This window comes from Luteibacter anthropi, assembly GCF_023699965.1.
Taxonomy (GTDB): domain Bacteria; phylum Pseudomonadota; class Gammaproteobacteria; order Xanthomonadales; family Rhodanobacteraceae; genus Luteibacter; species Luteibacter anthropi.
Genome location: NZ_CP077072.1, coordinates 3,338,095 through 3,395,765 on the forward strand (window position 1 = coordinate 3,338,095; position 57,671 = coordinate 3,395,765).

Annotated in this window: 49 protein-coding genes and 2 pseudogenes; 23 read left to right on the forward strand and 28 right to left on the reverse strand. The window is 64.8% G+C overall.

Features of this window, described 5'->3' with window-relative positions; translation table 11 throughout:
* Positions 1-402 precede the first annotated feature (402 nt).
* Positions 403-984, reverse strand: a complete 582-nt coding sequence (locus tag KR767_RS14510) for an ArsR/SmtB family transcription factor (protein ID WP_250876775.1) — start codon at positions 982-984, stop codon at positions 403-405.
* A 46-nt stretch (positions 985-1,030) separates the two neighbouring features.
* Between KR767_RS14510 and KR767_RS14515 the strand changes: the two genes are divergently transcribed.
* Positions 1,031-2,503 (forward strand): serine hydrolase domain-containing protein, encoded by a 1,473-nt coding sequence (locus tag KR767_RS14515; protein WP_250876776.1) that lies wholly within the window; start codon positions 1,031-1,033, stop codon positions 2,501-2,503.
* 1,004 nt (positions 2,504-3,507) lie between these two features.
* Here KR767_RS14515 and KR767_RS14520 read toward each other — a convergent pair.
* Positions 3,508-3,807, reverse strand: coding sequence for a hypothetical protein (locus KR767_RS14520; protein ID WP_166951037.1), 300 nt, complete (start codon positions 3,805-3,807; stop codon positions 3,508-3,510).
* Positions 3,797-4,087, reverse strand: coding sequence for a hypothetical protein (locus KR767_RS14525; protein ID WP_166948800.1), 291 nt, complete (start codon positions 4,085-4,087; stop codon positions 3,797-3,799). Before KR767_RS14525 ends, KR767_RS14520 begins: the two co-directional genes overlap by 11 nt.
* A 912-nt stretch (positions 4,088-4,999) precedes the next feature.
* Here KR767_RS14525 and KR767_RS14530 point away from each other — a divergent pair.
* The 5 genes and pseudogenes from KR767_RS14530 (at position 5,000) to KR767_RS14550 (ending at position 19,941) form a co-directional block, all read left to right on the forward strand.
* Positions 5,000-6,514: a ShlB/FhaC/HecB family hemolysin secretion/activation protein gene (locus KR767_RS14530; protein WP_250876777.1), complete on the forward strand. Its 1,515-nt coding sequence runs from the start codon at positions 5,000-5,002 to the stop codon at positions 6,512-6,514.
* Between the two features lie 13 nt (positions 6,515-6,527).
* Positions 6,528-16,952, forward strand: coding sequence for a hemagglutinin repeat-containing protein (locus KR767_RS14535; RefSeq protein ID WP_250876778.1), 10,425 nt, complete (start codon positions 6,528-6,530; stop codon positions 16,950-16,952).
* Positions 16,953-17,286: 334 nt separating this feature from the next.
* Positions 17,287-18,090 carry a hypothetical protein gene (locus KR767_RS14540; protein ID WP_250876779.1) on the forward strand — a complete coding sequence of 268 codons (804 nt, stop codon included), beginning with the start codon at positions 17,287-17,289 and terminating at the stop codon, positions 18,088-18,090.
* Positions 17,999-18,403, forward strand: a pseudogene (locus KR767_RS14545) (integrase core domain-containing protein); the annotation flags it as partial. The gene KR767_RS14540 and the pseudogene KR767_RS14545, both read left to right, overlap by 92 nt.
* A gap of 1,292 nt (positions 18,404-19,695) precedes the next feature.
* On the forward strand, positions 19,696-19,941 hold the full coding sequence (locus KR767_RS14550; protein ID WP_250876780.1) for a hypothetical protein: 246 nt from the start codon (positions 19,696-19,698) through the stop codon (positions 19,939-19,941).
* Positions 19,942-20,012: 71 nt separating this feature from the next.
* Here KR767_RS14550 and KR767_RS14555 read toward each other — a convergent pair whose 3' ends face one another.
* The 13 genes and pseudogenes from KR767_RS14555 to KR767_RS14615 all read right to left on the reverse strand — a co-directional run bounded on the left by KR767_RS14555 (position 20,013) and on the right by KR767_RS14615 (position 32,484).
* Positions 20,013-20,366 (reverse strand): VOC family protein, encoded by a 354-nt coding sequence (locus tag KR767_RS14555; RefSeq protein ID WP_250876781.1) that lies wholly within the window; start codon positions 20,364-20,366, stop codon positions 20,013-20,015.
* A gap of 82 nt (positions 20,367-20,448) precedes the next feature.
* The gene (locus KR767_RS14560) at positions 20,449-21,156 is read right to left on the reverse strand and encodes a hypothetical protein (RefSeq protein ID WP_250876782.1); all 708 of its coding nucleotides are present in this window, start codon (positions 21,154-21,156) and stop codon (positions 20,449-20,451) included.
* Complete coding sequence (kynU, locus tag KR767_RS14565) at positions 21,153-22,433, reverse strand: kynureninase (protein ID WP_250876783.1); 1,281 nt, start codon at positions 22,431-22,433, stop codon at positions 21,153-21,155. Before kynU ends, KR767_RS14560 begins: the two co-directional genes overlap by 4 nt.
* A 19-nt stretch (positions 22,434-22,452) precedes the next feature.
* Positions 22,453-22,950: a hypothetical protein gene (locus tag KR767_RS14570; protein WP_166949518.1), complete on the reverse strand. Its 498-nt coding sequence runs from the start codon at positions 22,948-22,950 to the stop codon at positions 22,453-22,455.
* 97 nt (positions 22,951-23,047) lie between these two features.
* Positions 23,048-24,073 carry an amidohydrolase family protein gene (locus KR767_RS14575; RefSeq protein ID WP_166949520.1) on the reverse strand — a complete coding sequence of 342 codons (1,026 nt, stop codon included), beginning with the start codon at positions 24,071-24,073 and terminating at the stop codon, positions 23,048-23,050.
* A 182-nt stretch (positions 24,074-24,255) separates the two neighbouring features.
* Positions 24,256-26,325 (reverse strand): FUSC family protein, encoded by a 2,070-nt coding sequence (locus KR767_RS14580; protein WP_250876784.1) that lies wholly within the window; start codon positions 26,323-26,325, stop codon positions 24,256-24,258.
* A 112-nt stretch (positions 26,326-26,437) separates the two neighbouring features.
* The gene (gene efpL / locus KR767_RS14585; protein WP_166949524.1) at positions 26,438-27,004 is read right to left on the reverse strand and encodes an elongation factor P-like protein EfpL; all 567 of its coding nucleotides are present in this window, start codon (positions 27,002-27,004) and stop codon (positions 26,438-26,440) included.
* 25 nt (positions 27,005-27,029) lie between these two features.
* A complete protein-coding gene (locus KR767_RS14590; protein ID WP_166949525.1) occupies positions 27,030-27,797 on the reverse strand; it encodes an SDR family oxidoreductase in 768 nt (255 codons plus the stop codon).
* A gap of 211 nt (positions 27,798-28,008) precedes the next feature.
* The gene (locus tag KR767_RS14595; RefSeq protein ID WP_250876785.1) at positions 28,009-28,572 is read right to left on the reverse strand and encodes a GNAT family N-acetyltransferase; all 564 of its coding nucleotides are present in this window, start codon (positions 28,570-28,572) and stop codon (positions 28,009-28,011) included.
* Positions 28,569-28,871 carry a GNAT family N-acetyltransferase gene (locus KR767_RS14600; RefSeq protein ID WP_250879167.1) on the reverse strand — a complete coding sequence of 101 codons (303 nt, stop codon included), beginning with the start codon at positions 28,869-28,871 and terminating at the stop codon, positions 28,569-28,571. Before KR767_RS14600 ends, KR767_RS14595 begins: the two co-directional genes overlap by 4 nt.
* Positions 28,872-29,060: 189 nt before the next feature.
* Positions 29,061-29,540, reverse strand: a pseudogene (locus tag KR767_RS14605) (GNAT family N-acetyltransferase); the annotation flags it as partial.
* Positions 29,541-29,584: 44 nt separating this feature from the next.
* Positions 29,585-30,478: a hydroxymethylglutaryl-CoA lyase gene (locus KR767_RS14610; RefSeq protein ID WP_250876786.1), complete on the reverse strand. Its 894-nt coding sequence runs from the start codon at positions 30,476-30,478 to the stop codon at positions 29,585-29,587.
* 11 nt (positions 30,479-30,489) lie between these two features.
* Positions 30,490-32,484, reverse strand: a complete 1,995-nt coding sequence (locus KR767_RS14615) for an acetyl/propionyl/methylcrotonyl-CoA carboxylase subunit alpha (RefSeq protein ID WP_250876787.1) — start codon at positions 32,482-32,484, stop codon at positions 30,490-30,492.
* Between the two features lie 188 nt (positions 32,485-32,672).
* Between KR767_RS14615 and KR767_RS14620 the strand changes: the two genes are divergently transcribed.
* Positions 32,673-33,155 (forward strand): FKBP-type peptidyl-prolyl cis-trans isomerase, encoded by a 483-nt coding sequence (locus tag KR767_RS14620; protein WP_166949533.1) that lies wholly within the window; start codon positions 32,673-32,675, stop codon positions 33,153-33,155.
* Positions 33,156-33,386: 231 nt separating this feature from the next.
* Here the strand turns inward: KR767_RS14620 and KR767_RS14625 are convergent, their stop codons facing one another.
* A complete protein-coding gene (locus tag KR767_RS14625; protein WP_166949535.1) occupies positions 33,387-34,454 on the reverse strand; it encodes a phospholipase A in 1,068 nt (355 codons plus the stop codon).
* 145 nt (positions 34,455-34,599) lie between these two features.
* The gene (locus tag KR767_RS14630; RefSeq protein WP_250876788.1) at positions 34,600-35,103 is read right to left on the reverse strand and encodes a hypothetical protein; all 504 of its coding nucleotides are present in this window, start codon (positions 35,101-35,103) and stop codon (positions 34,600-34,602) included.
* A 117-nt stretch (positions 35,104-35,220) separates the two neighbouring features.
* Between KR767_RS14630 and KR767_RS14635 the strand changes: the two genes are divergently transcribed.
* A complete protein-coding gene (locus KR767_RS14635) occupies positions 35,221-36,495 on the forward strand; it encodes a winged helix-turn-helix domain-containing protein (protein WP_284732847.1) in 1,275 nt (424 codons plus the stop codon).
* Here KR767_RS14635 and KR767_RS14640 read toward each other — a convergent pair.
* Positions 36,484-36,966 carry a hypothetical protein gene (locus KR767_RS14640; RefSeq protein ID WP_166949537.1) on the reverse strand — a complete coding sequence of 161 codons (483 nt, stop codon included), beginning with the start codon at positions 36,964-36,966 and terminating at the stop codon, positions 36,484-36,486. The two genes, KR767_RS14635 and KR767_RS14640, sit on opposite strands and share 12 nt — an antisense overlap.
* Before the next feature lie 126 nt (positions 36,967-37,092).
* Between KR767_RS14640 and KR767_RS14645 the strand changes: the two genes are divergently transcribed.
* The 6 genes from KR767_RS14645 (at position 37,093) to KR767_RS14670 (ending at position 40,535) form a co-directional block, all read left to right on the forward strand.
* Positions 37,093-37,269, forward strand: a complete 177-nt coding sequence (locus KR767_RS14645; RefSeq protein ID WP_166949539.1) for a hypothetical protein — start codon at positions 37,093-37,095, stop codon at positions 37,267-37,269.
* 40 nt (positions 37,270-37,309) lie between these two features.
* Positions 37,310-37,519, forward strand: a complete 210-nt coding sequence (locus tag KR767_RS14650; protein ID WP_046967385.1) for a cold-shock protein — start codon at positions 37,310-37,312, stop codon at positions 37,517-37,519.
* A 601-nt stretch (positions 37,520-38,120) separates the two neighbouring features.
* Positions 38,121-38,324: a transcription antiterminator/RNA stability regulator CspE gene (gene cspE, locus KR767_RS14655; protein ID WP_089973954.1), complete on the forward strand. Its 204-nt coding sequence runs from the start codon at positions 38,121-38,123 to the stop codon at positions 38,322-38,324.
* A gap of 103 nt (positions 38,325-38,427) precedes the next feature.
* Positions 38,428-39,285 carry an alpha/beta hydrolase family protein gene (locus KR767_RS14660; protein ID WP_250876789.1) on the forward strand — a complete coding sequence of 286 codons (858 nt, stop codon included), beginning with the start codon at positions 38,428-38,430 and terminating at the stop codon, positions 39,283-39,285.
* 55 nt (positions 39,286-39,340) lie between these two features.
* Entirely contained in the window at positions 39,341-40,216 is an 876-nt protein-coding gene (locus KR767_RS14665) for a pirin family protein (protein WP_250876790.1), read from the forward strand.
* 13 nt (positions 40,217-40,229) lie between these two features.
* Complete coding sequence (locus KR767_RS14670) at positions 40,230-40,535, forward strand: Mpo1-like protein (RefSeq protein ID WP_166949545.1); 306 nt, start codon at positions 40,230-40,232, stop codon at positions 40,533-40,535.
* A gap of 28 nt (positions 40,536-40,563) precedes the next feature.
* Here the strand turns inward: KR767_RS14670 and cqsA are convergent, their stop codons facing one another.
* From cqsA to KR767_RS14690, 4 genes are all read right to left on the reverse strand, one after another.
* Positions 40,564-41,826 (reverse strand): alpha-hydroxyketone-type quorum-sensing autoinducer synthase, encoded by a 1,263-nt coding sequence (gene cqsA / locus KR767_RS14675; RefSeq protein ID WP_166949547.1) that lies wholly within the window; start codon positions 41,824-41,826, stop codon positions 40,564-40,566.
* 274 nt (positions 41,827-42,100) lie between these two features.
* Positions 42,101-43,138, reverse strand: a complete 1,038-nt coding sequence (locus tag KR767_RS14680) for a response regulator (protein ID WP_166949549.1) — start codon at positions 43,136-43,138, stop codon at positions 42,101-42,103.
* Positions 43,138-44,517: a sensor histidine kinase gene (locus KR767_RS14685; protein ID WP_250876791.1), complete on the reverse strand. Its 1,380-nt coding sequence runs from the start codon at positions 44,515-44,517 to the stop codon at positions 43,138-43,140. Before KR767_RS14685 ends, KR767_RS14680 begins: the two co-directional genes overlap by 1 nt.
* Before the next feature lie 31 nt (positions 44,518-44,548).
* Positions 44,549-44,938: a cytochrome c gene (locus KR767_RS14690; RefSeq protein WP_250876792.1), complete on the reverse strand. Its 390-nt coding sequence runs from the start codon at positions 44,936-44,938 to the stop codon at positions 44,549-44,551.
* A gap of 64 nt (positions 44,939-45,002) precedes the next feature.
* Here KR767_RS14690 and tcdA point away from each other — a divergent pair, with 64 nt between their 5' ends.
* Positions 45,003-45,821 carry a tRNA cyclic N6-threonylcarbamoyladenosine(37) synthase TcdA gene (gene tcdA, locus KR767_RS14695; RefSeq protein ID WP_166949555.1) on the forward strand — a complete coding sequence of 273 codons (819 nt, stop codon included), beginning with the start codon at positions 45,003-45,005 and terminating at the stop codon, positions 45,819-45,821.
* Here the strand turns inward: tcdA and KR767_RS14700 are convergent, their stop codons facing one another.
* The gene (locus tag KR767_RS14700; RefSeq protein ID WP_250876793.1) at positions 45,822-46,871 is read right to left on the reverse strand and encodes an aminotransferase-like domain-containing protein; all 1,050 of its coding nucleotides are present in this window, start codon (positions 46,869-46,871) and stop codon (positions 45,822-45,824) included.
* Positions 46,872-46,903: 32 nt separating this feature from the next.
* On the opposite strand from KR767_RS14700, the gene KR767_RS14705 reads away from it, so the two are divergent.
* Complete coding sequence (locus tag KR767_RS14705) at positions 46,904-47,164, forward strand: GIY-YIG nuclease family protein (protein WP_166949559.1); 261 nt, start codon at positions 46,904-46,906, stop codon at positions 47,162-47,164.
* Here the strand turns inward: KR767_RS14705 and KR767_RS14710 are convergent.
* Positions 47,140-47,547: a DUF3224 domain-containing protein gene (locus KR767_RS14710; RefSeq protein ID WP_250876794.1), complete on the reverse strand. Its 408-nt coding sequence runs from the start codon at positions 47,545-47,547 to the stop codon at positions 47,140-47,142. The two genes, KR767_RS14705 and KR767_RS14710, sit on opposite strands and share 25 nt — an antisense overlap.
* A 111-nt stretch (positions 47,548-47,658) precedes the next feature.
* Here KR767_RS14710 and KR767_RS14715 point away from each other — a divergent pair, with 111 nt between their 5' ends.
* From KR767_RS14715 to KR767_RS14725, 3 genes are all read left to right on the forward strand, one after another.
* Positions 47,659-48,525 (forward strand): 2OG-Fe(II) oxygenase, encoded by an 867-nt coding sequence (locus KR767_RS14715; RefSeq protein WP_250876795.1) that lies wholly within the window; start codon positions 47,659-47,661, stop codon positions 48,523-48,525.
* A gap of 91 nt (positions 48,526-48,616) precedes the next feature.
* The gene (locus tag KR767_RS14720; protein WP_250876796.1) at positions 48,617-50,842 is read left to right on the forward strand and encodes a M1 family metallopeptidase; all 2,226 of its coding nucleotides are present in this window, start codon (positions 48,617-48,619) and stop codon (positions 50,840-50,842) included.
* Positions 50,839-51,750 carry a hypothetical protein gene (locus KR767_RS14725; protein WP_250876797.1) on the forward strand — a complete coding sequence of 304 codons (912 nt, stop codon included), beginning with the start codon at positions 50,839-50,841 and terminating at the stop codon, positions 51,748-51,750. The genes KR767_RS14720 and KR767_RS14725 overlap by 4 nt, the downstream gene beginning before the upstream one ends.
* A gap of 12 nt (positions 51,751-51,762) precedes the next feature.
* Here the strand turns inward: KR767_RS14725 and KR767_RS14730 are convergent, their stop codons facing one another.
* From KR767_RS14730 to KR767_RS14740, 3 genes are all read right to left on the reverse strand, one after another.
* Positions 51,763-52,308: a GNAT family N-acetyltransferase gene (locus tag KR767_RS14730; RefSeq protein ID WP_208392585.1), complete on the reverse strand. Its 546-nt coding sequence runs from the start codon at positions 52,306-52,308 to the stop codon at positions 51,763-51,765.
* A gap of 17 nt (positions 52,309-52,325) precedes the next feature.
* On the reverse strand, positions 52,326-52,787 hold the full coding sequence (locus KR767_RS14735) for an SET domain-containing protein (protein ID WP_250876798.1): 462 nt from the start codon (positions 52,785-52,787) through the stop codon (positions 52,326-52,328).
* 117 nt (positions 52,788-52,904) lie between these two features.
* Positions 52,905-53,219: a ComEA family DNA-binding protein gene (locus KR767_RS14740; protein WP_166949569.1), complete on the reverse strand. Its 315-nt coding sequence runs from the start codon at positions 53,217-53,219 to the stop codon at positions 52,905-52,907.
* A gap of 194 nt (positions 53,220-53,413) precedes the next feature.
* Between KR767_RS14740 and KR767_RS14745 the strand changes: the two genes are divergently transcribed.
* The 4 genes from KR767_RS14745 to KR767_RS14760 all read left to right on the forward strand — a co-directional run bounded on the left by KR767_RS14745 (position 53,414) and on the right by KR767_RS14760 (position 57,514).
* Entirely contained in the window at positions 53,414-54,859 is a 1,446-nt protein-coding gene (locus tag KR767_RS14745; RefSeq protein WP_166949571.1) for a M20 family metallopeptidase, read from the forward strand.
* Positions 54,856-55,563, forward strand: coding sequence for a YggS family pyridoxal phosphate-dependent enzyme (locus KR767_RS14750; RefSeq protein WP_250876799.1), 708 nt, complete (start codon positions 54,856-54,858; stop codon positions 55,561-55,563). Before KR767_RS14745 ends, KR767_RS14750 begins: the two co-directional genes overlap by 4 nt.
* Before the next feature lie 338 nt (positions 55,564-55,901).
* Positions 55,902-56,528, forward strand: a complete 627-nt coding sequence (locus KR767_RS14755) for a C40 family peptidase (RefSeq protein ID WP_250876800.1) — start codon at positions 55,902-55,904, stop codon at positions 56,526-56,528.
* A 212-nt stretch (positions 56,529-56,740) separates the two neighbouring features.
* On the forward strand, positions 56,741-57,514 hold the full coding sequence (locus tag KR767_RS14760; RefSeq protein WP_250876801.1) for a pseudouridine synthase: 774 nt from the start codon (positions 56,741-56,743) through the stop codon (positions 57,512-57,514).
* Positions 57,515-57,671 lie beyond the last annotated feature (157 nt).

The window sequence follows — 57,671 nt, forward strand, 5'->3', positions numbered from 1 at the left end:
CGCACTGGGTCCCTGCTTTCGCAGGGACGACGTGAGGGTTAGGTGGGGAGCTGCAATCTTGTAGCCCGTCGTTCCTGCGAACGCAGGAACCCAGCGCCCCAGTCCACCAGCAAACACCGCCACGTTGCATCGGCTCGTGTGCAGGTAACCCTCTCGCAAAAACCCACCGCACCGCACTGGGTCCCTGCTTTCGCAGGGACGACGTGAGGGGTAGGTGGGAACCTGCAATCTCGCAACCCGTCGTTCCTGCGAACGCAGGAACCCAGCGCCCCAGTCCACCAACCAACACCGCCACGCTGCATCGGCTTGTGTGCAAGTGACCCTCTCACCAAAAACCTATCGCACCGCACCGGGTCCCGAGCTTTGGAAGGAACGACCGTGGTGTCATTCTTCGCATAGTCATCACCCCTTCCGCTTCCCCGGCACCTCAGCGAGCAGCACCGTCAACAACATATTCTCGCCACCTTCCCCGGCGTGCAACGCAGCCTCCTCAAGCTCGCTGATCAGCCCATTGATCCGCGCAAGCCGCGCATCGTCAGCACGGAACGTCAGGTGCCGCACAGCACAATTACGCTGTGGCCCCTCAAAGCGAGTCGCGGCCTGCGAGGCTACGGCAGCAAAGGCCCGCAGGCTGGCAGCTAAAGCACTACTGGCCACCTTGATCAGGTTCTTCCGCCCACTTCGCGTGCGCACGGCATCCGCCGACGACATCTGCCTGGACGCTGCCGCATAAACCGCCTCTGGCCGACGCCCCGTGCTGCGCAGCTCCACGACGCGTATGAGGCCGGATTTCTCCAGCTGATCCAGATGGTGATAGAGCGCCGTGACCGGACGACCGAGGCGCCCGGCGATTTCGCGTGCGGAGGCCTCGCCGTCAACATCCAGGCGCTGGATGATCGCCAGCCGCGTCGAGGAGGCCAGGGTGCCCAGCTGGGCCGCGGTCAGCTTCAGCGTGGTCTGGGGGCTTGTCGGCGATTTGCTCATAATTCAGAATATAGTCGAAAATTAAAAAATAGGGGATGGCACGGATATGCGCATTCGTTACCTGGGAATCGTCGTGGGAGGCCTCGCCGTCGCCCTGGCTGCGTGCAGCAGTGCGCCTGTCGTATCCGCGCCGACCGGACAGGAAGGAGGAGGGCAGGCGGCCGGCTCCCCGATCGATGCGACCACGGCGAAACGCATCGACGCCGACGTGCAGCAGGTGCTGCAACGGTTCCAGGTTCCGGGTGCTGCCGTTGCGGTCATTGTCGATGGCAGGCAGGTCTATGCGAAGGCCTATGGTCAGCGCGACAAGGAAGGCAATCTGCCGGTACGCACGGATACGCTTTTCGAGATCGGCTCGATCACCAAGCAGTTCACGGCAGCTGCCGTCATCCAGCTTCAGGAGGCGGGCAAGCTGCATCTGGACGACAAGCTTGCCCTGTACCTGCCACACGCCCCACATGCAGACGAAGTGACCTTGCGTCAGCTCCTGACCCATACCAGCGGCCTGCATGACTATTTCAGCGGCCCGGAGAAGGAGGTGGACGATCTCGTTACGCGGCCCATCGATTACGATCATCTGATCGCACGCGTTGCCGGCAAGCCTCTCGATTTTCCGCCGGGTACGCGCTGGTCCTATTCCAATACGGGCTATGCCTTGCTTGGGAAAGTGATCGAAACCGTTTCAGGCGAGAGCTATCGTGCGTATCTCCAGCATCACATGCTCGATCCGCTGGGGATGACGCACACGTTCACCCTGGCCGATAAGGACCGTCTCGATGGCATGGCCGTTGGCTACCGGCACGAGGAGGGTGCGTTGCGTCGCTCGCCATACTTCCACCCGGACTGGAGCGGCCCCGCGGGCTTCCTTGTCAGTACGCTGGATGATCTTTCCCGCTGGGACACGGGGTTGAGCGGCGGCAGGGTCGTGTCAAAGGCCGGCTATGCGGAAATGACGACGTCGTTCGCGATCTCCGACGGCAGTAGTGTGGGTTACGGCCTAGCCATGTTCGTCGACTCGCTCTACGGCCAGGTGCGGATCGGGCACACGGGTGGATCGCAGGGATTTACCACGGCAGATGAGTACTTCCCCGATCAGCATCTGCGCATCCTTGCGTTTACCAACCTTGGCGACAAGACGCCGGAGGCCGGGGTCACGGTGACCAACGTTGTCTTCGCGGCACTTCATCCGGATATCGTCACGGCATGGAACCAGCCAGCCGAGGGTGAGGATGCTGCGATGACGGCGAGTGCGAAGGCGTCGTTCGCGCAGTTGCAGGCTGGCACGGATTACGCGGCCTTCAGTGCCCCGCTGCGCGACAAGCTTTCGAACGGACTTGGCGTGGGCTTAACCAGCATGCGTGGCTACGGATCACCCACCGCCATGGTCTACAAAGGCAGAAAGCCCGGCGAGAAGGGCATGCTCTACAACTACATTGCCGAGTTCGGCCCCGGCGTGTTCATGCCATACACGATCCGCCCGGATGCCCAGGGCAAAGTCGCCGGCTTCGCCCTCGACTAACATGTAGGAGCGCGCCTCGCGCGCGACCGTCTGAAACGTAATGCTCCGTAGTGAAGCAAAGCCGCCCTACCGAAGGTGCGTGGGCCGCTCGCATCGGCGATGTTGCGCTCCGTAGGTACCCAGCCCTTGTGGTGTTTCGCTCCGTAGGAAGGGCTCGCCTATCAGCCTCGCATCGGCGCGTGAGACGTGGCGGCGCACGAGGCGACGGGTGCGGCCCTTGGCGCTCCGGCCTGCGGTGTCCCTCGGGAAAGGAGGAGCCGCTACGCGACTCAGTGTTTTGATGGCTTCGCCCCTTCGGGCCCGGTGATCGTGCGGGGTTTCTCGACTCGGCCTCCGTGCCTCGGCGAGAAAGACGGGTCATCCTGACCCGCCCCCTTCGGGCCTTCTCCGCCCGCTCCCCTCACCTCCATCAAGTCGCGCCAAGGGCCGCCCCCGCCGCCTCTCCCCACGTGATCGCGACGTGTTGTAGGAGCGCGCCTGCGCGCGACCGTTCATGCGCGGTCCATTACCACTCCCGTTCCACCGGTCGCGCGCAAGGCGCGCTCCTACAGGGATACAGGGTCGTGGTGCAAATACGTTGTAGGAGCGCGCCTGCGCGCGACCATTCATGGCGCAACCCATCACCGCTCCCGTTCCACCGGTCGCGCGCAAGGCGCGCTCCTACAGGGACACGGGGTCGTGGTACGAATACGTTGTAGGAGCGCGCCTGCGCGCGACCATTCATGGCGCAACCCATCACCACTCCCGCACCACCGGTCGCGCGCAAGGCGCGCTCCTACAGGGACACGGGGTCGTGGTACGAATACGTTGTAGGAGCGCGCCTGCGCGCGACCGTTCATGGCGCGACCCATCATCGCTCCGGTTTCGCCGGTCGCGCGCAAGCACGCTCCTACAGGGATACGGAGTCGTGGTGCGAATACGTTGTAGGAGCGCGCCTGCGCGCGACCGTTCATGGCGCGGCCCATCACCGTTCCCGTTCCACCGGTCGCGCGCAAGGCGCGCTCCTACACTTTCCAGCGCGATAGTACCCAGAAGGCTACGGCGCCTGACGTTGCCAATCCCATTCCGGTCATCGCGAGGCGAAACAACACAAACGTCGTTTCGTCTTTCGGATGTATCCATACCTGGATCATCAACTGATCCATCGCCAGCAACGCCACGATGGCGCTGCCGAAGGCCGCCACCGCGAATCCGCGCGCACCGCGTGTGGCAAGGCTCATTCCCTCGCGGCGATCCATGAACACCAGCACATTGATCACCATCAACCCCAGCGCCATCGTGATCTGCACGATTTCAATGCCCATGGCTTACCTCGCTGGTGTCGTACCTCGACGGCGCCTCGAACAACACCTGTGTATGCGCCCGCTGCACGCAGTAATGCCCCACCGCCACCAGCGCCGCCACGCCACCGATCGCCAGCGACAGGTCACGGTGATCGGCATCGTCGGCTTCCTCATGCGCCACCTCGGCCAGCAACCGCGCCGTCCCCTGCGCATACGCCAGCCATTCCGTCGCTTCATTGAGCAAGCGTTCGGTGGAGGCATCGTCGTCCTCCAGAATCCAGTGTTCGTTGATGTCCTTCATGTACGACTCCATGGGTCAGCGCCGCCCTCCCATCCCAGGTGTGGCACGCCATGGACTCCATGAACGTGCCACGGGGTAACGCAACGTCAGGTTGACGTTTTACTGCGCATCGCTCCGGGACGATGAGGCTCTCCGGCGTGTCCGTGAGCGGACGCCGGGCGGCGTGATTGTCGAAGTGGATGCGGCGTCAGCGGGCCATCACCGGGCAGCCGGCAACGCGCCGGGTGTTTACGGCAAGGCCAAAGCGCTAGAGGCGCGGCGAACGCCGCGGTTCGTCAACCGCGTTCGGGCAGGACCGGAACGGCCCGGGCACCGGAGGGTGGGCCACCGCGGAGAAGCGGCGGGCGGACGAGTGACGTAGAATGGCAGATAGCCATGGACGACTCCTTGCTAGTTCACGCTAGTTGAGGATGACTCGGTGGTTAGTGGGATCGGGGAGGTTCCAGCCTTCCCGGTTCCACGCCCCCACCGCCTTGGAGCGAAGGCTGCCTGCGAGTACGAGTGAACCGACAGCGCAGGCAGCGGTGACAACGTAGCAAAACAACACAGAATTGTCTGTAGTCGCCGCCCGCGACTTATACCTGCGTATTCAAGCCGAATTCCGACATGCTTTTAGGACTAGTCCTATAAGGCTCGTCGATAATTTTCTGTCTTGTCACCCTAAAATAGCTCCCATCGAAATACGTGGCGACCAGGTCGGTCGTCTTCAGGGACAACATGGAAAAGTCATACAGGCCCCGACGCAGCCATGCTGTGTCGCCGGTGGCCTTGGCCGGTTTTTGCCTATTTTCAGCAACTACGCAAGCTCAGTCCGTCAACAAGCTTGATCGACAGGAGCAGCGTGACCGCGCGCAACGCGAGGCACAGGTCCGACAGGAGCAACAGCAGGCGCCCGACGTACGGCTTGGTGCCGTGCCATCGCCCGATGCCGATTTCCACCGCGTCGACGTTCCCGTTGAAAAAGACTGCTTCCGTCTCTCAGGGCTCGTGCTTGAAGACGAGCGAGTATCTGCGTTCGGTTTTGCCAGGCGTTACCTGAATCGCTACCTCGGCAAGTGTGTAGGGCATGAAGGCGTCGCCCTTATCGTGCGGCGCATCTCCGACCTGATCATCGACCGGGGCTACGTCACCACGCGCGTCGGCGTCACGCCGCAGGATCTCGCCAGCGGCACGCTGCATCTCACCCTCGTGCCCGGCACCATCCGTGCCGTGCGCTTCGCCGACAACACCTCGGTGGGCGCATGGCAGACGGCGCTGCCCGCCCGCCCGGGCGATCTGCTCAACCTGCGCGACATCGAACAAGGCCTCGAACAGTTCAAGCGGGTGCCGTCGCAGGATGTCAACATCGACATCGCGCCCGCCGAACAGCCGGGCGAATCCGATCTGGTCATCACGGCCAGGCGCTCGCGCCAGTGGCATCTGGTGGCCACGCTCGACGACACGGGTTCGCGCGCCACGGGCCGCCTCCAGGGCGGCCTCAACCTTGGGCTGGACAACCCTTTACGCATCAACGATGTACTGTCGCTGGGCTACAACCACGACGTCTACCACAGCACCGGCCATGGCACGCGCGGCAACTCGCTGAGTTATGCGGTGCCGCTGGGCAACTGGTCGTTCATCACCTCGCTCTACGACTACACCTACCACCAGACGGTGGAAGGCTCGCAGCAGACCTTCGTCAGCAGCGGCAAGTCGCGCACCATGGATTTCACGGTGCAACGCCTGTTGCATCGCACCCGGCAGGGCAAGACCTCGCTCGAATGGCGCGTGGGCAAGCGCCAGGCGCGCAGCTTCATCGAGGATTCCGAGCTGCTCACCCAGCGCCGCGACGTCACCACGGCGCAGCTGACGCTGGTGCAGCGCCAATACCTGGGGCACGCCCAGCTCGACCTGCGCATAGCACATCGTCGTGGCGTGACCTGGTTCGGTGGTCAGCGCGACGCGCGCGACCGTCCTGCCGGCTCGCCCACCTTTCAGTACGGCCTGAACCTGCTCGATGCCTCGCTCAACCTGCCGTTCCAGGTGGGGCGCCTGCCCGTGCAGTGGACCAGTGAATTCCGCGCTCAGCGTAGCAGCGACACGCTGTACGCCTCGGAATTCATCACCATCGGCGGTCGCTATTCCGTACGCGGCTTCGATGGCGAGGAAACCCTGGCCGGCGAGCGCGGCTGGTACTGGCGCAACGCTCTGAGCGCGCCGCTGGGTCAGTGGCCGCTGGCGGCCTATATCGGCATCGACGGCGGTCACGTCGGTGGGCCGAGCATCAAGAACCTTCCTGACAAGACCCTGCGCGGCGAGTTCGTCGGCCTGCGCGGTTCCCTCGGCCCGGTGAGTTTCGACGCCTTCGCGGGCTGGGCCGACAAGGGCGGACGCGCCCTGCACACCATGCGACCGGCGACAGGCTTCCAGCTCGTCTACCAGTACTGACAAGGAAAGCACGATGACGACGATCCTCACCTCGACCGCCGCCACTTCTTCCATGCGCCTCGCGCAGCTGCGGCGCGCCTCGCATACGCTGGCCTTCGCCCTTGGCGTGGCCCTGGTCGGTACGCCCACCGCATCGCAGGCCCAGGTGGCCGGCACGCCAGGTTCCGCGCAGGCACCGCATGTGGACACCTCCGCGAACGGCACGCCGGTGGTCAACATCACCGCGCCGACGCAGGCGGGCGTGTCGCATAACCAGTACGAGCACTTCAACGTCGATCCCAAGGGCGTGGTGCTCAACAACAGCGGTAACGTCAGTCAGAGCCAGCTCGCCGGTTACATCGTGGGCAACACCAACCTGTCGCTGGGGCAATCCGCGCGGGTGATCGTCAACGAAGTCACCTCGGCCAACCCCAGCAACCTGCGCGGCTACACCGAAGTGGCGGGCAACCGCGCCGAAGTGGTCATCGCCAATCCGAACGGCATCACCTGCGACGGCTGCGGCTTCATCAACACCACGCGCGGCACGCTCGTCACGGGCACGCCGGTATTCGGCGGCGACGGCAGCCTGGCCGCCTTCCGTGTCACCCGTGGCACGCTCGCTATCAACGGGGCGGGCCTCAACGGTGCCGGCATCGACCGGCTCGACCTCATCGCGCGTACCGTGGTCGCCAACGCGAAGGTCTGGGCCAACGAGCTCAACGTCATCACCGGCGCCAACCAGGTCAACTACGGCGATCTGGCGACGCAGGCCATCCAGGGCGATGGCACCGGCACGGGCGTCAGCCTCGACGTGGCCGCGCTGGGCGGCATGTATGCCAACAAGATCCGCCTGCTCGGCACCGAAGCCGGCGTGGGCGTGCGTAACGCGGGCGAACTCGCCACACAAGGCGGCGACTTCACCATCACCCAGGCGGGCCGCCTGGAACTCACGGGCAAGACCGTCTCGGCCGGGCGTCTGACGGCGCAGGCCTCGTCCATCGGCAACAGCGGCAGCGTGGCGGCAGGCAGCGATCTCGACGTGCGCACCACCGGCGCCCTCGACAACAGCGGCACCCTCTACGCGACGAATAACGCCACGCTGCTCACCGGCGCACTGACCAACCTCGGCAAGCTATATGCCGTGGGCGGTGCGTTGAACATCACGGCCACCGACATCGCCAACGACGCGAGCGGCGATATCTATGCCGGCAAGAACGTGACCGTGCGCGGCGCTCGTCTCGACAACGCCGCCTCGTTCGAAGCGGGCACGTCGCTGGATATCGCCACCACAGGCCGCCTCGCCAACAGCGGCACGCTGATTGCCAGCGGTACGACCACCCTCGGCGCAGGCGACATTGCCAATACGGGCAAGTTGAGCCTGGCCGGTGCGGCGTCGCTGACGGCCGACGGCACGCTTTCCAATGGCGGCACCCTCGTTTCCGGTGCCGACGTCAACGCTCGCGCAGCGCGCATCGGCAACAGCGGGCAGTGGCAGACCGACGGCACCACGACGATCAACGCCGATATTCTCGACAATCAGGGCACGCTCAAAGCCAGGCGCGCGCTGTCCATCACGGCAACCACTACCGCCACCAATGGCGGCACCTTGCTTTCGGATGCCGATGTGACGGTGCGCGCCGGTCGCATCGACAACGGCGGCCAGTGGCAGAGTGGCGGCGATCTGTCGATCACGGCCGATACGCTCACCAACAGCGGCAAGCTCTACGCCATCGGTGGCGCGCTGATCGCCACGGCCGGCCGGGCCTTCACCAACGCATCCAACGGCGACATCTACGCGAAGAACGACGTCGCCCTGAAGGGCGACAGCCTCGCCAACCAGGGCACGGCGGAAGCCGGGCAGGGCCTCACCGTTCAGGCGAAAGGCACGCTTGCCAACGACGGCAAGCTGATCGCCGATACCGGCGACACGACGCTCACCGCCACGGACATCGCCCAGGCGGGCACCGTCAGCGCCGTGAACGACGTGCATCTGACGGCATCCGGCGCGCTCGACCATCGCGGCACCACCGTCGCCGATCGCGATCTCGCCGTGTCGGCCCATGCGGCCACGATGGCCGGCCATATGCAGGCTGGCCGCGACATCGCCCTCGACGCGGCAACGCTCCACCAGAACGGCGTCGTGTACGCCAAGCGCGACATCGCCCTCAGCGGCGGCGATGCGGACAATGCGAAAGACGCCACCCTGCTCGCCGATCGCGCATTGCGCCTGCGTCAGCAGGGCACCGTAAGCAACGCCGGCACCTTGCAGGGCCTTACCGTCGACGCTCAGGGCCTGACCGCATTCACCAATACAAACACCGGCAGCGTCTATGCCGGCGACAGCCTCACGCTGCAATCCTCGCGCATCGATAACGCCGGCAGTGTCTATGCGACCACGCAGGCAAACCTCACGGCCGATCATGTCGGCAATACGGGTAGCCTGCGCAGCGGCACCGATCTCACCATCACGGCAGCGGACGCAAGCAACGACGGCACCGCCTATGCGGGCGGCAATGCCTTCTGGACGGTCACCAACGCACTGGCCAACACCGGCATGCTCGTCGCCAGGGGCGACCTGCATCTGGTCGCTGCGAGCATCGCTTCCACCGGCACACTCGGTGCGGGCGTGCTGGGCGACGGCTCGCTTGGCAGCACGGGCATCCTCGACGCGGTGGTGGCCGGCGCCCTCGCCAGCCAGGGCAGCACGCTGGCCGCAGGCCACCTGCGCCTGTCGGGCGCGTCGCTCGATCTGTCCTCCGGCCGCACCCGCGCCGGTGGCGACATCGCACTCACCGCCACCCAGGGCGACATCGATGCCAGCATGGGCAGCATCGCCACGGCCGGCACCCTCGCCGCGCACGCCACCGGCGCACTGAAGAACGCCAATGGCGCCCTGCAAGGCGGCGTCCTCGATCTCCAGGCCAGCCGTCTCGACAACCGCCAGGGATCGATCACCCAGACCGGCACTATCGACCTCACCCTCGCGGTCGCGGGCACGTTCGACAACAGCGGCGGACGCATCGCCAGCCAGTCCGGCCAGCTCACCCTGCGCGGCAGCGCCATCGTCAACGACGACGGCACCATCGAGCATGCGGGTGACGGTACGCTGACGGTGAACGGCACGAACGGCATCTCCAACCGGCGTGGCCGCATCGTCGGCAACGGCACCCTCGACCTCGACAGCCAGGGCACGGTGGATTCCACCGGGGGCACGCTGAGCGTGGCGCGCAGTGCGACCCTCGACGCGGCATCGTTCCTCAACGACGCCGGTACACTGGTCGCCAGCGCGCTGACCGTCACCGCCGGCGGTGCGCTGTCCAACCACGGCGGCACCCTGCAATCCGGTGGCATGCTCAACCTCACCGCTGGCAGCTTCGCCAACGGCAGCGGCCAGGTGAAGGTGCTCTCGGCCGACCTCGCCCGCCTCGCCATCGCCGGCGCACTGACGAATGGCGTGGGCGGCTTCATCGGCGGCAACGGCGGTCTGTGGCTGCATGCCGGCGCCGTCGACAACGCCGGCCAGCTGTACGCGGGTAGCACCGCCGACGTCGCCACCACGGGACGTCTCGACAACCGCGGTGCCATTCAGTCCATGGGCGCGGCCAGCCTCACCGCTAACGGCATGCTGGCCAACGACAACGGTCGCATCGAGAGCGGCAGCGGCGATGTCCATGCCACGCTCACGATCAACGCCGGCGGCCTGTCCAACCAGGGCGGTCGCATCGCCAACACCGGCGACGGCCTTACCACGGTGAATGCTGGCGGCACCATCGCCAACAGCAACGGCACCCTGGGCGGCCAGGGCGACGTCATCCTCAACAGCGGCGCCATCGACAACCTCTCCGGTGGTCGCCTCGTGGCCGCGCACAACCTCACCCTGCTGATGGGCGCGCTCAACAACACCGGTGGCAATGTCTATGCCGGCGCGAATCTGGGCTGGAACAACGGCGGTGCCACGCTGACCAACGTCAACGGCCAGTTCGGGGCCGGCCAGCAACTGGCATTGACCCTGGCGTGGCTCAACAACGCCGGGGGCAACGCCTCCGCCAACGGCGACGCCAGCTTCAACCTGGCGGGTGGCTTGAGCGGCGCTGGTCGCATCATCGCCGGCCGCAACCTCGACATCTGGCTGCCGGGCGATTTCGTCAACGGCTCGGCCGGCACGCTGAAGGCCAACCACCGCTTCGGCCTGCACCTTGGCGGCAACTTCTACAACGCCGACGGGGCCACGATGGAAAGCGTCGGCGGCCTCACCATCGATGCATGTCGCATCGAGAACGGCAGCGGCGCGCGCATCAACAGCGCCGACACCGTGCTGAACTCGCGTGGTGATGTCGTCAATCGTGGCCGTATCGAAGGCGACACCCTCGCCATCAACGGCGGTCGCGTGGACAACACCGGCACGCTGATCGGCGACACGATCACCGTCCGTGCCTGGGATCTCACCAACGGCGCCGACATGGGTGGCGTTGCGGACAACGCGGCCTACCAGAGCGCATTGATCGCGGCGACGCAGAAGATCAACCTCTTCGTCGGCGGCACCTTCCTCAACCGCGATGCGCTGGTCTTCAGCATGGGCGATATCTTCATCGCCGCCAACGAAGCCGCTGGTCGCACCATCCAGATCACCAACCACTCCGGTGACATCGAGGCGGACGGTTCGATTCTGCTGGCGGCGAACCAGATCACCAACCAGCGTCGCGTCTTCGAAACGCAGACGTACACGCTGAGTGCGGCGGAGCAGCTCGCCAACCGCCACACCACCGACAACATCGTCCGCTATCGCTACGACGATCCCAATCCGCTGCACCACCCGCCGTATGTCGATCCGAGCCAGATGGTGGACGCGGCCGAAATCGCCTGGGTGGACCGGCACTGCCAGGACCTCAAGCAGGACAACCACCGTTGCCGTGGCTACCCCTACGGCAAGGGCAGCCCGGATACGTTCAAGGCGGTGTACATCGACACGCTGACCTCCATCGAGCGGCTGAGCCGCGCGAGCGCGGAAGGCCGCATCGCGGCCGGCGGCGACATCACGTTGATCGGTTCGGTATTCAACGACAAATCCACCATCGCCGCCGCGCGCAACCTCGTGGTCAACGGCGCCAATGGCAGCCTGCCTTCCGGTGACAGCAACGTCGGCGGCGAAGTCATCCGCAACATCGGCTGGAATCCCACGGGCACGCTCAGCCGCCAGGTGCAGTGGTGGACGGGCTGGGAATCCATCTCGCACCAGGGCGGTCGTCACTGGGTGGAAGACGGCTTCCAGAAGTACGCCGATTTCCAGAACGATGCCACGCTCGCTATCGGTGACGGCCAGCGTCCCGACTGGCTCACCATTGATCCGGGCCAGGGCCTCGCCGGTCGCATGACGGCAGGCAACGCCCTGGAAATCCATGGCCGCACCATCGACAACACCACCGTCGATGCGGCCGGCAATCCCATTTCCGGCGTCGGCCTGGGCGGCAATCAGGGCGGTACGCCGGTGGCCGGCAAGGGTGCCGGCACGGTCGGTAATGTCGGCGGCAACGTGGATCTCGGCAGTGTGGGCGGCCTGGGTAGCGCACCCGGTGCCGGTAGCGTCAGTGGCGTGGATACGCTCAGTGGCGACACCCGCAACGCCGGCCCGCGTCCGGGCTCGCAAAGCGTCGGCACACCCGATGCGCCCGCGGGCCAGATCCGCGTCCCCAACAACGGTCTGTTCACCACCCGCCCGGGCAGCGGCAGCCCCTACATGGTGGAGACCGATCCGCGCTTCGCCTCGCAGGCCGGCTTCCTCGGCAGCGATTACCTGATGAACCGCCTCGGCTTCAACGGCGAAAGAACGATGAAGCGCCTGGGTGACGGCTTCTACGAACAGCGCATGGTGCTCGAACAGATCACCTCGCTCACCGGCCGTCGTTATCTCACCGACAACACCGATGCCATGGCGCAATACCGCGCCCTGATGGACGCCGGTGCCGACGTCGCGTCGTCCTTCCAGCTCTCGGTCGGCGTGGCCCTCACCGCCGAGCAGATGAGCCGCCTCACCCAGGACATCGTCTGGATGGTGTCGCAGGAGGTCAACGGCGAGAAGGTGCTGGTACCGGTGGTGTATCTCTCCGCCGCACACGCGCAGGACGTGGCGCAAAGCGGCGCCATCCTGTCCGGCAAGACCGTGCTGCTCGACGCCTCGGGCAACCTCACCAACACCGGCAGCATCAAGGCCAGCCAGGACGCCACGCTCAAGTCCGGCACCCTGCTCAACGGCGGCAACATCGGCGCCGGCGGCAACCTCAGCGTCACTGCCGCGCAGGACATCCTGAACGGCGGCACGATCAAGGGCGGCAACGTGTCGCTCACCGCCGGCAACGACATCCTGAGCGGCGCGGGCATCGGCCGCGTGGATCTGGGCGGCGTGCAGCTCGGCAACACCATCGCACCGCTCGACGCCTCGCGCCTGGGCCTGCCCCAGGGCGGCGCGATCAGCGCCACCGGCAACCTCACCGCCAACGCCGGCCGCGACCTCACCCTGGATCGCGTTGCCGTGAGCGCCGGCGGCGATCTCAGCCTCACCGCCAAGCGCGACCTCAGCGCCACCGCCAGCGCGATCAAAGCGGGCGGCGACGCCCAGCTGGTCGCAGGCCGCGACCTGAGCCTCAACGCCATCGGCCAGACCAGCGCCGTGCGCCAGGACGGCCACAACGTAGAAACCACCACGCACACGGTGACCACGATCGAGGCTGGCGGCAACGCCATCCTCGGCGCGGGCCGCGATCTGGTCAGCGAAGGCGCAAAGATCAAGGCCGGGGACCAGATCGCCGTGAGCGCCGGCCACGACGTGGTGCTCAATGCCGTCACCGACGTGGAACGGCACAGCGAGGCCGGCCGCGAAGGCAGGAAGATCGTCGGCACCCGCACGATGGACCATAGCCTGAAAGGCACCGAGCTGTCGGGCACGAAGGGGGTGATCGTCAGCGCGGGGCATGACATCGCTGCCACGGCCGTGGCGATCACCAGCGAGAAAGGCAGCGTTGCCCTTGCGGCAAAGAACGACGTCAACCTGAAGGCTGGCGATGAAGAACACACCTGGTCGCAGGACACGGTGAAGAAAACCTCGGGCATGTTCTCGTCGAGCAAGGCGCGCACGCATGACGCGACGGACGATGTTCTAGCCGTGGGGTCATCGATCACCTCCGGCGGTGGCGTCAGCATTGCCGCAGGTAACGACGTGAACCTTGAAGGCACTTCGGTGCGAGCGGACGGTGCCCTGGCGCTCGCGGCCGGCCGCGACATCAACCTCACGGCCACGGAAGATCGTTACAGCGAAACGCACGCATCGAAGACCAGCCGCTCGGGCCTGGTCATCAACCGTGGCGCCGCGCCGGTCCATCAAGGCAAGACCACCCAGCGCGAAGAGACCATCGAGCAAACCATCGGCCATGGCACATCGCTGAGCGGCGACAGCGTGACGGTGGCGGCCGGACGCAACCTGCTGGGCGAAGGTGTGCAGGTTGCCGCCACGCACGATGTGCTGCTGGCGGCAGGCAACGACCTGACCCTCAACGCCATCGAGAACACCTACGCCACCGATCAGGAAAAGTCGGTACGCACCACGGGCTACTCGCGTAGCGGTCTGAATGAACTCTACGGTAGTCAGAAGGACAGCCGCGGCGAAAGCCTGCGGGAAGTCACCCACACTGGCAGCCTGGTGGGCTCTACGGAGGGCAGCGTGATGCTGACCGCCGGCAATCATCTGCATCTGACCAGCACCGACGTGATGAGCCAGACGGCCACCACCATCGTCGGCAAGGACGTGACCATCGACGCGGCGGTGGACTCGGTCAGCTCATCGGAATTCCGTCGTCATAGCGAAAGTGGCATCACGGGTGGTTTCGGCGGAAAACTCGTCGAACTGGGCATGGATGCCCGTCAATCAGTCATGCGAGGCAAGGACACCGATGACGACCGACTCAAGGCTTTGTATGCAGCGCGGGCGGCCTATGACGGCAAGGATGCCTACGATGTCCTGAGCGGCAAGGAAGGCAGTGTCGGGAAGGGCCCCGGCCAGGAAGGCATCAACGTCCAGGTGGGCATCGGCGGCAAGAGTGCCAGCAGCAAGACCTCCACTTACGACGAAACCGCGGCGGGCAGCCACATCCGGAGCAAGGGCGATGTAACCATCGCCGCGACCGGAGGCGACCTGACCATCGTGGGAAGCCAGGTCGAGGGCAAGAACGTCGCCCTCGTCGCGTCCAACGACATCCACCTGCTCAGCCAGGCCGAAGAACACCGCCTCAAGAGCGAGTCGAAGAACGGCTCCGGCGGCGTCGGCGTCAGCTTCGGCACGAAGGGTCTGGGCATCTACGCCGAAGCCAGCGTGGGCCAGGGCAAGGCCCACGGCAACGGCACCACGCATGCCGAAACGCTGATCGACGCAACCGATCGCCTGACCCTGGTCAGCGGCAACGACACGACGATTCAGGGCGCCCAGCTGAAGGGCGAGCAGGTGGTCGCCAACGTCGGCAACAACCTGACGATCCGCAGCGAGCAGGACACGGACGACTTTGCCAGCAAGACGATGCAGGCCGGCGGCAAGGTGATAGTAGGCATCACCCAGAGCGGCTTCGTCAGCGGCAGCGCCTATTTTGCGCAAAGCAAGGTCGATAGCCATTACAGCAGCGTCAACGAAGTTAGCGGCATCCAGGCCGGCAGCGGCGGATTCCAGCTGGATGTCGGCGGCAATACCCACCTCGTGGGCGGAAAAATCGCCAGCGAAGCGGATGCGTCGAAGAACTGGCTGAGCACGGGCACCCTGACCTACGAGGATCTGCACAACGAATCGAAGTACAAGGCCAGCCAGATCAGCTTCAGCGGCGGCAGCACCATCGCCAGCAACGTCGCTGGTGCCATCGGCACCGTCGTCTCCGCTGCTACGCCGCAGCACGGCAACGCCAGCAGCGACACCCGCTCGGGTATCGCTGAAGGCACCATCGTCGTACGTAACGATCCGGGCAAGGATCTGTCCGGACTGGATCGCAAGCCGACGCTTGACGATGAAGCACTAAAGAACGTTTTCGATCAAAAGAAATTCTCTGAGCAACAAGAAACGGCGCAGCTAGCCGGTCAGGTTGGCTTCCGCTCGGCTGGAGCTTTGGCGGATAAGTTGGGATGGGCAGAAGGAAGCAATGAACGTACGCTTCTTCACGGCGTCGTGGGAGCTGCTGTTGCGTCGATGAGCGGAGCCAATACAGCAGATGGCCTCAAGGGAGCGGCAGCATCTCAGGCGGTTAGTGGAGCCATGCAGTACTACCTTGTATCTCAAGGGATTGATCCACGATCGCAGGAGTTCAATGCGATCATGGAAGCGGCCAGCGCAGTAGTCGGAACCGCCTTTGGTGGGCGGACGGGAGATGAGGTGGCGGTGGATGGTGATCGTTACAATCGCCAGCTTCATCTACCGCTAATTAGCGACATCCGCAACGATCTTGCTCAGAAGTATGCTGAAGAGCGTGGCATATCAGTCGATGAGGCCAGAAATATGCTGCTTCGTGCTGCGATGAGTGAGAGCGATGGTTTCGCCTCGCGATACATTACTGGCATGGATTCGGATCAGGATCGGTCAAGTGCGCTTCAGTTCCTTGCGGTGAACAATGCGGTAACGCCCGAGGGTATGAAGTACGAGCTCTTCCCGTCCGATAAGGATTGCGCGAATAGTAAGATCGGAGCCGCAGACTTGGTGGGGAATCCCAGTGCGCTGGCTGATGTGTTACAGGCAATGAATCCGTCCGGTGATCCGGATAGGGATAAGGCGCTTCGCGACTACTTCAACTCAGTGAGTTTTGACGATCGGTTTCATGGATGGGCGAACGATGATTCGAGGAAATTTCTTTCTTTCGTTGGCCAAGTAGCAGCCACAGGTGCCACCGCAGGTATCTCAGGCGGAGCGCCACTTTTGCTAGCAGCAAACGCGGGTCGAGGTGCTGGAACGACAGGAAGTATACTGGGATATATTATGGTTACCCGAGCTGGTGCGGGTGCTACAGCAGGTATCGTTAACCTGACGTCTCAGCTTATTAACGCCGAACCTAATAGTGGCGAGTCGTTATGGGGTACGGTGCGCTGGGCCAACGTGTCGGTTGCAACGGCTGGTGGTGCACTCGGCGTTGGTGGCGGCCTAGGCTGGAATGCGGCCGTGAGTGCAGGGGGAGGGTTTGTTCAGACTGAATACAATAATTGGAGATTTGGTGAGAGTAAGAACCCTCTCTTTGAAGCCGCGATATCAGGTGTGACTGGGGCGGCCGGTTATATGACTGGTGACAAATCAACAGAAATTTTAGGTGGTGCCGGTGCGGGCACACTGAGGCCGTACATATATAGCAATGTGACGGGGCCTGTGACATCCGAGCTGCTTTCAACGATGCTTGATCAACTAATGAACGCCAGTAAGAAGAAGATTGATGAAAGTAAGACCAAATAGGTTCATAAGAATTTTTTTGGCTGGAGGAATATTTTTCTTCATGGTGTTTGGGGTGTCTATGGCAATTGCTTATCTGTACAGCGTTTTTAATGAATTGGATTTCCCATGGAGGCAGATGGCCGTTCTGGCTGCAAAGCGAGCGTCATTTGTGGGTGTCGTGGGCATGCTCCTTTTTAGCATTAAAGCACCGACGCCGAGAGGCTGATGCAAGCCTGATATCGATGGGCGACGTGATCTGGCCAAAAATAGTTAGCCCGAATACTTTTGAGTCGTCTGATCGTTGGTCAGCGGTAACGACACGACGATCCAAGGCGCCCAGCTCAAGGGCCAGCAGGTGGTCGCCAACCTCGGTAACAACCTGACGATCCACGGCGAGCAGGACACCGACGACTTTGCCAGCAAGACGATGCAGGCCGGCGGCAAGGTGATGGTAGGCATTACCCAGAGTGGTTTTGTCAGCGGCAATGCCTACTTCGCACAAAGCAAGGTCGGTAGCCATTACGGCAGCGTCAACGAAGTCAGCGGTATCCAGGCCGGCAGCGGCGGATTTCAGCTGGACGTCGGTGGTAACACTTATCTCGTGGGCGGAAAGATCGCCAGTGAAGCGGATGCATCGAAGAACTGGCTAAGCACGGGCACCCTAACCTACGAGGATCTGCACAACGAATCGGAGTACAAGGCCAGCCAGATCAGCTTCAGCGGCGGCAGCACTATCGCCAGCAACGTCGCGGGTGCCATCGGCACCGTCGTCTCCGCTGCTACGCCGCAACACGGTAACGCTAGCAGCGACACCCGTTCGGGGGTCGCCGAAGGCACCCTCGTCGTACGCAACGATCCGGGTAAGGATCTGTCCGGACTGGACCGCAAGCCGATGCTTAACGATGAAGCGCTAAAGAATGTTTTCGATCAAAAGAAATTCTCTGAGCAACAAGAAACGGCGCAGCTAGCCGGTCAGGTTGGCTTCCGCTCGGCTGGAGCTTTGGCGGATAAGTTGGGATGGGCTCAAGGGGAATTGGACTCGAAACCGGGGCACTACTCGAATCTGGGGGGCGTCGGGCGAACACGTGGCCGATGCGATGACGCGCTTGGTCGCTCAACGTGGCAAGCCGGCGGCCATCAAAGTGGACAACGGCAGTGAGTTCGCAGGGAAGGTGATGGATCGATGGGCCTACGAAAACGGAGTGGGACTGGATTTCTCACGCCGCGGCACGCCCACCGACAACGCCGTGGTCGAGAGCTTCAACGGCCGTCTCCGACAGGAGTGTCTGAACGAGCATTGGTTCTTGTCGTTAGCCGACGCTCGGAGCAAAATCAGCGAGTGGCGGACGTTCTATAACGAGGACCGACGCCACACTGCACTGGCATGGAAAACCCCTGCCGAATTCGCCCGTGAATGCGGGGCCCAAGTGAATTCGCAGGCGCCAAAACAGGTCGGAATCTCTACCGGCTGATGGCCCGGGAATTGGGGTGGGTCACGCCTCGCATAGGTATTGTCCACGTTGTCAGAAGAATATCTTGGTGGTGACATCGTTTTATGTTTATTTGGTTAATTCAAAAAACATCGCCAGCCCCATTATGCGTAGCTGTGATATCGATTTTATTGGGTATTCCATTCTTTGTATGTGCGTTGGTGGATTATGCGCCGCCGGACACCAGGGCTTTTCGAAGTGCAGCCGGCGTGGTGGTTAGGATAAATGAAAGCTGTTATCGCGCTAGCTGCAACAGGGCAGGCGTAGATATTGATCTCGCTGGGGCGAGCTATTCTGTCGGACTCAAGAACTGCGTTCGCGCGCTACGTGATGTAAGTGTTGGAGACCGCGTTACCGTTCATGCCACCTATGACGAAGGACAGGCTTATGCAGTCGAAAGGGGTGAAAAACTTTGGTGCGAGCCGGGTGAGGCACTTGGTATACGTGCCACGAGGCTGCGCATTGAACTTTACCTGAGTAGCTTGGCAATGCTCATCGGGTTGACGGCGCTAAGCCGATCGTTCTTCGGACGGTTCGCGGAAAGCAGGAGGGAGGATCACACGAAATGGAGTCCTCGGTTGCCATCGACGCCTTACCTGCGGGGTGATGACAAGTACGAAATCAGGCGTTGACGATCTATTGGTATAGTCGTGCACATGCTCTCCCGTGGTGAGGTTGCCACGTTGCTTCGTCGAAGAGTGGTCTGCGGAGCGCTGGCATTTACTTGTTCGATATCGTTTACGAAGTGCCGCTCTGGGTATTCATGGAACAGATTCTTCTTTTCATTGCTGAGTTGATTGATGAGGTTGTGAAGGGGCGGCGCTGGTGGGTGCGCTGTCTTGTCGTATTCATCTGTGGCGCGTGTGTTTCTTCTGCCTTGTGGTTGGTTCGCGGTTTCAATGATGGCGTAGCGTCACGCCATGACGGGTGGACCGCCGTGCTTCTGCACGTAGGTATAGGCGTTGGTGCGGTTCTGCTCTACTGGATATGCCAGCTTTGGCGTGTGTGGCGTAGCTTGCCGGGATCGAATCGGTAGGCGGTAGCCTCGTCGGGCGGGCAACCAGGTTGGATGGTACGGGTGCGGCTCCTGGCGACTTCGCCTGCCTGGGGCGTGTGGATCGACTCTGAGGGTACGGTGTGCTGGACATGACTGAATGCATGAGTGCCACGTCCCCTGCATCAAATCCCGTGCGATCAGTCGGTAGGAATTTCTTTTATTGGCAACCTGGGACGTACCGCTGTCATGACACCCATGACTGCAGGAGGCATGCGAAATGATTTGCGAGGTTTCCCGCGGGCATATCCTGGCTCAGTACGACGGCCAGTTCTATTTCGCTGAGGCGGAGATGTTTTTCCCTTCGGAAGGGAAGATGGGGTTTTATCTGTACAGGAAGTTTGTGTATCGGCAGGTGGAGGGGGAGCGGGTGCCGATGAGTGAGGAGGAGCGGGATCGCGTGGTGGGGTGGATGGGGGAGGATTTTCGGGGGAGTTTGACGGAGTTTGTTGTGGTGGATGAGTAGGGGAGTGGTCGCGCGCGAGGCGCGCTCCTACAAGGGACAATGAGGCCGGGGGCCATAGTTCGAAGGCGCAATCAGGCCGGGGGTTCCCATAGTTCGATTGGGTTGCCTTCGGGATCCTGGAGGCGGGCGAAGCGGCCCAGGCCCATGGCGTCCCACTCGGCATTCAGGGTGACTTCGATGCCTGCGTTGCGGAGTTTGTCGCAGAGTGCATCGCGATCGTCCACGCGGAAGTTGAGCATCCACGGGCGGTCGGCAGGGAAGTAGTCCGTGTCGGACTTGAATGGCGAGAAGACGCTTGTTCCTGCCTGCGTGTCCCATTTGCCGTACTTGCCGGCGCCTACGCCGAGGTGTTCGGCATACCACTTGCCCAGCGCTTCCGGGTCTTTCGCCCGGAAGAAGAGCCCACCGATTCCCGTGACAGCCATTGCGCGCTCCCCATCGACAAGGTGGAGAGATCAATAGCAGATGGCCGGGTGGGCGGCAACGGCCGCAGCTCGCTCCCGCGCGCTAGCGCTTGATGGTGTTTCCTGCCGTGGCCGCGATCCGGTCGGCTACGTCCATCATGGTGTACCAGCAGCGTTCCAGTGCATCGGTGAACTGACCGCGAGGGATTGCGATGGTCTCTGCGCGGCCGCCTTCTTCGGGATCGAACTCGATAAGCAGGCGGTTGCCGTCGATCCAGGCCTGGTTGCCAGCCAGGAAGTACGGATCGTCATACGGCGAAGCGCCGGGTTCGGGAGCTGCGGCGAAGGCCACGCGAGCGTTAGGTGGCGTGGTCTTCAGTATCTTCAGGGCGTGGGCGATCGAGCCGTCTTCAAGCGCTACATCGAAGGCGACCCGGTCGAAGGCCGGGCCCAGGAACAATTCCACGTCGCCCATCAAGGCGACATGTCTTGCGTAGCCGTCCAGCCGGGCGTGCTTGCTGGCGACGACATCGCGCAGTGCGGTGGCGTACCGGTCGGTGATCGCGGGGTTGTCGCGCAGCCAGTGGCTGCTCACGTCCACCACGGCGGTGCGGTAGCGTCCTACCGTGGCTTCGAGGCCCGGATGGCTTATGTCTTTCGGAAGGTCCGGCAGTGCTACGCGCAGGCCACCTGCCATGAGGCCCATCAGGGTGCGTCCGGGAACGATACGCAGCCAGTGGGTGGTCGCCTGCATGGCAAAACCCTCGCCATGCTCCGCATGTGGCGAGGGATACAGATCGCCGAGACTCATGCGTGCGTGTCCCGCCAGGCTTCGATGGCTTCCACGGCGCCGAGGCAGTCCGTGTAGCGGTTGTACAGCGGGGTGGGCGAAAGACGGATCACGTCGGGCTCGCGCCAGTCGCCGATGACGCCGTGCTTTTCCAGATGGCCGAACAGTGCACGTCCTGCATCGCGGCCTGCGCGTACGCGGATCGAGAGCTGGGCGCCGCGCTGCTGGGGATCGTTGGGCGTGACGATGTCCAGCGTGTCGTCCAGGCGTTCGCGGATGAGCCAGTCGAGGTAGGCGGTGAGGCGACGGCTCTTCGCCACCAGGGCTGGCATGCCTGCGCGCTGGAATACATCGAGTGAGGCACGCAACGGCGCGAGGGCCATGATCGGCGGATTCGAGAGCTGCCAGCCATCCGCACCGGGCGTCGGCACGAAGGTGGGACCCATCTGGAAGCGCGTGGTCTTGTCGTGTCCCCACCAGCCGGCGAAGCGGGGCACGTCGGCCTTCGCATGACGCTCGTGTACGAAGGCGCCCGCGACGGCACCCGGGCCTGCGTTGAGGTATTTGTAGGTGCACCACACGGCGAAATCGGGGCCGTCGTCGTGCAGGGCCAGCGGCAGGTTGCCCGCCGCGTGCGCAAGGTCGAAGCCCACGAGGCAGCCGGCGGCGTGACCGGCCTTAACGATGCGACGGATATCGAACACCTGGCCCGTGCGGTATTGCACGCCCGGCAGCAGCACCAGTGCCACGCGGTGTCCGTGCTCGGCGATGGCGCCTTCGATGGCGGCCATCGACAGCGTGCCGCCGGGGCCGTCGGGCTGAAGTTCGATGAGATCGGTGGCCGGGTCGAAACCGTGGAAGCGCACCTGTGATTCCAGCGCGTAGCGATCGGTGGGGAAGGCGCCGGCTTCCATGAGGATGGCCGGTCGTTCCGGGGTGGGGCGGTAGAAACTCACCATCATCAGGTGCAGGTTCACGCCCAGCGAGTTCATGGCGACCACTTCGTGCGGCTTCGCGCCGACGAGGTTCGCCAGTCCATCGCGCACATACTCGTGGTAGTGCAGCCACGGCGAGCGCCCGCGGAAGTGGGCCTCCACGGCGAGGGTGGACCAGTCTTCCAGTTCCGCCTGCAACGCAGCGGCGACGCCCTTCGGCTGAAGACCCAGCGAATTGCCGCAGAAGTACAGCGTGTCGCGGCCGTCGTGGGGAGGAATATGGAACTGGTCGCGGAAAGCGCGCAACGGATCGGCGGCGTCCTGGGCGTCGGCCCAGGCGCGCGTTGCTTCGAATGAGGTCATGGGGAAGCGCTCAACGGGATCAGGAGGGCATGCTGGCCGCGACATCGGCGCAGCCCTTGTCGAAGGTGGCGCCGAACTTTGCATCGTTGGCGGGGCGGATGCAGCGTAGCTGGATGGCATAGCCGCTGGCGAAGAAGTAGCGCTCGTAATAGGCGAGCTTCACCGTGCCCTCCTTCGCGGAATAGACGTTCTCGGTGGGCATCGCCGGCTTGCCGGCCGCATATTCCTTGAGCGTGGTGGCACGATTGCGCAACTCGCCGGAAAACTGCTGGAAGGCGATCAGGCTGGGCACTTTCTTCAGCGTGACCGAGACGCGCGCCAGCGTGGCGTCGGCGGCACCGGCACCGGGCACCTGGAAGACCTGGCTTTCGGTTTCGCCTTCGGACTGCATGATGGATACCCAGCTATTGGGTACCGCAAAGCGGATATCGCCGCCTGCCATGCTGATATCAGTGGCAACGGCGGAGGCACTTGCCAGGAGCAGGGCAAGCGCGAGGAAGGGCTGCGGACGGATCACTCGTTGTTCCCCTCGGTCTGGACGCGGCCCGGCCGCGTAACCGCGGCATTTTCGCACAAGCTGCGTGGGCGTCGCGCCCGCCGGGCTGTGCGCCGTGTCACGCCACGGCGGCCACCGGCTGGAAACGTTGCAGGGGCACACCCAGCCATTCCAGGGCGGTGCCATGAAACAGGCGCGCCCGGGCGGTGTCGTCCAGGCCTAGTGCTTCGATGCCGCTGCCCGGTTCCTGCTCGCCCAGCGGGAATGGGTAGTCGGTGCCGAGCATCACGCGGTCGTTGCCCACGGCCGAGAGCAGGTAGCGCAGGGCCGCATCGTCGTGCACGCAGGAGTCGTAGAAAAAGCGCGAGAGGTATTCGCGCGGGTTGCGGGCGTTGTCCGTGGCCACGAGGTCGGGGCGCATGCGGAAGCCGTGTTCGATGCGGCCGATGGAGTAGGGGAAGCTGCCACCGCCATGGGCCAGCATCACCCGCAGCGAAGGCAGGCGCTCCAGCACGCCGCCGAAGATCAGTGCGCAGGCGGCGCGCGATTGCTCCGCGGGCATGCCTACCAGCCACGGCAGCCAGTATTTGGGCATGGTGTCGGTGCCCATCATGTCCCACGGATGCACGAGGACCGCCGCGCCGAGGTCGGCAGCCGCTTCGAAGAAGGGGAACAGCTCGGGGGCGTCGAGGTTCCAGGCATTGCAGTGCGAGCCGATCTGCACGCCTTGCAGGCCCAGTTCGTCGATGCAGCGTTCCAACTCGCGGATGGCCAGATCGGGTGATTGCAGAGGCACCGTGCCGATGCCGGCGTAATGGCGGCGATGCGTTTCGCACACGGCGGCCATGTCGTCGTTGAGGTGGGTGTGCAGTTCGAGGGCCTGATGGCCTTTGGCCCAGTACGAGAACATCACCGGCACCGTGGACACCACCTGCACGCCGACCCCGAAACGGGCGTAGTCGGCGATGCGATGGGCCGGGTCGAAGGCCGACTCCCACACTTCGCGGAAGAATTTGCCGTCTTTGTAGATGCGGTGATGGCCCTGGGAGTGGGTCATCACCGGAAAGCGGATGTCACCGTAGCGGGCCGCCAGATCGGGCCAGTCACGGGGCAGGATGTGCGCGTGCGTGTCGATCTTCAGCATGCCCCGAGTGTATGGCCGGACGCGCCGGGATGCCTCTGGCGGTGCAGCAATCCACGCGGAGCGGCTCTTGTAGGAGCGCGCCTTGCGCGCGACCGGTCGTGGCGCAAGGCAGGGGTCGCGCGCGAGGCGCGCTCCTACAGGGGTGTGGCGTGGCGTGACACCGGTCGCGCGCAGGCGCGCTCCTACATGGGGGCGGTGCTGCGGCGGGTTACTACGTGGGCGATGGTGTCCACGTTATCCGTGAGACGGTCGGTGAGGCGGCCCACGGCGTCGGCGAATTCGCGGTCCTTGCTGCGCGACAGCGCGTCCACCAGGGCGCGCTGGTGTTCGCGCAACGCAGGCGGCACCGGGATGCCTTCGATGCGCGTGAGCGCTTCGGCCTGGCGGCGCAGTTCGACGGAGGCCTCATGGATGAACGGGCCCACATGTGTCCATTCTTCCGGTACATCGCCCACGTCGATCAGCGCTTCCAGCGTCATCGCGGTACGCGCCAGACGATTGCCGTTGGCGTATAGCGTCTCTGCCAGTTCCTGCAGGACGCCCGGCGTGCCGGGTTCCGCGCGCATGCGATCCACGGATGCCAATGCATTCGTGCGTGCGGTGCGGGTGGACATGCGCACCTCGTGCCGCCGTCCCGCATCGGCGGGAGCGACCAGTGCATCGAGGTAGTCGGCATAGGCGCAGAGCATGTCCGATAACGCATTGCGTGCACGGTGACGCTCCCAGGACGGCCACAACACATAGGCAAGCAGGGCCATGGCGCTGCCCAGCGCCGTATTGAGCACGCGGTCGTGCATGGCGTGGTTGGATTCCACGCCTTCGAAGGCGAGCAGCACCACGACGGTGCCGGTCAGTGCCGCCACGGCGATGCCGTAATGCGCACCGGCCAGATAGCGGAAGATCACGCACAGCGTACCCAGCATCAGGATGTGCGCCCAGGTCTCGTCCGGTGTGAAACGCAGCAGCAGACTGGTGATGACCAGGCCCAGCACGGTGCCGGCCACGCGCAACAGGCCGAAATTGAAGGTGGCGGCGAAGTCCGGGCGCAGCACGATGGCGGCGGTCATGGGCAGCCAGTAACCATGCGGCAGCTCGAAATAGCGCGACGCGGCGAAGGCGAGGGTAAGCACCACGGCGCAACGCACCGCGTGACGGAAGGCCACCGAGCCCGGGGTGATATTCGCGCGCAGGGTCGCCAGGGCGGAGGCACTGCGCAGTGTTTCCGGCAGGGTGGTTTCGGCGCGTTGCGCGCGTTCTTCACCACGGCTGCCGGCCCAGTTGGCGTTACGCACCACGGCGGCGAGCTGGCCTGACAGCGCCTGGATATGTGCGGACAAACCCGTGCCCGAGCTGCCGGCGAGCAGTGCCCGTTCGCTCGCGCGCAACGTGGCCAGGGCACGCTCCGCGCGCTGCGGTGGCTCGGCCGCGTCGAGCGCTTCGGCCACGGCGGTAAGCACGCGGGCGGCATCCTGGCGGAACATCTCGCCCATGCCGTCGCGCCGCGTTTCCAGCTCCGCCATGGCGACCAGTTCGAGACGGATACGCTCGGCCAGCTCGAGCAGCACGCGGAAGGCTTCCATGGCGCGGCCGTGTGCGTGGTATCGACCGAGCAGGGTGACCTGCAAGGTGTTCATGGCGTCGGTGAGGCCGGGAGCTTCACCGTCCTTCTGCGGCTTGCGGGCCAGATCCGAAAGCCCGCGATAGACATCGGCCAGCGCCAGGCGCTCGGGGCGATACCGTTGCAGCGGCCACGCGGCAATGGAAAACAGGGCCAGCAACATGCCGCCGGCGAAAATCAGCCCGCCGCCCGACAGTGCGCCGCGCAGATCCTGCGGTGTGGCCGCCGTGATCACCAGCAGGAGCATGCTGGTCATGCCCACGCGGGCGATATCGGGGCCGAACACCACGAGCATGCCGCCGAGGAAGCCGCAGAGGGCGCAGGCGATGCTCATGGGCAGGATGTAATTGCCGATGAGAAAGCCCACCAGCGAAGCGGCGCCGGCGGCCAGCGCGGCGAGGAACAAGCGGCTGAGGCGTTGCTGGTAGGGGCCGGGCTGGTCCGAGAACATGGTGTCCAGCGCACCGGCGGCGATGCCGATGCCGACCTGCGGGTGTCCGCTGTAGAGGCCGATGGCAAGCGGCAGGACGACCGCCGCGGTGTTGCGCAGCGCGACCCGCATGGGGACGTCGGGTCGTTTCGTCCGGATCAGCGCGTCGACGACGCTGGCGCGGAACGAGTAGCCGTTGCTCATGGTGTGCTGGTTTTCATCCGTTGAACGAAAGATTCTGCCCCAGTCTTCCTGACTGGAACGCAAGCGGCAAGGCGGGACGGCGACATCGGGCGATGTCGCCGTCCCGATGCGATCACGAGGCGCGGCCCGCGAATTCGCCGGTGAGGGTGTTCACCCACACCTTTTCATCGTTGGTGATGTACTCGGGCACCTGGATTTCGATGCCGGTGTTGAGCGTGGCGGGCTTGCTGCGCTTGGTGGCGCTTGCGCCCTTCATTTCCGGCGCGGTGTCCGTCACGGTGAGGATGACCGAGGTGGGCACCTGCAGGCCGACCGGCGCATCGTCGATCACCTGCACGTAATAGCCTTCGACGTCTTCCACGATGTAGCCGGCGTTGTCGCCGACCACGGCCGCGTCCAGCGTGTACTGGGTGTAGTCCTCGTCATCCATGAAGACGAACGCGTCGCCGTCCATGTACGAGAACTTCGCCTGGCGGCGGTCGAGGCTCACTTCCTTCAGTTCGTCGTCGGCACGCAGGCTGAGGTCGAACTTGCGGTTACCCGGAATTGAGTACAGCGTGAAGCGGAACGTCACGTTGCCGCCGCGCGCGGTGGGCGAGCTGCGCTCGATGTCGCGCACCTGGTACACGGTGCCGTCGTTCTCGACGACGTTGCCCTTCTTTACGTCGGATGCTTTCATGGTGTCTGCACGTAGGTTGGTTGAATCACTTCGGAGCGAGGCGGACTGCGCCGTCGAGGCGGATCGTCTCGCCGTTGAGATAGCGGCTGGTGATGAGGAAGGCGACCGTGTCCGCGAATTCCTCCGGCTTGCCCAGGCGCGAGGGGAAGGGAATGGAGGCGGACAGTGACTCCTGCACCTGCGGCGGCATGCCATCGACCATGGGCGTCCAGAAGATGCCCGGGGCGATGGTGTTCACGCGGATGCCGAAACGGGCCAGTTCGCGGGCCATGGGCAGCGTCATGCCGACCACGCCGCCCTTGGATGCCGAGTAGGCGGCCTGGCCGATCTGGCCTTCGTAGGCGGCGACGGAGGCGGTATTGACGATGACGCCGCGCTCGCCGTCCTCGCCCTGATCGTTGGACTGCATCAGCTGCGCGGCGGCCTTGGCCACGTTGAAGCTGCCGATGAGGTTGACCATGACGGTGCTGGAGAACGTGGACAGCGGCATGGCGCCTTCCTTGCCCAGCACGCGGCCGGCACCGAGGATGCCGGCGCAGTTCACGACGACGTTGAGGCCACCCATGGCATCGCGCGCGGCGGCGACGTTGGCGGCTACGCCTTCTTCGGAGGTGACGTCGGTGCGCTGGAAGCTGGCATGGGCGCCGAGCGCCGCGGCAGCGGCCTGGCCCTTTTCTTCGTTGACGTCGAAGAGGGTGACCTTCGCGCCGGCGGCAACGAGACGCTGGGCCACGGCGTGGCCGAGACCGGATGCGCCGCCGGTGATGACGGCCCTGACCTGATCGAGCTGCATGGGTACTCCAAGGATGCGTGAGGCAAAGAGGCCCAGTTTAGCCGAGGGCAGGTAGTGGCGGTTGCCGCATCGCGGCAGTGGTGGTGGCGGGCGTTGGGGTTATTTCGGCTGCGCCGGTCGCGCGCGAGGCGCGCTCCTACAGGGCCTCGCGCGCTGATCCGGTGTGTAGGAGCGCGCCTTGCGCGCGACCGGGGACCAACGCCACGCCCGACTAACCCACGACCCCCACAAGTCCACCCCGCGCCGCCAACTCGGCAAACGGCACGACAGGCACGGGCGGCACCACCGGCTCGCTGATAAAGAGGCTCCACACCCCCACATCCCACCACTGCCCCAGCTTGTACCCCGCCTTCGGCCAGACCCCGGCCGGCGCAAACCCCATGGCCTCATGCATGGCCACGCTGGTCTCGCCCGGCAGGGTGATCACGCCCACGGCCTGGTTGATTCCCTGGTGCCGCATGGCCTCCAGCAAGGCGTTGTACAGGCGACGCGCAATGCCCCGACGACGAGCTTTTTCGTGGACATAGATCGACGTCTCGGCAATCCAGTCATATGCCGCACGCTCGCGAAAGCGGCCCGCATAGGCATAGGCGATCACCTCGCCCTCGTCCTCCCAGACCAGCCACGGATGCGTGGCCAGCCGCGTGCGAATACGGCCACGCATGGCCTCTTCGCCGGGCAGTTCGGTCTCGAAGGTAATGGCGCTGGTTTCCACCACGGGCGCGTAGATGGCATGACACGCGGCGGCGTCGGCTTCGGTGGCGATACGGATCACAGCTGTTTTTCCATGAAGATGCTGGCGGCATTCGCCCGGTGCTCGCCGAAGGGCGAACAGCGTCGGTAGCCTGCGCGTTCGTAGAGTTCGACGGATTCGGTCTGGGCGGTGCCGGTCTCCAGGCGCACCACGCGCGCGCCCTGGCGGCGCACCTCGTTTTCCAGCGCTTCGAGCATCTGCTTGCCCAGGCCCATGCCGCGGCAGGCCGGCAGCACGTACATGTATTTCAGTTCGACGTAGTCGTCGTAGGCGAGCCCTGCGCCGCAAGCCAGCGGGATGTCGTCGACGCGCGCGGTCATGAAGGTGACGTGCGGGCGTTGCAGGCTGTCGATGGTGACCGAGGGTGGTACCGGGTGACGGTCCAGGTCGGACAGGTAGCCGTGCAGCTGTTCGATGAGCGGGACAACGTCAGGCCGACCGGGTTCGTCGATGGCGAACGTCAGTGAGGGCGGCGTGGGCGCCACGATCAGATCGCCGTCGTTGATTCCGCGCAGGTAGAAGCGGTCGCAGCTGAAGTGCCCCGTGCCGCCCATGGGCGCGTCGATGCGGGTGAAACCGTGGCGCTGGTAGAGCGCCTGGGCCGCATCCATGCCAGTGAGCGTTTCGAGGTAGCAGCGCGAGAAGCCCGCGCGGCGCGCGGCATCGAGGCACAGGCGCATGAGTTTCGATGCCGCACCGAGACCGCGGGCTTCCGGCAGGAAGTACATCTTGCGCAGCTCGCAGGTGTCGTCGGCACCGCCTTCCAGTGGCGCGATGCCCGCGCCGCCGATGACCTTGCCGTTTTTCTCGACAACGAAGTAGGCGCTGCGGGGCAGGGCGTAGGAGGCGGACATGCTGTCCACCTCCGGGTCATGGATGGCGAAGCCGGGGCCGTCGGCGCCGAACTCCGGCATGACGCTGCGGATTACCGCCGCGACCTGGACATCGTCGCGCGGTTCGATGGGGCGGAGGATGAGATCGGAGGACATGGCCCGATGCTGCCATGGAGGGGGTACTGACGTCACCGCCCCAATCAGGCGGCCGTACGCGCCCGCGTCACCCGGCTGGCCGTTTCCTTCCCCAGCTGCTCCGCCAGCCACGCACCGGTCTGTACCAGCCTGTCGAGGTCCACGCCCGTGGTCATGCCCATGCCGTGCAGCATGTAGACGACATCCTCGCTGGCTACGTTGCCGGTGGCGCCCTTGGCATACGGACAACCGCCGGTACCCGATACGGCGCTATCCACCACGCGTACGCCTTCCTCGAGGCAGGCGAGGATATTGGCCAGGGCCTGCCCATAGGTGTCATGAAAATGCACGGCAAGCGCCGCCATCGGCACCTCGGCCGCCACGGCACGCAGCATGGCGCGCGCCCTGGACGGCGTGCCGACACCGATGGTGTCGCCGAGCGAAATCTCGTGACAGCCCAGTGCGTGCAGGCGCTTCGCCACGCGGACGACATCGGCGACCGGCACGTCGCCCTGGTAAGGGCAGCCCAGCACCGTGGAAACGTAACCCCGCACCGCCACGCCATCGGCACGTGCGCGCTCCAGCACCGGCACGAAGCGCTCGATCGATTCATCGATGGAGGCGTTGATGTTCTTCTGGTTGAACGCTTCGGATGCGGCGGTAAACACGGCCACTTCCGTCGCCCCCACTTCCCGCGCGCGCTCGTACCCCTGCAGATTGGGCACGAGTACGGGATAGACCACGCCCGGCGCCTTGCGGATGGCGGTGAACACTTCGGCGGCATCGGCCAGCTGCGGCACCCACTTCGGGCTGACGAAGCTGGTGGCCTCGATGGTGGCCAGGCCGGTGTCGGAGAGGCGATTGATCAGCTCGATCTTCACCGCTGCCGCCAGCAGGGTCTTTTCGTTCTGGAGGCCGTCGCGCGGACCGACCTCGACAATGCGGACATGGTTGCTCATGAAAACTCCGGTCAGGCCGTCTCGGCGAATCGGACGAGGACGCTGTCGGCATCCACGAAATCGCCCTGGGCGGCGGATATCGACTCGATGGTGCCGGCACGCGGCGCCTTCAAGGCGAGCTCCATCTTCATGGCCTCCATCACCAGCAGCTCCTGGCCTTCTTCCACGGTGTCGCCCGGTGCGGCACGCACCAGCACGATGCGGCCCGGCATGGGTGCGACGAGATGCGCTGCGCCCGCGCCTTCGGCACCGCCCCAGGCGAAGGCGGGGGCGCGCTCGAACTGCCAGCGGCGGCCCTGTTCGTCGTGCAGACGAACCCGGGTTCCTTCGATGCCCAGCGGAATACGGCGCGAGCGCTCGTCGAAGCGGGCGGATAGCACGCCGTTCGCCAGACGGGCGCCTGCCACGGTGCAACTCGTGTCGCCTTCATGGAGCACGTAATGGCCGGCATGCCCATGCGCCTCGATCTCATGGCGGGTATCGCCTTCCATCAGTGCCACGACACGCTTCCCGGCGTGACCGAGGCGCCACGCGTCGGCACTGGCCCAGGGCGAGAACGGATCCGCTGCCTGATGTACCGGCGCGGTTTCGTCCGCCAGCAGCAGGGCCACGGCGGCGGCGAAGCGTTCGGTGTCGCCTGCGGCTGTGCCGGCGACGAGGAATTCGTCGAGGTGGCGGTCGAGATAGCCGGTGTCGATACGGCCTTCGACGACGATGGGGTGTCGCGACAGGCGCTCAAGGAAGGCCACGTTGGATTTCGGACCCACGATGTCGGTCACCGCCAGCGCCTCGCGCAAGCGCTCCAGCGCCTGGGTACGGTCGCGGTCGTACACGATGAGCTTGGCGATCATCGGGTCGTAGAAGATCGTCACGGTGTCGCCTTCTACCACGCCGCCGTCCAGGCGCACATGGCGCGACGGCGACGGCAGGCGAAGGGCCACGAGCTTGCCCGAGCCCGGCAGGAAGTTGGCTTCGGGGTCTTCCGCATACAGGCGTACTTCGATGGCATGGCCGCTGGCGCGGATGTCTTCCTGGCGCAGCGGCAGTGGCTGACCCGCTGCGACGCGCAGCTGCCATTCCACGAGGTCGAGGCCGAGGGTTTCCTCGGTGACGGGGTGTTCCACCTGGAGACGCGTGTTCATCTCCATGAAGAAGAACTCGCCATCCTGCCCCACGATGAATTCCACCGTGCCTGCGCCGACATAGTCCACCGCACGTGCGGCGGCCACGGCCGCCTCGCCCATGCGGGCGCGGCGTGCGTCGTCGAGGAAGGGCGACGGGGTTTCCTCCAGCACCTTCTGGTAGCGGCGCTGTGCCGAGCACTCACGCTCGTTGAGGTGGATGACGTTGCCGTGGGTGTCGCCGAACACCTGGAATTCGATGTGCCGCGGATGATCGACGTAGCGCTCGAGGATCACCCGGGTGTCGCCGAAGGCATTGGCTGCCTCGCGCTGGGCAGAAGCAAGGGCCTCGGCGAAACCAGCCGCCTCGCGCACGATGCGCATGCCCTTGCCGCCGCCGCCCGAGGCGGCCTTGATCATCAGCGGGAAGCCCGTGCGCTCGGCCTCGGCGGCGAGGCGGGCGGGGTCCTGGTCTTCGCCGTGGTAGCCGGGCACCAGCGGCACGGCGTGTTTTTCCATCAGGGCCTTGGCAGCCGCCTTGGAGCCCATGGCGTCGATGCTGGCCGGGCGCGGGCCGATGAAGGCGATGCCGGCGGCCTCGCAGGCACGGGCGAAATCGGTGTTCTCCGAGAGGAAGCCGTAGCCCGGGTGGATGGCCTGGGCGCCTGTGCGGCGGGCCACTTCGATGATGGCGTCACCGCGCAGGTAGGACTCGGCCGGCCGCGGGCCACCGATGGGCCATGCTTCGTCGGCCAGCCGCACATGCTGGGCATCGGCATCGGCGCTGGAGTAGACGGCAACGGTACGGATGCCGAGGCGGCGGCAGGTCCGGATCACGCGGCAGGCAATTTCGCCGCGATTGGCAATCAGAATGCAGTCGAACATGCGGTTCCCGGCGTGGCGAAAAGGGGGAGTGGGAAAAGCGGGAAAACTAGCAGAATCCGGCCTCGCGGCGGGTTGCGGCGCAGCATCGGAGGGCCCGGGGATTTGCAGTGAGGGGGCGCCTCCCCTAGCCTTGGGAGTCCGGAAGGCGGCATACCGCCATCCTTACCTCCCCTTAAAGCGAGAATTTCATGCAGATCGCCGACCGCCACGCCGTCTCCTTCCACTACACGCTGACCGACGACCAGGGCAACGTCATCGACAGCTCGGACGGTCGCGAGCCGCTGGCCTACATCCATGGCGAGGGCCATATCGTCCCGGGTCTGGAGAAGGCCCTTGAAGGTCGCCAGGTCGGCGACCAGTTCAAGGTCGATGTCGCCCCGGAAGAGGGCTACGGCGTGCGTCACGACGAACTCGTGCAGGTGGTGCCGCGCGCGGCGTTCCAGGGCGTGGAAGACCTCCAGCCGGGCATGCAGTTCCAGGGCCGCAACGACCAGGGCAGCATCAACGTGACCATCGCCAAGATCGAAGGCGACAACGTCACCGTCGATGGCAATCACCCGCTCGCCGGCCAGACCCTGCACTTTGCCGTCGAAATCACCAACGTGCGCGAGGCTTCGGAAGAAGAGCTGGCCCATGGCCACGTGCATGGCGAGGGTGGTCACCACCACTGATGCGGGTCTTGTAGGAGCCGGCCTTGCCGGCGGCAGGGTCCTCGGGGCTTTGTCGTGGTGGCTGGGCTTCTGCGTGTGTCCGGGCGTTTCTTCGGCTTCGGTCGCGCGCGAGGTGTGCTCCTGCAGGGGCGTGTCGCTTCGAACCGGTCGCGCGCAAGGCGCGCTCCTACATGGTATTCGTGTAGGAGCGCGCCTTGCGCGCGACCGGTCCGAAGCGATGAATCACTCCCGTCAATACCAGTCGAGCAACGACACACCCAGCCCCAGATACGTTGCGTGGTGGTTGTAGTCGATCATGCTTTCGCCGTATCCGTTGAACACTTCCAGGTAACCGCGCAGGTTGTTGATCACCGGGAAACTCCAGGTGAAGCGTAGCGACCCATGCGAGCGATCGCCCACGCGGAAGGAATGCCGTGCCGCCAGGGCAAACTCGTTCCTGCCCACCTCGTGCACCACCTGAACTTCGCCACGACCCATGTAATCCTGGATATCGGGGTTATCGTCGTTCTTCCGGTTCTCCGGGATGCGCCACCACGGGCGCAGCATGATGGTCCAGCCTTCGCGCTCCAGGCCGATGTCGGCCACCACGCGGTTCCAGCTGCGCGAGAGCGGATTGGCCCGTCCGTTGGACTGGTGATTGATGCCGATGTCGGCCAGGCGGCCGGTCCAGCCGAAGATCTCGTAATTGGTGCGGAAGACGAGCAGGGCTTCCGGTTCGTAGTTGGTTTCGCGGAAGGGCCGCGAGTTCTCTTTGTTGTAGACCTGCCAGCGGGACGACTGCGTATAGCCCACCCACAGGTCGCCGTTGTCGCCGAACAGGGTTTCGGCCACCTTGGTCTTGAGTGAGATCTGAAACTTCGACTCGACCTTGTCCAGGTCCTGCGGCGTCGTCACCGTACGGCCTTCGGCTGGGCTGTGCGGTGTGGTGTTCTGTCGTGACGCCACGAAAACGGGCAGGGCATACGTCGGCTTGTAACCGCGCAGGTTGAGCGTGCCGAGCTTGGATTCCGGCGAAAGCTCCCAGCGGCTGTCCAGCAGCGACAGCGGCTTGGCGACATCGCGCGAATTGCGCGTGGCGAGATCCACGCTGACCGTATCGGCCTTGATGTCTTCCTTCTTCGCCGCCTGCGGCATCTGGGTGCGGCCCACGGCCTTGTCGTAGCAAAGCAGGCGCTGTGCATCGGTCTCGATGGCCGAGCAGGCGCGGATGTCGGTGGGGCTGGGATTCTGGGCAAACGCCAGCCCGGCATGGACACAGACCCATGCGCCGAGCGCCCGCGCCGCGGTGTGACGGTTCATTTCGTGATGGCTCCCTCTGGCCGGCGCTCCGGCCGGCTGATGCGAGGGAGTGTATCCGCGCAGGATGTGTGAAAAACGTGCAGCACGGCCCTGAACGAAAACGGAGGGCCGCAGCCCTCCGTTTTCCTGAGTCATCGCGACTCGCTTACTGGCCGCTGGCGCCCGACTTCTTCACCCAGGCCTCGTACTGTGCCTTGGTGACCTTGCCACTCTTGTGGCTTGCATAGTCGAAGTCATTGGCGAGCAGCGGGAACTGCGACGCATCCTTCTCGGTGATGTAGCCCTTCTTGCCGGCCAGCGTCTTGAAATCAGGCGCCGGACCCGACGGTTTCGCGGGCGCCATGCCACTGTTCACGGTGACCTGGCCCTGCGGCGCATTCATCGTGGCGGCCGCGCCGCCGGGCGGCGGAGGCGGGGGCGGTGCATCGGCACCCGCTGGCGGCATGGCCGGAGGCGGCGGTGCCTGCTGCATCGTGGTGTCGTTGGCCGGGCGCGGCGCCGGAGGCGGCATGGAGCCGGGCGGCGGCGGGGGCGGCGTGGCTTCACCCGGCGGCGGAGGCGGAACGGGCTGGGGCGCATTCTGCGCGAATGCGGCACCCGCCAGTAACAGCGAAGCACCAAGGACTGCGGCACGTACTTGCTTCTTCATCGAAAGCCTCCTTGTGGGTCATCGTGGTAAGGTGTCGCGGCACGCTCGTCGCGACGGCATTGCCGACGCTAGCAAGGGACGTTTTAATGGCGGCCCAACTGCGAACAGGCCTCTACCGTGGCGTCACGCGTATCAGACGATCCCTCCACGCGCCCTGTGCTTACGCATCGTTCTGCACAGCTGCTGCATCTGGCAGCGCAAGGGTTGCTGCGCAAACGCACGCGCAAGGCACGTGCCGCCGATGTCGATGCCACCATCGCCACGATGGAGATGTTGCAGATCGACACCATCCACGTCGTGGCGCGCAGTCCGTATCTCGTCTTGTTCTCGCGCCTTGGCCCGTATCGCAGTGCGTGGCTCGATGATGCCCTGTCCGAAGGACGTATCGCCGAGTGCTGGGCGCACGAAGCCTCGTTCGTGCCGGTAGCCGAATACCGTTATCACCGTGACTTCCGTCTGGGGCGTGCAGGGCACTGGGCAACAAAGAACGCGCGGCGTGCGCATGACGAATCGCGCGCGCAGATGGAAGCGTTGCTTAAGCGCATTCGCGAGGAAGGGCCGCTGCGCGCGGCCGACTTCGAGCGCGATGCACCGGCCACGTCGGGATGGTGGGGATGGAAGCCTGAAAAGCGCTGGCTTGAAGCCTGGTTTGCGCTAGGCGAGTTGATGGTGACCCGGCGTGAGCGTTTTCAGCGTGTATACGACCTTGCCGACCGGGTGACATCGCGCTGGGCCGAGCCACCGCCGATGGCCTTGCTCGATGAAGCCGAGATTCGCCGGCACTTCATTCTGCGCAGCGTGCGCGCGCTGGGTATCACCAAGGCGCGATGGATCGCCGATTATTTTCGCCTGCGGCCTCGCGTGACCGATGACGAACTCGTGCCACTGGTGGACGAGGGGGATCTCATCGCGGTGAGTGTTACCGGATGGAACGAGGTGGCCTACGTGCACCCTGATCATGCGGGACTACTTGATGAGGCGTGCAGGAACACCTTGCGCGCTACGCGCACCACGGTGCTTTCACCGTTCGATCCGGTGGTCTGGGATCGCGCGCGGGCGCTGGATCTGTTCGGTTTCGAGTACACGATCGAGTGCTACGTGCCGGCGGCGAAGCGCCGCTACGGCTATTACGTACTGCCTGTTCTGCATCGAGGGCGACTGGTAGGCCGGCTGGATGCGAAAGCCCATCGCCAGGAAGGCCTCTTCCAGGTCATTGGCGTATGGCTCGAAGAAGGTGTGCTGCCGACGCCCGATCTGGTGGATGGCATGGCCGGGGCAATCATCGAATGCGCGGTGTGGCACGACACGCCACGTGTGGCGATCGACGCCGGCCAGCCTCGCGGGCTGGCCGGGTTGCTGTCGAGGGCGATCGCCAGCCGCTTAGCGGGTTGATGCAGGAGCAGGAGCGTCGGTGCAGGAGCGGCCCTTGAGCACATCCTTGAGCTGGCTGGCCAGCGACGTGCAACGGGCGCCGAGCTGGTCTCGCATGTCCGGGTCCTGGGACTGCTTGAGCAGGCTGGTCCGCATCATCTCGTAGCGGTTCTCGATCTGGTCGCGCGGGAAGACGCCCGCCGCCAGGTGGCAGCTCTTGTAGCTGGCAAGGTATTCGTCGCAGGCGGCAATGCCGGTGCTATCAGGCAGCGGGGCTTCCTTGACCGTCGACGTGCGGGTCGTGGTCCGGCTCGTGGAAGACGACGTGGTGGCCGTCTTGCTGGCCGTGCCCGAGGTTGTCGTGGTCGCAGGGGCCGTGGTCGTCACCGTACGGGTGGACGAGGCTGTGGAACGGGTGCCGTGGTCGGAGCAGGCCGCCAGGGCCAGGAGGCCGAGGGCCAGCGGAGCGATGCGAAGCAGGGAGTGTGTCATGGTCGGCTGTCCCCCTTATGGAACGTGGGCGATGGATGGTCGGGCGTCGCAATCCGGATGCGACACCCCGCAAGGATGTGCCGGAACCGGGTGAACGGGACGTTAGCGTAGGGTGGGCCGGATCGAATGAATCTCAAAGAACGGGTTCCGGCATCGCTATTTGTCGCCGACGCGGGTATGATCGCCGCACTGTGTTTGCCGGGGTCATTGAGTTACGTTGACCCGATGCCGCTGATCACGATCCGCAACATCGCTTCGCTCCTCGCGTTTCCTTGCACACCAGTAAGCGGCAACTTCCTATAAGTTGCTGGTTTTATTCGTTATATCGTATTGGAGTGTTTCTATGTCGGATCGCGAGATCGGCACTGTTAAGTGGTTCAACGACGCCAAGGGCTTCGGTTTCATCTCCCGTGAGAACGGTCCGGACGTGTTCGTGCACTTCCGCGCCATCCAGGGCAATGGCTTCAAGTCGCTCGCCGAAGGCGAGAAGGTCTCCTTCAAGGTCGTCAACGGCCAGAAGGGCCTGCAGGCTGAGGAAGTGAACAAGGCCTAAGCCTTTTCACTTTCTGTGCTTCGAAAAGCCGGGCGGAAACGCCCGGCTTTTTTATTGGCCCGGCTGGAGCAGACTCCTGTAGGAGCGCGCCTTGCGCGCGACCCGGAATCATCGCGAAAACCGGTCGCGCGCAAGGCGCGCTCCTACAGGGGACGGGGCGTCGGCCGCCCGGTCGCGCGCAGGCGCGCTCCTACAGTTCCGGCTTCAGGGACGTTGATGCCGAATATGCATATGATTTATCGCCCTGATCCGGCCTGTTCACGGGAATAAAGCCGCTGCACTCCCAAATGCAGGGCAACCCGCCATTAAGTGACCCGCTAAACCCGAGTATCGCGACATCCCTCCTGGATAGATTGCCGAATTTCGCGCTTCCTTCACGTAACGAGGCGTGATCGGTGTCAAAAATTCGACCTCTGTAGGAATTCCCCTACAGAACTTCAGGGAAATGTGGTTATCATCCACCGTACTGTGTTTGCGCGGTCACGCGAGTGACCCGATGTAAGCGATTCGATACGCTCCATCGCATCACCCCGCCATGCATGCCCAGTAACGTCGCCGGCTCGCGAGCCGGGTTTTTGTGTGTTCGATAGAGGTGTGTGTAATGGCAACTGGTACGGTGAAGTGGTTCAACGACGCCAAGGGTTTTGGCTTTATTACTCAGGACGAGGGCGGCCCGGACGTGTTCGTGCATTTCCGTTCGATCCAGGGCAATGGCTTCAAGTCCCTGCAGGAAGGCCAGAAGGTTGAATATACGGTGACGCAGGGCCAGAAGGGTCCGCAGGCCGACAACGTCGTTCCGAAGTAAGACCTTGTCAGGCGGATAGGGCTTCATTGCCTGGATCTGCATCGACTTCCGCTCCCCCGGGCCCCTGTTCCCGGGGGAGTTTTTGTTTGTCCTCAGGAAAACCATGAGCGAACCAGCGGCCGATCCGGCAATTCACCCGGAAACCCTTTCCCTGCAGATGACGGACGGGGCTCGCGCCGACCTCATGCTCTACCGACCCCAGGGGCCTGTGCGTGCCTGCCTGCTCTGGGTTCCGGCGATGGGCGTATCCGCCAGGCATTACCAGGCCTTCGCGCGGGCATTGGCGGCCCGCGGTGTCGTGGTCGGCGTACATGAGTGGCGTGGCCATGGTTCGAGCGACCGACGCGCGGGCCGAAGGCAGGACTGGGGCTACCGCGAGCTGCTTGGCGACGATCTGCCCCACAGCCTCGATGCGCTGCGCGCAGCGGCTCCCGGCGCGCCCGTGCTGCTGGGCGGTCATAGCCTGGGTGGTCAGCTTGCCTGCCTGCTGGCGTCGACGACACCGGTGCCGCTTTCCGGCGTCGTGCTGGTTGCCACGGGCGCCCCGTACTGGCGTCGCTTCAAGCCCTGGACCTATGGCGCCTACGTCTTCGCCCCGTTGCTGGCGAAACTGGTGGGCCGGCTGCCAGGACATAGCATCGGCTTCGGAGGTAACGAGGCGCGTGGCGTGATCGCCGACTGGGGGCGCAGCGGACGCACAGGGCGCTATGCGGCGCGCGGCATGCCGGTGGATTTCGAGGCAGCGCTGGCGCGTCAGAAGGCTCCGGTGCACGCATGGCTGTTGCGCGAAGACTGGCTCGCGCCCCTGTCATCGCTGGAATGGCTGCAGGGGAAGATGCCGGCAGCCGCACACACGACGGCCATCCTGTCGAGCGATGATCTGGGTGGTGCCGCCGCCGATCACTTCGCTTGGATGAAAGCGCCCGATGCCGTCGCAGCACGGATCGCAAACGCCATCTGAGCAAACGGCAACGTGTGTTGCGTTACGCTTCGGGTAGTTCTAGCGGAGAGTGACGATGAGTCCGGATCTGATCGACGGCAAACAGCGCGACCTGGGCGATGGCTTCGTCGTCCGTCGCATGCTGCCCCACCTGAAAGCCCGTCATGTGGGGCCGTTCGTTTTCTTCGACCAGATGGGCCCTGCCGCGTTTGGTGAAGACACCGGCATGGATGTGCGTCCGCATCCGCATATCGGCCTGGCCACGGTCACCTGGTTGTTCGATGGCGCGATCCGCCATCGCGACAGCCTGGGCAGCCATGTCGATATCCATCCGGGTGACGTGAACTGGATGACGGCCGGTCGCGGCATCGTGCACTCCGAGCGCACGCCGCCGGTGGAGCGTCATCACGGCCAGAATCTGCATGGCATCCAGGTGTGGGTGGCCCTGCCGAAGACCCACGAGACGATCGAGCCGGAATTTCACCATCACCCGGCGAGCGAACTGCCGCGCGTGGATGTCGATGGCGGACAGTTGGTGGTGATCGCTGGCGATGCCTTTGGCGTTACCTCGCCCGTGCGCGTCTTTGCACCCATGTTCTTCGTCGAGGCGCGCCTGAAGCGCGGTGCTCGCCTCACCATGCCGGGGCATCACGCGGAGTGGGGCGCCTATGTCGTCGAGGGTGCCGCGCGCTTCGGCGATCTCGACCTGAATGCACTGGACATGGGCGTGGCCCACGATGGCGAGCCGCCGGTGCTCGAAGCACGTGACGATGCGCTGGTGATGCTGTTCGGCGGCGCGCCGCTCGATGGCGAGCGTCACCTGTGGTGGAATTTCGTTGCCAGTTCGAAGGAGCTGATCGAAGCGGCCAAGGCGGATTGGGCGGCTTCGGCAGAGCGTTTTCCCGCCGTGCCCGGCGACGAGCACGAGCGTATTCCCCTGCCGCCGCACTGAAGGGAGGGTCGCCATGTCGACGTTCGCCAGTTTTCGTGATTTTTATCCGTACTACCTTGGAGAGCACGCCGACGTGCGATGTCGGCGGCTGCACTTCGCGGGTAGCTGGGTAGTCTTGCTGGTGATTGCCCTCACCGTGATCACCGGCCAGCTTCTATGGCTGCTGCTGGTACCCGTGGCTGGCTACGGCTTCGCCTGGGCAGGCCATTTCGTGTTCGAGAAGAATCGCCCGGCCACCTTCCGCCATCCGCTCTACAGCCTCATGGGCGACTGGCGGATGTTCTGGGACATCCTGCGCGGCCGCGTTCGCCTGCGCTGACGCGCAGACGAACGCGGCCTCTTGCAGGTCAGGCTACCTCCATGGCCAGCTGGCGGGCGCCCTCGCGTTGTGCGCGACGGCTGGCACTCCATTCGGGAAGGCGCATGACTTCGCGCGCATCGCGGCAGGTGTCTACCAGGCGCTCCACATCGCCGTCGCTCATGCCCGCGTTGAGCGTGAGGCGAAGCAGCGAACGACTCTGCGTGGTGGCGGGCGCACTGAAGACGGAGCCGTAGATGCCATGCTGCTCCATGACATCCCGCACATGGGCGGTGAGCAGTTCCTCGCCCGCTTCGAAGGCCACGATCTGTTCCGTACCATCGGCAATGGGATAACCCAGTGCGGCCAGTTCGCGGCGTACGTGCTGCGTGACATCCCTCAGGCGAAGGCGCCGCCATGTTTCGTTCTGGATGACCCGGTGTGACGCACTGAGGCCGGCCAGTTCATGGGGAAGCAGCGACGAACTGAAGATGGCGGGCAGCGCTTCGCAGCCGAAATAGTCCTTGAAGCGGGTGGTGCAGGCGATGAACCCGGCGCGACTGCAATAGGCCTTGGCGAGGCTGGCGGTGATGAAGTGCACGCGATCGTTGAGGCCCAGGCTGGCGACGAGACCTTCGCCCAGATCGCCATGCGTACCCAGCGAATGGGATTCGTCGACCACCAGCACGCATCCATTGGCCTCCGACAGATCGGCGATGCGCTCCAGCGGAGCCAGGCTGCCGTTGGTGCTGTAAACGGAATCGACCACGATCACGCCCGGTCCGTTGCGAAGGATCTGCCGTTCGAGATGGGCTACGTCGTTATGCAGCACCGACACGGCCTTGGCGCCGGCGCTGCGAATGCCTTCCCATAGCGATGCATGGGCCAGCATATCGACGTACACGGGGATGCGATCCTCTGCGATGGACTGGATCAGGCCCACGTTGGCCGCAAAGCCGGACTGGGCAAGGATGCCGTCTTCGCTGCCGACGGCACGTGCCAGCTCGCGTTCTGCGCGGTGGATGGGTTCGTCGGCATCCTGCTGGAACAGGGCGGACATCATCATGCCCAGTCCGCCCTTGCTGAGTGCTTCGCGTTGGGCCTCGACGATGGCGGGATGGCCGGCGATCGCGAGGTAGTCGTTGCTCTGGAGCATCAGTGCATCGGATTGAGGGCGGCGACCGCGCAAAATGTGACGACCGCCCCAGTCAATGGCAACGCGTTCGTTGTGGAATTTCTCTACCCTGCGATGGACGAAATCAGGGAGTGCCGGTGCCTTCGCAATGCGGTGCAGAACGGTAACTTTCTCCATGGGTCATCTCTCTGGTGGTGATGGGGGTGGGCGATATCCACGTGCGCAGCACGCCCGTGCTGCACACGCGCGCAGGCCTCGCCCGGCCAGCGCGTGATGTGAGTCGAGGCATCCTGTGGATTCCCTTGGGGAATCCCGCCTCTTGCCTTACCAGTAGAGACGTCGCCAGACCCGTCGGGTCGGAACGACAAAGTGCATTCCTATGCAGGGGACGTCGCCGTAGGCCCAATAGTGGGCCACGGGGATGTCTCTCCGTTTGAGAAAATTGGACAGCTCAGATGAAGCGTGGACGACTGTCTGCCGAAAGGCTCAGGTCCTGCTCACGCAACCAGCTGCGATACGACTTCACATGCTGGAGACGGAACCGCTCTACATCGTCGATGAGCGCGTAGTAATACCACTGTTCGCCAGAGACTGCCGTCGCCGGGTACATGTGGCTTTCCGGATTCTCCACGCCCTTGTGGTAGAAGCCGTCACGCGACGCGAACCAGGGCAGGGCGTCGCCGCTGCGCAGGGCGTCGAGCACGGCAGGAGGAGCCCCCAGATCTGCCGCAATTTCATAATGCGTGCGCAGGTCTTCGTCGGTCTGGACCAGCAGGAAGCGGCCGATGCCCCAGGCGTCCACCAGCAGCAGGCCGGTGGGATTGCAGTGCACATAGCACTCCACGGGCTGGAACGTGGCCGTGACGCTTTGCAGCACTTCGCGGAATGCCGGATCGCGCAGGAACCGGAAATTGCCCAGGGCCAGGGTCTCGGCCACGAAGGCGCTGGCACGATCAAAATAGCGGCGCTGCAGCTCGACGATGGCGGTCTGCAGCTTTTCGATGGCAAGCGGGTCGCTCTTGCGGATGAAGCGATCGATGACGCCGGAGTTGAACGCATCGATGGCCGTGGCGTCGTCTGCGCGCCCGGTAAGGAGGATCTTGCCGATGTGGGGGTTCGGCAGGCGCTTGCAGAAAGTGATGCCGTCCATCTCCGGCATGGCCTGGTCGACCACCACCACCGATATCTCGGCGAAGCGCTCGGGGTCGTAGACCACGCGATGGATCGAGTCGATGTCCAGGGCCACCAGCTCCTGGGTTTCGGACGGGCGGTCTTTCCACCGATAGAGCCAGCCGCCGCCGGGCACGGGGCGGCTGCCGTTGTTGCCGAGGGTGGCCAGGGCACTACGGGGCGAGCTGAAGGTGCGTACACGGACCATCGGGTCGAGCAGCAGCGGCACGACGTCGAGGTATTCCTCGTGGTCGTCCACCAGCACCGTGGTGGTCGGAAAATGGAAGGGCTGGATATCGCCCTGCGAGTTCAACGTCATCACTGCCGGTCCCCGGTTTCTGGATGCGGGAAGGTAAGGATGAATTCGGTGAACTCACCCAGGTTGGTTCGGCAGACGATGCTACCGCCCATATGCTCCATCGCCGCGCGGCAAAAAGCGAGGCCTATGCCCAGCCCTGTCACCGTGCCTGCGCCTGCACTGGTGCTGGCGTAGGAGTAGAAACGGTTGAAAATGCGCGGCAGGACGTCCGGTGGGATGCCTGGCCCCGTGTCGTAGACACGAATGCGGTTGGTGGGTTCATCCGGTTCTACGAAGATCCGGATTTCGCCCTTGCCGGCGCGGTCCGTATGAAAAAGCGCATTGCGAAGCAGGTTGAACAGGATATGCACCACCAGCGTCTCTTCGCCGCTGAGAGGGAAGTCGCCCGTGGGGGACAGCATGATGCGGTCGCGCTCGGCACGGGAGCCATACGGGAAGCGCCGCAGGGCCTGCTCGACGCAATCCCGGGCGCTGAGCGGCGTGAGCGGCACCTCGCCGATGGGCCGTGCCGACAGCAGCAGCATGTCGATGATGGTGTTGGCGTAGGTGACCTCGCGCTCCATGACGCCGATGCTGCGTTCCAGGGCATGCAGGTTCTGCGTGCGGATCTCCGGCACGGCCAGCCCCTCGCTTTCCGCCAGCCGGTGGCTGCGCAGCAGGTCGGGCATATAGCGCGCCACGGCGCGCGCGGCGATACGCAGCGAGCCCAGCGGAGTGCGCAGTTCGTGGGCGATATTGTTGGAGGCGGCCGTGAGCGCGTCGATACGCGATTGCTCGGCCATGTTGGACGAGACCGTGCAGGTGGCCCCGCCCACCATGCCGAACAGCAGCAGCGGCACGTATTCGAGCATGGTCCGGCCGTGCAGGTGCGCGTCCGGCGAGAGCGCAAAGACCAGCCCCGCCAGCAGGGTACCCAGGGTGAACACCAGGAAGAAACTGGCGATGTCGAACAGCATCATCAGCAGCATCACGCAGGCCAGGTGGGTCATCAGCCAGGCGGGCGTGGCGTTGCGTAGCGTCATGTAGCCCACGAAGAACGGCATCGCCACCGTCATCGCGAAGTACCAGTAGGTGGGCAGATGGGTGCGCAGGCGCCGCGGCCACCATGGCAGCAGCGCCAGCGGGATGAACGTGGCACTGCAGATCAGCCGCATCGGCAGGTTTTCGTACGGCTGGGGGAACAGGTACGCCCAGATGGGGTAGTACACCGCCAGCGAGAAACTGCCCACCACGCCGATCGCCACCATCTTCGGCTGCGAATAGCGCGTGCGCAGGAACATGGTGGTCTCGAAGCGCGCCATGGCGCGCAACAGCAGCCACCACTGCATGTGGACGAACGGCTTCTGGGTTGGCGGCCTGTCCTCTGGCGGGCTCATCATCGGTTCCCCCGGGTCGCGCTCAGGATGCGGTTCATCGGTACTGCCGGTGGCAGGACTGACAGGACTCGCCCACCCGGGCGATCACGGCCGTAAGGCCGGCACAATCGGCGGGCGCCGCCGCGATGGCGTCGTCCAGCGAGGACGCCAGGTGCGTGGCGGCCTGTCCGAAGCCGGTGTCGGCCCCGGGAAACGCGTCGCCGATATCCCCGGCCTCCTGGCGCAGGCGCAGCAGATGCCCGGTCGTGACCTTGGCTTCGCAGCGGTTCGCCCGCACGTTGTCGCGCAGCGCGCCCATATGGTGTTGCATAACCGCCATCACGGCCTTGTGGTACGGCGTGCCCTGGCGCAGCGCCGACAGGGCGAAGGTCGCCCCGATCGCGCCAATGGCGAGGCCGAGGATGACGAGGAGCAGGGCGCGCATCGGATGTCCATGGATCATGAGACTGCCAGCATAGCCGACGGTCCCATTCTTTCAATATGAGATAATGCCTGCTTTGTCGTCTACAGAGATTCCCGTGAGTACCGCCCAGGCCGAGCGTTTTGCCGGCATCGAACGGCTCTATGGCCGAGGCAGCCTGCAAAGCCTCGCCGACGCCCACGTATGCGTCATCGGTGTCGGGGGCGTGGGCTCCTGGGCCGCCGAGGCGCTGGCCCGCAGTGGTATCGGCCGGCTTACGCTGATCGACGGCGACGACGTCTGCGTGTCGAACACCAACCGCCAGCTGCACGCCCTGGATGGCCAGTACGGCAAGCCCAAGGTGGGTGTCGTGGCGGAACGTGCCCATGCGATCAATCCATTGCTGCGCCTGGAGGCCATCGAGAGCTTCCTTACGCCGACGAACCTGGACGACCTGCTGGACCGTGGCTACGACATGGTCATCGATGCCTGCGACGCGCTCAAGGTGAAGCTGGAGACCATCGTCTGGTGCCGCCGGCGCAAGCTGCCCCTGGTGACGGTCGGTGCGGCGGGCGGTCGCACCGATCCTACCCTGATCCGGGTCCGCGACCTGTCGCGCACCGAGCACGACGCCATGCTCAGCATGATCCGCAAGAAGCTTCGCCAGGAACATGGCTTCCCCCGCAATCCAGATCGCTTCTTCGGTGTCTCGGCGGTCTATTCGATGCAGAACGTCCAGTATCCGCAGGCCGATGGCAGCGTCTGCGGGGTACGCCCTCCGGGCAGCGACGCACTGAAGCTCGATTGTGGCGGCGGCCTCGGCGCGGCCACGCATGTCACGGGGGCCTTCGCCTTTGCTGCCGTGGGCAAGGCACTGGAAAAGCTGACGGCGCGCGTCAGGGGCTGATCAGCGCAGGCCGGCGACGATCCGCAGGGCTTCTTCGAGGCGCCTGCCATCCTCTTCTGCGGTAAGGCTGATTCGCAGGCCCCGGGCATGGCCCTGCGCAACGTCGCTACCCACGGTTACGCCAACGCCGGCTTCTGCGGCACGCGTGGCCCATGCCTGTGGGGACTCACAGGGCAGCCAGGCATGCATGCCGCCGCCCGTCACGAGACCGGCGCCAAGCATCGTCCGGGCGATGGCGTTGCGCCCGTCGAGTGCCGTGCGCAGTTCTTCCAGCAACGCATCTGCCGTGCCGTCGGTGATCCAGTCGGCCACGATGGCCGGAAGAAAGGCAGGCAATCCGTCCGTGGCATCGGCCAACACGGCAGCGGCGGCCTCTCTGGCAACCATGCCCGGGCAGCGGAGCCATCCGATACGCAGGCCCGGGCCGAGCACCTTGCCGATGCCGCCGGCGTGATAGCAGCGCTCCGGAACGAGATCGGCCAGTGGTACGGCGGCGTCACGAAGCAAGGGCGAATACACGTCGCCCTCGATGATGGTGAGCCCACGCTTCGTCGCGACGGCGGCGATGGCTTCGCGTCGCTGCGGTGGCATGGTGATCGTCGTGGGGTTGTGCAGCGTGGGCTGTACATACACGGTGCGGGCACCGCTGGCCTGGGCCGCTTCCTCCAGGGCGTCGGCGCGCATGCCGTGCTCATCCATCGCGACGCTCACCGCCTTGATGCCGCGCGCCGTGGCGGCGCGATGGAAGCCGTGATACGTCAGTGCTTCCATCAACAGTATGTCGCCCGGCCGGCACGTGGCGTCCAGAGCCAGGGACAGGGCATGCCGTGCACCCAGGGTCAGGACAAGGTGGCGGGGCGCGACATGACGGTGCCCCCCATGTCGCGTCATCCATTCGCCAAGCGCTGCCAGCACGGCGGGATCGCCGCCCGGGAGCGGGTAGCCCAGCATGCGGGCTTCGATCAGGAAACGGCCAAATGCCTCCGTCAGCCTGGCGGTTGCCGTCGCGCGCAGGGGAAGGTTGACGGCCAGGTCGTAGTGGTTGTTCATGAACAGGTGTCCGGCGCGATACGCTTGCGCCCATGTGGTGCGTCTATCTGATCGAATGCCGTAACGGTGCGTGGTATGCCGGAATCACCAACGACCTTCCGGCACGTTACGCCGCGCACGAGGCTGGCAAAGGGGCGCGTTATACGCGCGCCCATCCGCCCGTGCGCCTGCTTGGCTCGCGGCCGTTTCCCGACCGGTCCTCGGCATCGAAGGCCGAGTACGAACTGAAGCGGTTGCCGCGCGGGCGCAAGCTGGCGTGGCTGGGTGTTCAGGGAGAGGCTGCCAGCGAATAATCGAGTTCGTAGCGGTGCGTGCCGTCTGCCTCGATGATGATCCGCAATTCGCCCGCGATGCCTTGAAGCTCGCCTTCGCCGGAGTCCGGCACGATATCGACTCGCAGTTCGCGTCCGCCGGCAGACATGATGCCGCGATGGACCAGTGCGAAGGCGCCCTTTCTGCCGTTCAGGGCACCCTCGACGCGCTCCACCGCCACATAGGCCGCGGAGCCCTTCACGGCGCTGCTCACTGCCGTGAGCATGTGGCCTTTCGACGGGGCCTCCAGGTCGCCGTGGTAATGCTTGTCGAGGGTGAGGGTGCCCAGATGGCTACCCGGACCCTCGTCGGTTCCGGTGGGAGACAGCTTCACCTCGAACGTGCCGTGTGCGGTATGTGACATGGCGGGGCTACCTGTGAACTTGGTCGAGACGCTAGGATGCGGTCTGGCGGACCATCCGCGAACCGGCACACCATGGAACAGGATCGTTCCTCTGACAAGGGAGGACACGCCATGGACGTCACCTCTCACAACCGACATATGCGCATCCCGCCCGAATGGCTGGGCTGGATCGACGAGTCACTGCGTGCCAGGTCCCGCGCGGTGGACATCCTGCAGACGATGCTCGACAACGGCTTCGACGAGCGCGCCTCCTGGGCGGCGATCAACGAGGCCCGCCAGCGCTCGGAGGGATATCCCTCCGAGACCTCGCCGCCGGTGGTCACGCCCTGGCGCGGGCGGTTGTCCGATAGCCACGTCATCGATGCCGGCGACCGCCAGGTGCGGGTTCTTGTCCGCATGACCCAGCCCGTCGTCGCGGTGCTCGACGGCGTGCTGTCGGCTGACGAATGCGATGCGTTCCGCGAGATGGCGGCGGCGCGCCTGAAGCGTTCGATGGTGGTCGGCGGCCAGCAGGGCGGCAGTGTCGTGATGGATATCCGCACCAGCGACGGTGCCTACTTCCAGCGCAGCGAAAACGAACTCGTCGCCCGCATCGACAGCCGGGTGTCGCGCATCATGCGCCTGCCCGAAGAGCAGGGCGAGGGCCTGCAGGTGATGCGTTACGGCGTGGGCGGCGAGTACCGCCCGCACTTCGATTACTTCGACCCCACCGAGAAGGGTGGCAAGGCCTGCATGCTCCAGGGCGGGCAACGGGTGTCCACGCTCATCATGTACCTCAACGATGTGGACGAGGGCGGCGAGACGATCTTCCCGCGCGTGGATTTCAACTACGTGCCACGCAAGGGGCAGGCACTTTATTTCGAATACCTCTCGCCACAGGGCTCGCTCGACCCACTGACCCTGCACGGTGGCGCCGCCGTGCGCGGCGGCGAGAAATGGATCGTCACCAAGTGGATGCGCGAGCGCTCGTTCGTGTAACGGGATCGGGCCGGATCCGGGCATGACCTCCGGCCTATATCGACGTATCGTGCGCTCCCTCAATCTCGACGAATAACAGGGGAGTGTGTCGATGCGCCGACCGGCAGCAAACAGGGTCGTGGGTGGATTACTGGTGTGCGTGATGACCTGGGCATCCATTGCACCGGCGCAGGATGCGCCTGCATCCGCGGCCACGGTGCAGGCTCCTCCCGTGCCACCGCCGGTGCCCGTCGAGATTCCCTTTGCCTCGCGCGACGCCGCCGGGGTGACATCCCCCAGCTCGCCGGATGCCTGGGGTGGTCCGCGCCATGAAGGGCAGGAGCACCTGTCCGACCGTGTCGTGTCCTACCGCATCCAGGCCACGCTCGATCCCGTGCGGCACCGTGTGGATGGCCGCGAACAACTGACCTGGCGCAATCGTAGCGATCGTCCCGTGTCGGCCGTATTCCTGCACCTGTATCTCAATGCGTTCGAAAGCGAGGGCAGCACTTTCTTCACCGAGCGGCGGACGCTGTCGCCGGGCCATGCGCGTGGCGCGGGCGAGGTGGGCAAGGGCGAATGGGGATATATCGACCTGTCATCGGTAGAACAGGACGGCGCGACACTGAAGTGGCGTCACGTGCATCCGGACGGCGGCCCCCAGACCGACCACACGGTGGTTCGCGTCGATCTGGCGCAGCCCGTGGCACCCGGCGCCTCTGTCACGCTGGGCATGACCTTCCAGTCGCAGTTGCCGCGGGTGATCGAGCGCACGGGCTACGTGGGCGATTTTCACCTGGTGGCCCAGTGGTTCCCCAAGATCGGCGTGCTTGAACTACCGGGCGAGCGCGGGGCGACCGAACCCCGCTGGAATGTCCACGAGTTTCATTTCAACAGCGAGTTCTACGCGGACTTCGGCGACTACGACGTGCAGATCACGTTGCCGAAGGATTACGTCGTGGCAGCCGTGGGCGAACAGCAGGGGGCGCCGGTCGTCGAAGGCGGCCAGGCCACGTGGCGCTTCACGCAGGGCGACGTGCACGATTTCGCCTGGATGGCAGCGCGGGATTTCCTTACGCGCGAGACGACATGGCAGGGGCCGGGCAGTCCGCCGGTGGCCGTGAAGGTGGTCTATCCGCGCGAATACGAGGCCGTGGCCGGGCCCATCCTGAAAGCCAGCACCGATTCGCTCACCTACTTCTCGCGCACGCTCGGGCCATACCCCTATCGCACGGTGACGGCGGTGGTGCCGCCCTTCCATGGGGGAGAGGCCGGTGGCATGGAATATCCCACCTTCTACACGGTGGACAACGCACTGCGCGTGGTGCCCGGCACGCTTGCCCAGATACTGATCGACTTCACCACCATCCATGAATTCGGCCATGGCTATTTCTACGGCCTGCTGGCTTCGAACGAATTCGAGGAGCCGATGCTGGATGAGGGACTCAACGAATTCTGGGATGACCGGATGCTGAGCGAGCGCAGGCAGGGCGTGCATATGACGACGCCGTTCTTGCGTTTCTTCGGCATCGATCCGGAGTTCGGTGCCTTCGTGTTCGAACGCATGACGGCATCCCTCGCGGCAGCAGCCGATCCGCTGGGGCAGAATTCGTGGAACCGTCTTTCAAACGCCGAGTACGGCACGGTGTATTCACGCACGGCCACGGCCATGCACGATCTTGAACAGCGACTTGGCAGCGAGGTGATGGGCAAGGCGTTCCACGCTTATTACGAACGCTGGAAGTTCCGCCATCCATCCATCGCCGACTTCCGCCAGAGTCTGGTCGAAGCCTCGGGCAGGCAGGACATCGTGGACGAGGTGTTCTCGCGTTACGTGCACGGCGTGGCCTATGTCGACGACCGGGTGAGCGACATCACCAGCACCGAGGTGTTGCCGTTGGCCGGCCTGTCGATACGGGATGGCAAGCGCGTCGAACTGTCGTCGGACGACAACGACGAGGCCATCGAAAGGCAGCGCAACGCATGGCATCGTGCGCACCCTGACGCGGCGGAAGGCACCGGTCCGTTCCCCTGGCGAACGACAGTGACGGTATGGCGCGATGGAGAGGCCGTGCCGCAAGTGCTGAAGGTGACCTTTGCGGATGGCGCGACGGAAACGGTGAACTGGAACGATGGTCGTCGCTGGGCGCGCTTCGATTTCACGCATGGTGCGAAGGCCGTATCCGCTGAACTCGATCCCGAGCGCCGTATCTATCTGGATACCAACAAGCTCAACGACAGCCGCACCGTGGAGGCCGACCATTCGGCGTCCACACGCTGGAGCTCGGATATCGCGGCCGTGCTCCAGGGCTTTTATGCATGGATGGGAACCCTATGAACACACGTGCTCCCCGGTCGGCCCTGGCCAGCCTTGGCAAGGGCGCCTTCCAGGCACTGCAAGGACAGCTCATCGTGTTGTGGGTGCTGATCACGCTCGTGCCGACCCTCGTCGTGACCCTGCCCCTGTGGAAGACGCTGGATGGCCTGCTTGCGCATTCCGTGCATGCGCCTGCCTGGGCGAGCCGTTTCGATGGACTCATGTTCAGCGATGTGGCCGACGCCCTGCGTGGCAATGCCTGGATAAGCGCGGGTTTTGTGGTTGGCGCAGTGCTGACCTTGCTTGCCTCCCCCTTCCTCACGGGCATGGTCGTGGCGTCGGGGCGTGCGGGCAGGTCGCTGGGCTTCGGCGCATTGCTCCAGGGTGGCGCAACGGAGTACGGGCGGCAGCTCAGGCTGATGTTGCTCGCGTTGCTGCCCTATGGACTGTTTGTCCTCGCCGCCATGGGTATTTCTTCCGTCGTGGACGACGGCATCGATGCGGCCACGCTGGAAACGAAGGCACGCGGGTATCAATACGGCGGCATGGCGTTGACCGCGCTGTGCTTCGCCATCGTGCAGACGGTCGTGGAATCGGCACGCGCCCAGTTCATTGCCGATGTAGGCCTGCGCTCGGCGTTTCGAGCCATGGGGCGGGGGGTGATGCTGTTCCTGCGCCGGCCGCTGGCCTGCCTGTTGATCTGGATGGCGATCACGGCCATCGGCGCCGCCGGCTCGCTGGTGATTGCCGTCTGGCGCGGTCACACGAGCGCCGTGGGCACCGGCGTGGTGTCTGCGTTTCTTATCGTGCAACTCGGCGTCGCCATCGTGGCGTGGATGCGCTCGGCACGTCTGCTGGCGCTCGCGGGCCTGGTGGCCACGAATCCTGCCCATCGTCGCCGACGCACGGATTTCGCGCCGGCGCTGTAGGCGATATGCGAATCAGCCCGCCGCGCGGCGGGCTTCGCGGTGGGGCGGGTAATACGCAAACAGGTGGGTCGCGCCGCCCAGGAAGTCGATGTTGTCGATGTGCTCGCCGCCGAGGCGTTCCGCAACGTGATCGGAGGCTTCGTTGCCGATGCGGACCAGGCTGATCACACGCTGGGCGTGCATCTGCTTCCAGGCGAAGTCGAGGATCGCGGTGCCCGCTTCGGTGGCGTAGCCGTGGTGGCGGTGCTCGGGCTTCAGCATCCAGCCCAGCTCCAGGTCGGGCCAGCCCTCGGGCTTCATGAGGCCGGCGCGGCCGATGAACTCGCCGGTGGCCTTCAGCTCGATCGCCCACATGCCACAGCCGCGCAGGGCCCAGTGACCCAGCAGCATGGCCATGGAGCGCCACGCGTTCATGCGGTCCAGGGGCTGGCCGTCGCCGATCCAGCGAGTGCTTTCGGCGTCGGCGAGCATGCTCGCGTAGTCGTCGAAATGGCTCTCGGTAAGGGCTGTGAGCCGCAGGCGCGGCGTTTCCAGGACAGGGATGTTGCTGATTGCCATCGAAGTGACCAAGGGTTTCAACCGATCAGGGAAGCCAGCGCGCGGGTACTCAGCGCGAGGCTCTCCTGCCAGGACAAGCCGGTTATTTTCTCACCAGTTTCCGCATCGGCAAAGTCCTCATTCTGCCCCGGCGCGAGCAGGTGCCGATAATCCACTGTAATTTCAGTGTCTTGCGGAAGGTCCTTGGCAGCAAAGATGAAGCCCAGATGCCAGATTCCCGTCGGCTGGAAGCTATGATTTACGTAGCATTCGTCCGGCCAGTCGGGAGAAATCGTGTAGCGGTCGCCGAACCAGCGGGCTGCGGCGTGCAACTGGGCGGACAGCTGGGGGGACGACTGGATCTCGGCCCAGCCGTAGGTGCGATCGATGGCATCCGGCGCCGTGACCACGCTGCCCGCGGCCACGAATTCGTCGATAAACAAGCCCTTGCCGGCGCCAGGAATACCAGACGCGGCGATGCGATAACGCGGCAGGATCATTGGATCATCAGGCCCCTGTTGCCGTTTCGGCTGGCGGTTGGCTTCCGTCCCGGCTTGGGGCGCGAGTGTAGCGCTTTCGGACCGGGGCGGAAGGGGGTGGCCCTTCCGCCCGCCGGCTCACTCCCCGTCGGCGTGACGAGGCTTCGCCGCGGCCTTCTTCTTTGCCGGTTTGTCGTCGCCAAGGAGGATGGCGTCGCGGTTGCGGTCTACCAGCGAGGCGCCGATGCCCTTGACGTCGGCGAGCTGGTCGGCGGATTCGAAGGCGCCGTTGGCTTCGCGCCACGCCACGATGGCGTTGGCCTTGGCAAGACCCACGCCATCGAGCGAATGGGCGAGGGTGGAGGCATCGGCCGTGTTGATGTTGACCGGCGTGGATGCGAAAGCGGGCATGGCAGCCAGCAGGGCGGCGAGTGCGAGGATGTGTCGGGACATGCGGTTCTCCTGTGCGATACGCGTCGGACGACGCGACGTCGAACTCTGCGCCTGCACCGTCATGCGCCGAACCGGCGCATGACGCCGTTTCGCGTCGTTGCATCGCTGGCGTGCTTTCCGGGCGCGGCTGTCGGGCGGCAGGGTGAACCGTCGGCGCTGCTACAATCGCGCTTTGCCCAACGAGTCCTTTCCCCATGGATACCTCACGCATCACTTCCTTCGTCAGCGGCCTCTGGGACGCGGAAATCGTCCCGCAGCTGGTCGAGTACATCCGCATTCCCAACAAGTCGCCGATGTTCGACAAGGACTGGCGCGAACATGGCTACATGGACCAGGCGGTGAAGCTCATGTCCACCTGGGCGAACTCCAAGCTGGGTGCGCTGGCCGGTGCCACGCTCGAAGTGGTGCAGCTCGAAGGCCGCACGCCGCTGATCTACATCGATGTGCCGGCGCAGGGTCTCAACGGCGACAAGGGCACCGACGAAACCGTGGTGCTGTACGGCCACCTCGACAAGCAGCCGGAGATGACGGGCTGGGCCGATGACCTCGGCCCGTGGAAGCCGGTGATCAAGGGCGACAAGCTTTACGGCCGTGGCGGCGCCGACGATGGCTACGCCATCTTCGGTTCGCTCGCCGCACTGCTGGCATTGCGCGACCAGGGCGTGCCGCATGCCCGTTGCGTGATCCTCATCGAGGCCTGCGAGGAATCCGGCAGCTACGACCTGCCGTACTATGTCGATCACCTGGCCGATCGCATCGGCAATCCGGCCCTTGTCGTGTGCCTGGATTCCGGTTGCGGCAATTACGACCAGCTGTGGCTCACCACCTCGCTGCGCGGCATGACCGGCGGCAACCTCACCGTGCAGGTGCTGGAAGAGGGTGTGCACTCGGGCGATGCCTCGGGCGTGGTGCCGTCGAGCTTCCGCGTGATGCGTGACCTGCTCAGCCGCCTGGAAGACGAGGACACCGGCAAGATCCTCCCGAAGGAGCTCTACGTCGAGATCCCGTCGCAGCGCGTGGAGCAGGCCCGCAAGTCGGCCGAGGTGCTTGGCACGGCCATCTATGACAAGTTCCCGTTCGTCGAGGGCATGAAGCCGGCCGCCGACGACCTGACCGAGCTGGTGCTCAACCGCACCTGGCGTCCGCAGCTGTCGGTCACCGGCATCGGTGGCATGCCGCCGCTCGACAGCGCGGGCAACGTGCTGCGCCCGAAGACCTCGGTGAAGCTCAGCCTGCGCGTGCCGCCGACGCTCAACGGTGCCGAGGCCGGCCAGTTCCTCAAGCAGCTGCTTGAGAAAGACCCGCCGTACGGTGCGAAGGTGAGCTTCGACCTGGAAAAGGACGGCAGCGGCTGGAACGCGCCGCAACTGTCGCCGTGGCTTGAAGAGACCGTGGCCCAGGCCTCGCAGGATTACTTCGGCCAGCCCGCGGCGTATATGGGTGAGGGCGGCAGCATCCCGTTCATGGGCATGCTGGGCGAGAAGTTCCCGAAGGCACAGTTCCTCATCACCGGCGTGCTGGGCCCGCATTCCAACGCGCACGGTCCGAACGAGTTCCTGCATATCCCGACAGGCAAGCGCGTGAGCATGGTGGTGGCCAGCGTGGTCGCCCGCCACTTCCAGGAAGCGTCGCGCGCATGAGCGCCGACCTGTCCACGCTCGCCGGCCGCCTCGCGGCCGTGCGGGCGCGGATCGACACGGCCTGCCGCGAGGCAGGCCGCGATCCGGCGGAGGTCACCCTGCTGCCCGTCAGCAAGACCTTCGGTGCCGACGTCGTCCGTGAAGCCGTCGCCCTGGGCGAACGCCGCTTCGGCGAGAACAAGGTGCAGGAGATCCAGGCCAAGGCGGTCGAGCTGGCCGCCGAGTCGCTGGACTGGGTGGTGATCGGCCACCTGCAGACGAACAAGGCCAAGGCTGTCGCGAAGGTGGCGGCCGAGGTGCAGTCGCTGGACCGCCTCGACCTGGCCGTGGCGCTGGACAAGGCCATGCAGGCCCAGGGGCGCGCTATCGATGTCCTGGTGCAGCTGAAGACCTCTGCCGAGGAGAGCAAGTACGGCTTGCCTCCGGAGGCCTTGCCGGCCTTCCTGGGAGAGCTGAAGGCGTTCTCCTCGCTACGCGTGCGCGGCCTCATGACCCTGGCCGAGGCTTCGGACGACGAGGCCGTGGTTCGTCGCTGCTTTGCCCACCTGCGCCACTGGCGCGACCGGGCACGCGATGCCGGGCATGAGCTGTCCCGGCTGTCGATGGGCATGAGCGGCGATTTTGCCCTGGCCATTGCCGAGGGCAGTACCGAAGTGCGCATCGGTAGTGCGATCTTCGGTGCCCGCGATTATCCCGCGCCATAACAGGGATTTATTCCATTCGTTAAGGCCTCGCCCGACGGGCGGCGCTGGCGCTTTACGCGTCCTTTATGCAAGTGTCTAAATCTGTTCAGAATTCACGTTTGTGACGGTGGTTTCTTACGATTTCTCTGAATATTTCCTAGGAATGGCACTTTTTAACTTTATGCCAACAACAAGGGCGATGCGGTTTGATAACTTCACCGCTCGTTCACGGTCGTCCACCTTCACGGCGGCTTAACTTGACGATGAATAGGGCCTTCTCGCTCATGCATTTAAAGCGACTGACCACTCTCGCGTTAGCCACCTGCTGCTTCGCCGCTGCTCCTGCGTTCGCCGATACGGTGAACGCACCAAAAGGTCTCGACCAGTCCGCATCGCTCCTGCTGACCGACCTGCCGGTCTTTGCCCCGGCAACGTCCCTGGCCCAGTCCACCATTCCGGACGTGGCCGCGCTCACCGCTCCCAAGGCTCCGCTGCTCGCCAAGGCTCCCGTCGCTGCCGACGATGAGAACGGCGACGATGAAGACGACAGCCTGGTCGCCGCCGCCACCGACAAGCTTGCCGGCCACGTCGATGGCCACGCCCGCGAGGCGCTGCTCGCCCTCGCCATGAAGCTCCGCGATATCCGTTACCACCGTGGCGGTCGCGCCCCGGCCACCGGTTTCGATTGCAGCGGTTTCGTCCGCTACGTGTTCCTGCACAGCATCGGCCTCGATCTGCCGACCAACTCGGCCAGCCAGTTCCTGGCGGGTCTCAAGGTCAAGCGCACCGACATGAAGGCCGGCGACCTGGTGTTCTTCCGCACCCGTGGCAAGGCCATCTCCCACGTGGGCATCTACATCGACAACGGTCAGTTCATCCATTCTCCGTCGGCCGGCAAGACCGTCCGCGTCGACAGCTTGAACGAGGCCTACTGGGCCAAGCATTTCGTGGGCGCCAAGCGTCCCGAAGGCATCTCCAAGATCTGACGGGTACCCTTCAACGTATATTTCCGAAACGGCGTGCTTCGGCATGCCGTTTTTTTTTGGCCCCTCGATCCGCGAACCCCCGTAGGAGCGCGCCTTGCGCGCGACCGGTGAATGCGACGACGCACATGCCTTGCGCAGATGGGGACCGGGGCAAGGATGGTCGCGCGCAAGGCGCGCTCCTACAGGGGGTGATGCGCGGGTATGCTTGGCCGATGCCTGCTCGTCCTCCCCGTCCTGTGCGCCCCTCGCGGCCCACCCGCGCACCTTCTACACCCGTCTTCGGCCTTGCCCGGGTTCTCTCCAAGCGCGGCATCTGTTCGCGCAGCCAAGGCGAACGCCTTGCCAGGGAGGGGCGGGTCCGCGTGGACGGGCGCGTGATCCGTGACCCGGAGTTTCCCATCGCGGGTCATGAGCGGATCGAGGTGGACGGCGAAGGCGCGCAGTCGGCGGCGCCGGTCTATATCGTGATGAACAAGCCACGCGGGCTGGTGGTCACGGCGGCCGACGAGCGCGGCCGGGATACGGTGTATTCATTGCTGGAAGGCGCAGGCCTGCCGTGGCTGGGCGCGGTAGGACGGCTCGACAAGGCCAGCGAAGGCCTGCTGCTGATGTCGAACGACACGGTATGGGCCGCGGGCATCACCGACCCGGCGACTCATGTGCCCAAGACCTATCACGTACAGGTATCCGGCCAGCCTGACGAAGCCACCGTGACGGCGATGCTGGAAGGGGTGGTGGATGAAGGGGAGGCCTTGCGGGCAGGAAGCGCCTCGGTGCTTCGGCGTGGCGAGAAAACCGCCTGGCTGGAAGTGACCCTCGATGAAGGCCGCAACCGTCATATCCGCCGCCTGATGGCAGCCCTGGGCTTCGAGGTGCAGCGCCTGTTCCGTGTGGCAATCGGCGACCTGGCCCTGGGCGAACTGGGCAAGGGTCAATGGCGCCACCTGACCCTCGAAGAAATCCAGACCCTCCGCCGCCGCCCGTAGGAGCGCACCCGCGCGCGACCCCAACCAACGACACCCCCCCTGTAGGAGCGCGCCTTGCGCGCGACCCCAGTCAACGACAACCTCACCCCTGTGTAGGAGCGCGCCTTGCGCGCGACCGGTTATCGCGAAACCCGATCGCGCGCAAGGCGCGCTCCTA

Excerpts from the sequence above, each read along its gene's own strand:
- KR767_RS14610 (WP_250876786.1), bottom strand. The coding sequence starts at position 30,478 with ATGAGCAACCATGTCCGCATTGTCGAGGTCGGTCCGCGCGACGGCCTC.
- KR767_RS14580 (WP_250876784.1), bottom strand. The coding sequence starts at position 26,325 with ATGAGCAACGGCTACTCGTTCCGCGCCAGCGTCGTCGACGCGCTGATC.
- KR767_RS14720 (WP_250876796.1), top strand. The coding sequence starts at position 48,617 with ATGCGCCGACCGGCAGCAAACAGGGTCGTGGGTGGATTACTGGTGTGC.
- KR767_RS14730 (WP_208392585.1), bottom strand. The coding sequence starts at position 52,308 with ATGGCAATCAGCAACATCCCTGTCCTGGAAACGCCGCGCCTGCGGCTC.
- KR767_RS14550 (WP_250876780.1), top strand. The coding sequence starts at position 19,696 with ATGATTTGCGAGGTTTCCCGCGGGCATATCCTGGCTCAGTACGACGGC.
- KR767_RS14725 (WP_250876797.1), top strand. The coding sequence starts at position 50,839 with ATGAACACACGTGCTCCCCGGTCGGCCCTGGCCAGCCTTGGCAAGGGC.
- KR767_RS14640 (WP_166949537.1), bottom strand. The coding sequence starts at position 36,966 with ATGACACACTCCCTGCTTCGCATCGCTCCGCTGGCCCTCGGCCTCCTG.
- KR767_RS14700 (WP_250876793.1), bottom strand. The coding sequence starts at position 46,871 with ATGAACAACCACTACGACCTGGCCGTCAACCTTCCCCTGCGCGCGACG.
- KR767_RS14525 (WP_166948800.1), bottom strand. The coding sequence starts at position 4,087 with ATGAAGGACATCAACGAACACTGGATTCTGGAGGACGACGATGCCTCC.
- KR767_RS14510 (WP_250876775.1), bottom strand. The coding sequence starts at position 984 with ATGAGCAAATCGCCGACAAGCCCCCAGACCACGCTGAAGCTGACCGCG.
- KR767_RS14520 (WP_166951037.1), bottom strand. The coding sequence starts at position 3,807 with ATGGGCATTGAAATCGTGCAGATCACGATGGCGCTGGGGTTGATGGTG.
- cspE (WP_089973954.1), top strand. The coding sequence starts at position 38,121 with ATGGCAACTGGTACGGTGAAGTGGTTCAACGACGCCAAGGGTTTTGGC.
- KR767_RS14535 (WP_250876778.1), top strand. The coding sequence starts at position 6,528 with ATGACGACGATCCTCACCTCGACCGCCGCCACTTCTTCCATGCGCCTC.
- efpL (WP_166949524.1), bottom strand. The coding sequence starts at position 27,004 with ATGAAAGCATCCGACGTAAAGAAGGGCAACGTCGTCGAGAACGACGGC.
- KR767_RS14715 (WP_250876795.1), top strand. The coding sequence starts at position 47,659 with ATGGACGTCACCTCTCACAACCGACATATGCGCATCCCGCCCGAATGG.
- KR767_RS14660 (WP_250876789.1), top strand. The coding sequence starts at position 38,428 with ATGAGCGAACCAGCGGCCGATCCGGCAATTCACCCGGAAACCCTTTCC.
- KR767_RS14575 (WP_166949520.1), bottom strand. The coding sequence starts at position 24,073 with ATGCTGAAGATCGACACGCACGCGCACATCCTGCCCCGTGACTGGCCC.
- KR767_RS14625 (WP_166949535.1), bottom strand. The coding sequence starts at position 34,454 with ATGAACCGTCACACCGCGGCGCGGGCGCTCGGCGCATGGGTCTGTGTC.
- KR767_RS14590 (WP_166949525.1), bottom strand. The coding sequence starts at position 27,797 with ATGCAGCTCGATCAGGTCAGGGCCGTCATCACCGGCGGCGCATCCGGT.
- KR767_RS14645 (WP_166949539.1), top strand. The coding sequence starts at position 37,093 with ATGAATCTCAAAGAACGGGTTCCGGCATCGCTATTTGTCGCCGACGCG.
- KR767_RS14515 (WP_250876776.1), top strand. The coding sequence starts at position 1,031 with ATGCGCATTCGTTACCTGGGAATCGTCGTGGGAGGCCTCGCCGTCGCC.
- KR767_RS14630 (WP_250876788.1), bottom strand. The coding sequence starts at position 35,103 with ATGAAGAAGCAAGTACGTGCCGCAGTCCTTGGTGCTTCGCTGTTACTG.
- KR767_RS14705 (WP_166949559.1), top strand. The coding sequence starts at position 46,904 with ATGTGGTGCGTCTATCTGATCGAATGCCGTAACGGTGCGTGGTATGCC.
- KR767_RS14665 (WP_250876790.1), top strand. The coding sequence starts at position 39,341 with ATGAGTCCGGATCTGATCGACGGCAAACAGCGCGACCTGGGCGATGGC.
- KR767_RS14670 (WP_166949545.1), top strand. The coding sequence starts at position 40,230 with ATGTCGACGTTCGCCAGTTTTCGTGATTTTTATCCGTACTACCTTGGA.
- KR767_RS14760 (WP_250876801.1), top strand. The coding sequence starts at position 56,741 with ATGCCTGCTCGTCCTCCCCGTCCTGTGCGCCCCTCGCGGCCCACCCGC.
- KR767_RS14680 (WP_166949549.1), bottom strand. The coding sequence starts at position 43,138 with ATGACGTTGAACTCGCAGGGCGATATCCAGCCCTTCCATTTTCCGACC.
- tcdA (WP_166949555.1), top strand. The coding sequence starts at position 45,003 with ATGCCTGCTTTGTCGTCTACAGAGATTCCCGTGAGTACCGCCCAGGCC.
- KR767_RS14620 (WP_166949533.1), top strand. The coding sequence starts at position 32,673 with ATGCAGATCGCCGACCGCCACGCCGTCTCCTTCCACTACACGCTGACC.
- KR767_RS14560 (WP_250876782.1), bottom strand. The coding sequence starts at position 21,156 with ATGAGTCTCGGCGATCTGTATCCCTCGCCACATGCGGAGCATGGCGAG.
- kynU (WP_250876783.1), bottom strand. The coding sequence starts at position 22,433 with ATGACCTCATTCGAAGCAACGCGCGCCTGGGCCGACGCCCAGGACGCC.
- KR767_RS14600 (WP_250879167.1), bottom strand. The coding sequence starts at position 28,871 with ATGACCGCGCGCGTCGACGACATCCCGCTGGCTTGCGGCGCAGGGCTC.
- cqsA (WP_166949547.1), bottom strand. The coding sequence starts at position 41,826 with ATGGAGAAAGTTACCGTTCTGCACCGCATTGCGAAGGCACCGGCACTC.
- KR767_RS14650 (WP_046967385.1), top strand. The coding sequence starts at position 37,310 with ATGTCGGATCGCGAGATCGGCACTGTTAAGTGGTTCAACGACGCCAAG.
- KR767_RS14685 (WP_250876791.1), bottom strand. The coding sequence starts at position 44,517 with ATGATGAGCCCGCCAGAGGACAGGCCGCCAACCCAGAAGCCGTTCGTC.
- KR767_RS14745 (WP_166949571.1), top strand. The coding sequence starts at position 53,414 with ATGGATACCTCACGCATCACTTCCTTCGTCAGCGGCCTCTGGGACGCG.
- KR767_RS14710 (WP_250876794.1), bottom strand. The coding sequence starts at position 47,547 with ATGTCACATACCGCACACGGCACGTTCGAGGTGAAGCTGTCTCCCACC.
- KR767_RS14750 (WP_250876799.1), top strand. The coding sequence starts at position 54,856 with ATGAGCGCCGACCTGTCCACGCTCGCCGGCCGCCTCGCGGCCGTGCGG.
- KR767_RS14615 (WP_250876787.1), bottom strand. The coding sequence starts at position 32,484 with ATGTTCGACTGCATTCTGATTGCCAATCGCGGCGAAATTGCCTGCCGC.
- KR767_RS14735 (WP_250876798.1), bottom strand. The coding sequence starts at position 52,787 with ATGATCCTGCCGCGTTATCGCATCGCCGCGTCTGGTATTCCTGGCGCC.
- KR767_RS14555 (WP_250876781.1), bottom strand. The coding sequence starts at position 20,366 with ATGGCTGTCACGGGAATCGGTGGGCTCTTCTTCCGGGCGAAAGACCCG.
- KR767_RS14740 (WP_166949569.1), bottom strand. The coding sequence starts at position 53,219 with ATGTCCCGACACATCCTCGCACTCGCCGCCCTGCTGGCTGCCATGCCC.
- KR767_RS14690 (WP_250876792.1), bottom strand. The coding sequence starts at position 44,938 with ATGCGCGCCCTGCTCCTCGTCATCCTCGGCCTCGCCATTGGCGCGATC.